We start from the raw sequence: 57,671 nt of genomic DNA, 5'->3' as shown, positions 1-57,671 counted from the left end.
CTAAATGGTCCGCTCCACTGCCTATAGTTCAAGTCAGAGCATCTTCTAGCTCAAGCACCAGCCACCTTAGGAGTAGTACTACCGCATGCGTTCGCTGCGTCGCACCTTATCTTTGTTCGCCCTCCTGTCCACCCTGGCTCTGAGCTCGTGCTCTTCATTGGAGACCATTGAGTTCCCGCCCCTTCCTGATGCCCAAGCCGCACCGACGCCAAGCACCGCAGAACAACGTGATATCTACGCAGAATCCCTTGAACTGCTCAATGAGGTTACGGTCAAAGGCCGCGCACCAAAAACCGGCTACGACAGAGCGGAATTCGGCAAGGGATGGAAAGATCCGGACCGCAATGGATGCGATGCGCGCAACGACATCCTCTCGCGCGATTTGGTGGACGTGACATATAAACCGGCCACGCGACCCTGCGTTGTATTGAGCGGAACGTTCGATGATCCCTACACGGGCAAGACCATCGAATTCAAGCGCGGCCAAGGCACCAGCACCTCCGTGCAAATCGACCATGTTGTCGCCCTGTCCGATTCCTGGCAAAAGGGCGCGCAGCGCTGGGATGCCGAGACCCGCTTGGAATTTGCCAATGACCCGCTGAACCTGCTGGCTTCCGATGGCCCCACTAATGCTTCCAAAGGCGACAAGGACGCGGCATCATGGTTGCCACCCAACAAGAGCTTCCGTTGCACTTACGTCTCGCGGCAGACCCAGGTAAAAGCCAAATACGACGTTTGGATGACCAAGGCAGAGCACACCGCGATCGGGAACATCCTCAAATCCTGCATCTAGCAGTCAGGCAGCTTCGCCGGGCCTCATAGCCGTACGCAGGACATCGCACGGAAACATCCACCTTAAGGCTTATCGTCAAATCGATGGACTTGTGGCAAAATGGATATTATTCAACACGTTAGCGATTATGTTCTGCGATGGCTTGGCCTGATCCTCTACTGCAAGGGCGCATGATGAAGACACGAATCCCCGGAGTCCTCCTACTGGTTTCCAGCGTGTGCATCTTCAGTTTTGCACTGACCACCACGCAGCGCGAGGCAGCCACTGCCTGCTGGGTCGTCTCCACCCTCATGTTCATTGGAGCAGCCATGCTGCTGCTGAGTGCGATCCTTGGAACTTCCACCGTCACCGCAGGTGACCCGCGGCATAAGCGTCAGCAATAACTGCATACTCCTCTAATCAGAAGCAACCTCTTGGCCTATGGCTGGGAGGTTGCTTCTGTTGAATAACCGACAGTACTTGTACTTCTGCACCTAAATTTAACGCCAAAGCATCGACAGGTTCATTCAGATGCGATAGACATATGTCTTGTCACACTCGTCACTTTTAGGAGTACCCATGCCTGCATTCAGGCAGATAAGAAAACTCGGTCTCGCTTCGCTGGCAACGATTTCGCTGGCCGCCACCGGTGCCGCAACAGCTCAGGCTACATCCACGCAGAGTGCTTCCCTGTCGCCAGCTGCGGGTACTGAAGCCGTCACCATTGATCTAGTTGGCATCAATGACTTCCATGGCCGCATTTCTGCTGACAGAAGCTCTGCCGGCGCTGCTGTGCTGTCCGGTGCTGTAGATGGAATGCGTGCAGAAAACGAAAACACCCTATTCGTCTCCGCCGGCGATAACATCGGCGCCTCAACCTTCGCTTCCGCCTCGCAGGATGACGAACCAACCATCGCTGCCCTGGGTGCTGGCGGCCTGGATGTCTCGGCAGTAGGCAACCACGAGTTCGACAAGGGATTCGCGGACCTGACCGGACGCGTCATCGACAGCTACGCCGATTCCAGCGGTGTCAACGGCGCAGACTTCGCACTGGGCGCCAATGTCTATGAAAAGGGCACCACGGCTCCTGCCCTCCAGGAATACGCGATCCGCGAGATTTCCGGTATTTCCGTGGGCTTCATTGGCACCGTTACCGAAGACATGCCTTCACTGGTTTCCCCAGCTGGCATCGCCGACCTGGATTTCGGCAGCGAACTGGAAGCAGCGAACCGTGTAGCTGAGCAGCTCTCCGATGGCGATGAAGCGAACGGCGAGGCAGATGTAGTGGTGCTGCTGACCCACAACGGTTCCGCTGGCGATCAGTGCGCAGATATTGCCGAAGAAGACAGCGCCTATGGCGAGCTCGTTCGCGAGGCCAGCAACGAGATCGACGCGATCTTCTCGGGCCACACCCACCAGTCCTACGACTGCGAAATCGCGGGCCGCCCGGTGATCCAGTCCCACCAGTACGGCACCACTTTGGGCAAGGTTTCCTTGCAGGTAGATCCTGAGACTGGCGAAGTCACCGAGGCCGCTACCGAGCGCATCGCCTTGGCAACCGAGGGCGCTGACGGCGAATGGGTGGGCAACTTTGATGCCAATGCCGAGGTCGCAGAAATCGTTAGCGCCGCTGAAGCGGAAGCTGAAGTGGTCGGCAGCGTGAAGATCGGCGCCATCTCTGAAGACATCCTTCGTGGTGGAGAAGAACCCGGCCAGGACCGAGGCGTTGAATCCACTCTGGGCAACACCGTAGCCGACATCCACCTATGGGCTACCTCTAATGAGGATTTCGCCAGCGAACCAGCCGAGATCGCATTCATGAACCCAGGCGGCCTGCGTGCCGACCTGCTCTACGGCCAAGATGGCACAGTGTCCTACAAGGCCGCAGCCGAGGTCCAGCCATTCGCCAACACCCTGATCACCTTCAACCTCACCGGGGCGCAGATCCGCGAGGCCTTGGAGCAGCAGTGGCAGCCTGCAGGATCGGAACGCAACAAGCTGCATCTGGGAATTTCCGAGGGTCTCGCCTACACCTACGTCGAGGACGCTGCCCAGGGCGAGCACATCAAGGACATCACCTTCAAGGGCGAGCCACTGGACGAGGAAGCAACCTTCCGTGTCGCAGCCAATGCATTCCTGGCTACCGGTGGCGATAACTTCGCCGCGTTTGCCGCCGGCACCGATCATGCTGACTCCGGCCAGATCGATTTGGACGCCACCGTGAACTACTTCAAGGCACATGACGTTGTTGAGCCGGCTCCGCTGGGCCGCGCGGTCCTGCAAGAGCCTGTTGCGCCAACGCAGTCGCCGGATCCTTCAGATGAGCCAACCGGGGATCCAACTGATTCGCCGGAACCATCTGAGGATGCAACCGACGACGCGACCGAAGAACCTACCAGTTCGCCAGAGCCAACTGGGGACGCGACCCGGTCCCCTGACTCGTCTGGCGAGCCTAAGGATGAGCAGAAGGATGATTCCCAGAACCGGGACTCCGAAGACCTAGCTGATACCGGATTCGGCACCAGCTGGATCGGCATCGTCGCCGGTGTCGTTGTCCTGGCAGGCATCGCCTTGGTACTGATACGCCGCTTCGGCAACAAGGCCGGACGCTAGAGCCCAAGGGCAAAGATAAAGGCAAAGGGAAGAACCAAGAGGTTCTTCCCTTTGCCTTTGTCCCAATAACTTAGTCGATGACCAGTTCGCCCATGGAATCCCAGCCTTCGCCGTCTACCTTGCGGGAAACGATCTTCGGGGTGGAGACCAGGTGTGGTCGCATGGACTCAAGACCGGCTGCGAAGTGGGCGGAGTTCACGTGGTTTGCCGCGGCTTCGTCATCGCGGAAGGCCTCAACCAGGACGAATTCGTTGGGGTCTTCGACGCTCACGGACCAATCGAAGAAGATGTTGCCCTCTTCGGCGCGGGTTGCCGCGGTGAATTCAGCGACATGGCCCATGAAGTTCGGGGTGGATTCTGGCTTTACTTGGTATTTAACAACGATGAAGTACATGTCTCTAGTCTAGGGTTCCCTTGTTAATTGCGCCTTGCAAACGAATGTATTCTTTATCCCTTTGGGGCATGCCGTCGACCACTAAATCGTATGAATCCTCGATGAGCTCGCCCATCAGTTGCGGGTCGAGTCCTGCACGAACCGAATTCCAGTGCTTCTTATTCATGTGATAGCCCGCGGTGATCTGCGGATGCTCGCTGCGCTGCTGGTCTGCCAGAGCCGGTTCGCATTTCAGGTTCAGCACTAATTCGCCTTGCAGGTGCATGAGCAGCCCAAATATTTTGCCTTTGCCCGGATCACTGCCCGCCACTTTGAATACGGTGCTGTCAGGGCCGAAGGGGTAATCGGCGTAAGCGCACGGCATGCGCAGGCACAGCTGCGCCCACGCATTTTCCAATTCTTCTTGCCCAGCTGTTGTTGCCATCAATGCCTCACTAGCGAAATGGGTACTCGATCTTGGGGCAGGTATCCATCACTACGTCCAGTCCCGCATCCTTGGCCCGTCGGGCGGCAGCTTCGTCAATGACGCCCAGCTGCAACCACACCGCCTTCGCTCCTACGGCAATGGCTTGGTCAACGATGTCTCCCACCTTGGAAGAGTTCACGAAGCAATCCACCACGTCAATGGGGCCTGGAATGTCAGCAAGCTTCGCGAAGCCCGGTTCGCCCATTACAGTTTCCGCGCCTAACGACACGGGAATAATCTGCATCGACAGTTCATCACGCAGGAAACGGGCGATGGACGGAGCTACGCGAGCTGGGTTGTTGGTCAGCCCGACAACCGCCCAGCGTCCAGGCGTGCTCAACAGCCTGCGGATTGTTGCCGAATTATTTACGTGCTGCGTGTCCATGCACGACACCATACCGCGTTGCTGGCACTTTTGGCGTCCAGGTACTGAAGTACGTCCAATTGGCAGGAACCGCTCACACCGCTGGCCTTCCAAGCGTTCGGAATTCACTGCTGCAGCTGAACCGCTTTCCCAGTGGCTGCCGCGCTGTTCTGCGAGAACGCCCCGCGGTGCTTAGCCGCCGGATGATGGGCGGGCAGGTAATCGCCACGGCCAAAGACCTTCTGGCGCAGGCTGCCCTCTGCATATCCACTTTGGGCCAGGCCACGGCGGCGCAGTTCGGGCAGCACTCCTTCAATGAAGTTGTCGTAGGAGCCGGGAAGAACATGATTCATCACGTTCAGGCCATCGATACCAGCATCCTGCCAGCGTTCGAGCTCATCGACAATTTGTTCCGGGGTCCCCGAAATCTGCTGTGCCTTGGCGCGGTAGTAGGCCAAGTCGCGCAGGGTCGGATTGCCGCCGGGTACCGAAGCCCGGGCTGCTTCAAGTACTCCCTGCGCACCCTCGGTCTGGATCTGGCCGATCGGGGTATCCAGATCCAGTCCGCCCAGATCCACTCCGATACCGCCGCCGATGTGCGCGATGATGGCGTCCAAGTCCAGGTACTCTTCGTATTCGGCTTCCAATGCCTTGGCTTCAGCTTCGGTGGAACCGATGAGGAAGGACAAGCCGGCAAAGACCTTGATGTCATCGCGGCCGCGTCCGGCAGCAGCCAGGTGCTCGATCAGCTGGGCATTTTTCTTCGCCACGTACTGTGCGTGCGGGGCAAAGAGGAAGGTCGCCTCGGCGTGAGTGGCCGCGAACTGCGAACCGCGTGCCGACGAACCAGCCTGGAACAGGAACGGGGTGCGCTGGGCACTTGGCAGTGCCAGGTGCGGACCGTCAATGGAGTAGTAGTCGCCGCGGTGGTTGATTTTGTTGACCTTGGCCGGATCTGCGTAGATTCCGGAAATCTTGTCGGCCAGCAAGGCATCCTCTTCCCAGGAGCCCTCCCACAGCTTGTAGGCGGCGTCCACGTATTCTTCGGCCCAACCGTAGCGGTCATCATGCCCGACCAGTTCTTTCCCGCCGAAATTGCGGTGCGCATTTTCCAGTACGCTGGTGACGATATTCCAGGCCACACGCCCCTGCGAGAGATGATCCAGGGTGGAGATCTGCCGGGCAAACTGGAATGGATGGGATTGGATGACCGAGCTGGTCATCGCCAGGCCGATGTCCTTGGTGTTGGCGGCCAATGCCGAAAGCAGGACCAGCGGATCATGGCTGGGGACCTGCAGTCCCTTTCGTACGTGCGATGCCCAACCACCCTCATGCTCGCCGTAAAGGCCAACCACGTCAGCGAAGAACAGCGAATCGAACTTTGCATCCTCCAGCTTCTTGGCCAGGTCAACCCATAGGCCCAGTTCATGGAACCGATGCTGCTGCGCTTCGGGGTGGCGCCACATTCCGCCAAGGATATGGCTGGAGGTGTTCATCAAGAAGGCCGAAAGCAGCAAGCGCGGGCGTTCGTTGAAAGTACCCATGATTATTTTCCTGCCTTTGCTTCGCCGATCGAGTTCAATCCAGTAGGAATGGTGCCGTTGATGAAGTAGTCCCCCACCGAGCGTGCCTTGAAGGCCACCGGATTGTGGGTGGCCACCGTGCGGGCATTGCGCCAGAAGCGGTCCAGCGACTTGGTGGTCGAAATCGCAGAGGCCCCGGTGACGTCGAAGAGCTCGCTGGTGGCGTCCAGGACCAGCTTCGGCGTGGCCACGTGAGCTTGCTGGACGGCAAGCTCTGCGCGCAGGTAGGCCGCTTGCGGGTCCAAGCCCAGATCCTCGTCGAGCGCCGAATCCAGTTCCCGGGCTGCGGTGACCACGATGCTCTCTGCAGCGAAGACATTGGCCGCCAAACGGCCGACAAGTTCCTGGATCTGCACGTCATCCTTGAACAGCGCGCCGGAGCCGGTGTTGAAGGTTCGCGTGCGGTTGGCAACGATGCCTGCTGCGGCATTGCGGGCCCCCTTGCCGATACCTGCCAGTACGGCGAGCAGGCACAGCTGGAAGAAGGCAGGTTCGAGGGTGGAAGCTATCTTGCGTTGAATGATATTGGCTTCTTCCACCGCAACGTCAGTGAATATCGCGGTGCCGGTACCGGTCAGCGGCTGGCCGAAGCCATCCCAGTCGTCAAGGATCTCCACGCCCTCGGCATGGCGATCGACGATGGCGTATTGGCGCCCCTCAATCCCGTCGGTGGTCGCCATGACCACTACCCAATCGGCGAAGATCGAGCCAGTGGTGTAGTACTTCTCGCCGCGCAGCACCCAGCCTTGCCCGGTCTGGACCAGCTTGGTATTGGTGGTGCCAAGGGCATTGCCGCCACGCTCGGTCGCAGCGTTGCCGAAGATTTCCCCGGCAAGCACCCGCGGGAACCAGCGGTCCTGGAACTCTGCCGGCTGCAGGGAGATGGTTTCTACGAAGGAGAAGTGGCTGCGCAGCAGGTGCGCCACATTCGAGTCCGCCGCGGCCAGCTCAATCAGCAAGCGGAACAGATGCTCGTGGTTGATAGGCGAACCGCCATGGCTTTCTGGCACACGCAGCGTGGTGAAACCGGCATCCTTGAGCCACTGCACCTGCTCGAAAGGCAGGATGCGCTGCTGCTCGCGTTCACAGCTTCCTTCAGCAATTCTGGCAAAGACCGCTTGGAATCGCTCCAGAAGTTCCTGGTAGCGGCTTTCGATTGCGGGCGCGGCGATCATCGTCATGAGTTCTCCCTGCAGAACGTCGATACTTTGAGTAAAGGAGTCGGAAAATGTGGTGCCCCACAACGCCGAAGTTCAGCGTCGTGGGGCCAAGGGCCTACTTATTCCAGGTGGCGAAGTCCGCTTCGAGATCGCGGTCCCAAGGAGTGCCCAATGCACCGTCGAGGTAGCTCGCGTACCATTCGCGCACCTCATCGGAGTGGTAGGCCTCTTCCAGCGCCTTGCCCTTTTCGGTGTCCGTAAACCCTGGCTTTGCGCCGATGATGTTGATGTACGGGAGCGCTTCTTCTTCCTCTTCGAAGAGCAGTGCGTCCTTCGGGTTCAGTCCGATCTCGGCGCCGAGCCGGGCGAAAAGGAACCCGGCATCCACGTCAGGCAGGGTCTTTGAGAGCGACTGCTGATCTACCTCAACGAACTTGAAGCCCTTGGGGTTCTCCAGGATGTCGTTCTGCGACAAGTGAATCACGCTCTTGCCCTCAGCTACCTTCAGGACACCGGCCTTATCCAACAGGGCCAGAGCGCGTCCGTTGTTGGCGGTATCCACAGGCAGTGCGATGGTCGCACCGTTGGGCAGGTCCTTGATGTCGTCGTATTTCTTCGAGTACACGCCGGCAGGCGAGCTGTACATGTAGAAGGCCGGCTCCACGTCGACGTTCTGATCCTTCTTGAACTGTTCCAGGTAAGCGCCGTGCTGGAAGAAGTTGGCATCGTATTCGCCATTGGACACCACGTGGTTCGGCTGCACGATGTCGGTGACGTAGGTAGCCTCCAGAGTCCAGCCCTTTTCGGCCAGCAGCTTCTGTGCGATTTTGGTTGGTTCCTGCGATGGGGCCGATTCGGTGACAATAACCTTGATGGTCTTGTCACCGGTGCCGGCGGCCTGTCCACCTGCCAGGCCGCAAGAAGCCAGCGCGAGGAGTGCGGCGGAGCCGGCGGTGAAAGTTAGGAAGGTGCGGCGAGAGAATGCCATGGTGTTGTCCTTTACTGAAATGCGAGTTGAGCGGGTTTTGTGTTTAGCGCTTGTCAGCGGCGCGCGATAGCCGAGTTCCGACGAACTGAACTGCATGCACCAGCAGGATCATCAACACGATGGCTAGCAGCATGACTCCGGTTTCATAGCGGTAGTAGCCGTAGCGGATTGCGAAGTCGCCGATACCGCCTCCGCCGACCAGTCCGGCCATGGCCGAATACGAGATGAAGCTGACGGTCATGATGGTGATGGAAGACAGCAGTGCAGGCTTGGCTTCAATCAGCAGCACTTCACGGATGATCTGTCCCCGGGTGGCGCCCATGGCCTGCGCTGCTTCGACAACGCCATTGCCAAGCTGGCTGATGTTCTGCTCCACGAACCGGGCGAAATAGGGGATCGCGTTGATGGTCAGCGGAACGATAACCGCCGCGGTGCCAATGGTAGTTCCCACAACGAATCGGGTGAACGGGATGATGGCGATCAGCAGGATGAGGAATGGGAAGGAACGGATTGTATTGACCAGCCCGTCAACGATTCGGTGCAGTCGCGGACGTGGGCGCAAACCGTTGGGAGACATCGAGTAAAGCCAAATGCCCAGCGGGGTTCCCAGGAGAATCGCGATCGGGATGGAAACCAGCAGCATCGCAAAGGTCTGCGCCATGGCGACCCAGATTTCCGGGGCAAGTTCGATGATGCGGTCAAAACTGAAAGCTGCTGCGTTGCCGTTGCTCGTGGCTAGCACTACTGACGTGAAATTCATTGGTAATCCAGGTTCTCTATACGCGGGCTACGGTGGCAGCGACGGCTTGGTCCTGCTTTGGCTGGCGGTTAAGCGTGAGTTCGTCACTGATCAGGTAGCGGCCGATTGGCGTCACTGGTTCAAAGCCTGGTTCTCGCAACGAACTCAGGGCGAACTCTTCAACTACCGCTCCGTCTTCCATGACCGAAACCTTGTCGGCAATGGCCTTAATAACGTTCATCTCGTGGGTGACGATGACTGTGGTGATGCCAAGGCTGGCGTTGATGTCACTGAGGTATTGCAGCACCGACGTTGTCGTTCTAGGATCCACGGCACTGGTTGGCTCATCGCACAGCAGTACCTTGGGCTCGGTGACCAGCGCGCGGGCAATGGCGATGCGCTGTTTCTGGCCGCCCGAAAGCTGTCCTGGATAGGCGGCAGCCTTGTCAGCGAGGTCCACTATGGACAGCGCTTCCAGCGCACGTTCACGGCGTTGCTTTTTCGGAACACCAGCGAACTTCAGATTCAGCTCGACGTTCTGTTGCGCGGTGCGATTGTTCAGCAGGTTGAAGTGTTGGAAGATCATCCCGATCTCATGACGCTGCTTTCGCAGGTCTCCTTCACTGAGCCCGGTCAGTTCGACGCCATCCACGATGACCTGGCCCGACGTGGGACGCTGCAGCAAATTGATATTGCGCAATAGCGTTGACTTTCCCGCACCGGAAAATCCGATAATTCCATGGATGGTTCCGGCCTGGATTTCCAGCGAGACATCCTTGACGGCCGTGAATTGATCTTGGCCCTTGCCGAAGGCGGTCGTTACGTTTTCAAGACGAATCATCATCGCTCCCTTGGTGCTTGGTTATGCGGAGCGCACTTCGCGAAAATCATCTGCGTTCCACAGATTTTCCGTCGCGAAGTGAAAGTACTCCATCGGTTCTGGCTGTAGCACCGCTCCCTCTCGGGTGGTTGCTGCGACGTCGTTGAGCCAGATCTCTCAGTCGCTCTGGATGGTGTGCGTTCGGTTGTACGAGCCGAACAATTCAAGTCTGGAGTCCACGCCCGCAGGCCGGCAAACGTTACTTCAATCGGCGTCATCAAGTCATAGTCCGGACGGATCCACGCTGAAATCACGCAATAATCCACGTAGCAATCTGACACATTTCGCTACTTCCCCTCTTTGTGACGAAAGCCTTGCAGTTTCTGCCCATCTCTCGCTGGCTTGTGCCAGCAATCTTGGGTGGGGAATTCAGCGATGCCTACGGTGGTTGTAGCAGATGCAGACCAACGAGAGGACCCCATGAAGATCGCAATTACCGGTGCCACCGGACAGCTTGGAAATCTAGTCATCGACGCGCTGCTGGCGCGCGGGGCGAATGCCGCTGATCTGGTCGCCATTGGCCGCTCCGAGCAGAAGCTGGAACCGCTGGCAGGCAAAGGCCTGGAAACCCGTGTTGCCGATTACAACGCCCAGCCAACTCTCGTGTCCGCACTCGAAGGCATAGACAAGCTGCTGCTGATTTCGGCCAGCGAGGTGGGCCAGCGCGTTGCCCAGCATGAGAACGTCATCAATGCCGCCAAGCACGTGGATGTCTCGCTGATCGCCTACACCTCCATTGCCAACGCCCTGTCCGGCGGCATGAAGCTCGCCGAGGAGCACATCGCCACCGAACGGCTGCTGGCCGGATCCGGCATCGACTACGTGCTGTTGCGCAATGGATGGTACATCGAGAACTACACCGACCAGTTGATGGGCTACCTCAACAGCGGCACGGTGCTCGGTGCCGCCGGCGACGGCAAGATCAGCGCTGCCGCCCGTGCAGACTATGCGGATGCCGCTGCGGCCGTGCTGCTTTCCGAGGAAGACCAGAACGGCAGGATCTACGAGCTGGGCAGCGACAAGCCATTCACCCTCGCCCAGCTTGCTGGCGCGGTTGGCGCTGCCGCCGGCCAGGACATCGCCTACCAGGAAATGGATCCCGGGCAACTGGAAAAGATCTACGCTGATGCCGGCGTCCCCGGACCGTTCGCGCACATCCTCGTCGATACCGACATGCGCATTCGAGAAGGAGCGCTGGAGGTGGACTCCGGGGAGCTGGCTCAGCTGATCGGCCGCGCCCCGGCTTCCTTGGGCAAAGTCATCAAGGACAATCTGGACAAGTAGCCCAGGTGTACTAGGGTTCCAGCGGGCAGGCACTGGCGGCGATCGAGGCCGCGGTGCCTGCCCGCCGCTTTAACGCGTCACAACCCGGAATATTCGCGCGGCAATGCCGAAATTGCCGCGCAAACCCATGGTGCTGCATGTCACAACCGCGTGGCGAGTTCCCGCTCCCGTAAATTTGCGCATACTTCATCCCCACCTGCAGAGGAGATCAAAGCATGCCACGAGTACGTTTAAGATCAGTTGCCTGCGCGGCAGCCATCGCCTTGGGCCTGGGAGCTTTCTCAGCGCTTCCGGCGAGCGCCGAACCACGGCACACCCAGAAGGACCCGACCGCCATCGGCACTGGAGGCGCAGTCTCGTCGGTTGATCCGGAAGCCACGGCTGCCGGCATCGAAATCCTGCGCAAGGGAGGCAACGCCGTCGATGCGGCTGTGGCAACCGCGGCGGCACTGGGCGTCACCGAACCCTATAGCGCAGGCATTGGCGGCGGCGGATACTTCATGCACTACGATGCGAAGTCGGGCAAGGTCAGCACCATCGACGGCCGCGAAACCGCCCCGGCAGGCATTGGGCATGATGCCTTCATCGATCCTGGAACCGGCGAGCCGTATAACTTCACCCCGGACCTGGTCACCAGTGGTGTGGCCGTAGGCGTGCCCGGGACAGTGGCCACCTGGCAGCGCGCACTGGATAATTGGGGTTCGCAGAACCTGAAACAGGTTCTGCGGCCGGCGACCCAGATCGCTTCACGCGGCTTTGTCATCGACGAGACGTTCCGCGAGCAGACCCTGGACAACAAGGAACGGTTCGCCGCGTTCACCTCCACGAGCGAATTGTTCCTGCCCGGCGGAGATGCTCCGGAAGTCGGGAGCATTTTCAAGAATCCGGATCTCGCACACACCTACCGGATGCTGGCCAAGCAAGGCATTGATGGATTCTATGAGGGCGAACTGGCTGCCGACATCGCCCAAACGGTACAGGCGCCGCCAAAGAGCGAAGACACCACCCTCCCGGTTCCCGCAGGGCAGCTGGGCACCGCCGACCTGGCCGGCTACGAAGTGGTGGAGCAGGCACCGACAAAGGTGAACTACCGGGGCTACGACGTCTTCGGCATGGCTCCTTCTTCCAGTGGCGGAACGACCATCGGCGAATCGCTGAACATTCTGGGCGAATTCGATTTGCCAGCCATGGAAGAACCCGATGCCTTGCATCATTATTTCGAGGCAACTGCGCTCGCCTACGCTGATCGCGGCAAGTACGTCGGCGACCCCGCGTTCACCAGCGTCCCGACCCGGACCTTGACGGACAAGTTATTCGGCGCGGATCGTGCCTGCGCCATTGATCCGGATCAGGCCGCAACGAAGCCGGTCGCTCCGGGCAACCTTGAAAACTATGATGGCCAATGCCCTGCGGCTACCAGCGAACCGGTAGTGGAGCAGGATACGGAGAACATCTCCACCACCCATCTGTCGGTCGTGGACCGTTGGGGCAATGCCGTTTCCTACACGTTGACCATCGAGCAGACCGGCGGCTCGGGTATGGTGGTCCCCGATCGCGGTTTCCTGCTGAACAACGAGCTGACCGATTTCTCCACGGTGTACGACCCGCAGGATCCGAACCGCATTGAACCTGGCAAGCGCCCGCGTTCCTCGATGGCTCCGACCATTGTCCTGCAGGACGGCGAGCCGGTGCTGGCCATCGGCTCCCCCGGTGGTTCAACCATCATCACCACGGTGCTGCAGACCCTGGTGAACCGCATTGATCTGGGCATGGATATCAGCGAAGCCATCGCCGCTCCACGTGCTTCCCAGCGCAATACGGCAGTGGTCACCGCGGAACCGGAGTTCATCCAAGCCCATGGTTCGGCGCTCGAAGCCTTCGGGCACAAGCTCGCGCCAGCTGGGGATTCCTTCACTCCGCAGGCGGAAATCGGGGCGGTTGAAGCGGTGGAAATCGCTGCCGACGGCACACTCACCGCCGCGGCCGAGCCCACGAGGCGCGGCGGCGGTTCAGCCATGGTGCTGCAGCCAACCGAATAGGCCCGCAGGCAGACGGCGGCCCCCGGCAACTTCATTCGAAGGTGCCGGGGGCCGCTGTCTGCTGCGCTAGCAGGCGATGCGCCTAGGCCTGCGCGGCCATCCGGTTGGAGATCTTGTACCGGGCTGCGCGGTGGGTGTCCTTCACGCGGTCGCCGGCGCCGAACATCTTGTGGCGCAGCGAGCCCTCGGTGTATTCGGTCTTGTAGACCCCGCGCGCCTGCAGCTCGGGAACCACGTACTCGACGATGTCCTCGAAGGTGCCCGGAGTGACAGCATAGGCGAGGTTGAAGCCGTCCACGTCAGTGTAGTCCACCCAGTCGATGAGCTTCTCGGCTACCTCGGCGCCGGAACCAACGGAGACCGGGCCGAATCCGCCCACGCCGATCCATTCGGCCAGCTGGCGGATGGTCCACGGCTTGCCGGTATCGCCGCTGGCCTTCTTGAAGGTTTCCACCGAGGACTGGATGGCGTTGGACTTCACGTCGTCGCCGATGACATCGTCGGGACCGTAGACGGACATGTCGATGCCGGTCCAGCCGGACAGCAGTGCCAGCGACCCCTCGATATCCACGTAGGAGCTGTAGTCCTGGAACTTCGCCTGGGCCAGTTCGGTGGTTTCGGCGGTAATGATGGTCTGCATGGCGAAGACCTTGATGTCGTAGCGGCCACGCCCGGCGGCCTCGGCAGCGTCACGGATCTTGCTGACCGCTTCCTTCAGCAGGTCGCGGGTGGGGCAATTGACGAAGATCGCTTCGGCGTTCGACGCGGCGAACTCGGTGCCGCGCTTGGAGGCGCCGGCCTGGTAGATCACCGGGGTGCGCTGGGTGGACGGCTCGGTGATGGCGATGCCCGGGACCTTGAAGTACTTGCCCTCGTGCTCGATCGGGTGCACCTTGGCCGGGTCGGTGTAGACGCCGGTGGCCTTGTTGTTCTGCACCGCGTCGTCTTCCCACGAGCCTTCGAGCAGCTTGTAGACCACCTCGAGGTACTCATCGGCGTGGTTGTAGCGCTCGTCGTGCTCCATCTGGTCTTCCTGGCCCATATTGCGGGCCGCCGATGGCAGGTAGCCGGTGACGACGTTCCAGCCCACGCGGCCGTTGGTCAGGTGGTCCAAGGTGGCCAAGCGGCGGGCGAAAGCGTACGGGTGCTCATAGGCGGTACCTGCGGTGACGCCGAAGCCGAGGTTCTGGGTCACAGCGGCCATGGCGGAAACCAGCATCATCGGGTCGTTGACCGGTGCCTGCGCGCCGGAGCCCAGCGGGGTCACGTTGGTGCCCTTGTACACGTCGTAGGTGCCCAGCACGTCAGCAAGGAACAGCCCGTCGAACTTCCCCTTTTCCAGCACCTTGGCCAGGTGGGTCCAGTAGCCCAGGGTGTTGTAGGTCGAGGCCTTGTCCTGCGGATGGCGCCACAGGCCCGGCGACTGGTGCACCACGCAGTTCATGTCGAATGCGTTGAATAAGATCTCGCGCTTGTTCTCGCTCATGGCTTTGCCCCCATAGGTCGGTAATCGTGGAAAGTTGCTGGTTTGCGTCGCAGGCCCTCAAGCCCGCTGGGTTGAATCTTCGCCGGTGACGGACAGCCGCTGCGGCTGGACACCGTTGATCTCGTAGTCCCCGACGATGCGCGCCTTGTAGATCGCCGGGTTATGCGTGGCGATGGTGCGCGCATTGCGCCAGTGCCGGTCCAGGTTGCAGCCGCTTCTGGTGGACGAGGCTCCCAGTCCGTCGAAGAGCTTGCTGGTCACGCCGATGGCCAGTGGCTGCACCACGGTTTGCGCGCGGTTGGCGGCCAGCTCGCATACTGCGTAGCGTTCTTCGTCGTTCAGTCCCGGGTCGCCCAAGGCGGCTTCAACTTCGAGTACCGCGCCGATCACCACGGAGTCGGCAGCGAAGGACTCCGCGGAAACTTCGCCCACCAGCTGGAGGACCTGGGGTTCCTGGTATACCGGCACCCCGGTTCCGGTGGTGAAGATGCGGGTGCGCGCCTGCACCGCGCTACGCAGGTCGTTCAGCGCGGCGCGGGCGATGCCGGCCTGCACGGCCATGAGCACCAGCTGGAAGATCGCCGCTTCGGAGTCATTGGTCTGCTGCGGCATGAAGCAATCCACCGGGACCTGGTGGAATTCGGTGGTGCCGGTTCCGGTGAGCCCCTGGCCGAATCCATCCCAGTCGTCGAGGATCTTGACGCCGCTGCGCTGGGTGGAGACCACGGCGATCTGGCGGCCGGCGAGCTCCGGGTGGGCCACGGCAACGGTGGTCCAGTCGGCAAAAATGGTGCCGGTGCAGTAGTACTTTTCACCGTCGATCACCCAGCGCCCGTCCACGGTGCTGGCCTTGGTGTTCAAGGTGCCCAGGGCGTTGCCACCGCGTTCGGTGTAGGCGTTGCCGATAATCTGCCCGGCAGCGATGCGAGCGACCCACTTCTTGCGCAGCTCTTCGTCCTCCAGCGCCAAGACGTTCTCGACGAATGCGACATGTGCACGCCACAGCTGGCCTACGTGGGAGTCCGCCTCGGACAGCTCGATGAGCAAGCGGAAGACATCCACCAGCCGTGCGCCGTAGCCCCCATCGGCAACGGAAAGGCGCAACGCACCGAACCGCTCGCGATTCAGCAGGCCTACCTGCTCGAAAGGAAGCACGCGGTTCAAGTCGCGGTCCTTGGCGGTTGCGGCGATCTGCGCAAAAACGGGACGGAAGATTTCGGCCAGCCGGTCGTATTGCTCATCCGCACTTGGTCCGGGGGTGATTTTCAGCAATTGCCTAGTCGGCAACTGTTCTTCAAACTTGTCCAGGCCCATTGCGGTGGCCTGCGAAGGGTCACTGAGCTGGTTGAAGTCCAGTCCGAGGGCATTGTGCGATTCACCAATAGGCATCAGGGTTCTCAATTCTTTCCATCGGTCCTGGCGGTAGCACCGTCCCGCTATTGGGGTGGTTGCTGCGGCGTCGTGGAGCCAGATCTCTCAGCCGCTCTGGATGGGTCGTAATTCATTTGTAACGGTAATAAACCGGTGATTCCAACCCGCGAAGTCACATTTCGTCCCAGTGCCGGCAGTGCCCATCTTCAAATTTCACAGCCTAATCCGTGTCCTGCCGAAGATGAGTTGCAAAGTTTTGCTTAATGTCGAGCAAACCGGCCTGCAATAAAATAAATAACGAAATTTCTGGGCAATGTGACGTAGTTGTCGAAGATTTTTTCATATTACGCGAGATTTGCGTTCAAATCGTTCGACTCGTTGTAATGGACACGTAACCATCCCGAGCGGCCGAGAGATCTGGCTCGTTGACGCCGCAGCAACCACCTTTGGAGTTTTGCTCTGCAGGCCGGTGCTACCGCCAGGACCGATGGAGATGAACATGACTCTTTCCTTTGCAGCGCCCGAGGCAGCTCCCGTTGTCTCAGCTTCAAGCGCCCTGGACGTGCAGTTCAGCAACGTGTCGCGGACCTTCACCACCAAGATGGAAAGCCGCACCGTCCTGGCCGATATCAACCTGCAAATTCCAGCAGGTCAAGTCGTGGCCATTCTTGGAGCCAGCGGTTGCGGAAAATCCACGCTGCTGCGTTCAGTATCGGGCTTGGACCACCCCACCACCGGCACCATCCGCACCGGCACCCGCGAGGTCACCGGCATCAACGAGTTATGCGCCGTTGCCTTCCAGGAGCCCCGGCTGCTGCCATGGCGCTCGGTTCGCCAGAACATTGCACTAGGCCTGGCACCGGAAACCGATAAGCGCGCCGGCAACTCGCTGATCGATGAGTTGATCGAGCTGACCGGTCTGAGCCATGCAGCCAGCTTGCGCCCACGAGAGATCTCCGGAGGCATGGCGCAGCGGGTTTCGCTGGCTCGCGCGCTGGCTCGGCGCCCGGGTGTATTGCTTCTTGATGAACCCTTCGGAGCCCTCGATGCGCTGACACGCTTGAAGATGCAGGATCTGCTGCTCTCGATTCACGCATCGTTCCCCACCACCGTTCTCATGGTGACCCATGATGTGGACGAGGCGTTGACTTTGGCTGACCGCGTGATTGTTCTGGGGCGAGGCGCTGGGCATAGTGCAGCGGGCGTCATCGAAGATCTGTCCATCTCAGCTGGGCATCCACGCCGGCATACCGATGAAAAGTTCGTTGCAGATCGTCTGCACCTATTGCGCCTGCTCGGCGTCGACCCAACCAACCATTAGTCCCGGGCACGCCGTGGGGCCCGAACCATTCGGCGGCCTCTCTGCCTTTCACCTACACCGCTTGCACGCACAATTCTAGGATTCTCCATGCTTTTGAACCGTCTCACCCGCCGCACTGCATTGTCCGCCGCCGCCTTGCTCGTTGGCGCAATTGCCCTGACCGGCTGTGCTGGCGAAAACGCTACAGCCTCCTCGGATGGTCAGACCCTGTCCATCGACTTTGCCACATACAACCCGCTGAGCCTGGTGCTCAAGGAAAAGGGATGGTTGGAAGCAGCCGCCAAGGAGCAGGGCGTAAATGTCGAATGGATCCAGTCCGCTGGTTCCAACAAGGCCAATGAAGCTCTTCGCGCCGACGCAATCGATGTTGGTTCCACAGCCGGTTCCGCTGCGCTCCTGAACCGTTCGAACGGTGCACCCATCAAGACCATCGCACTGTATTCGCAGCCGGAATGGGCGGCCCTGGTAGTGGATAGGGACTCAAAAATCGAGTCCGTTGAAGATCTCGCTGGCAAGACCGTGGCCGCTACAAAGGGCACCGACCCATACTTCTTCCTGCTGCAGGCGCTGGAATCCGCGGGCTTGAGTGAAGCTGACATCAAGCTGCAGAACCTCCAGCATGCCGATGGACGTACCGCCCTGGCCAACGGCTCGGTTGATGCCTGGAGCGGTTTGGATCCGATCATGGCCGCTGCCGAAAAAGACGGCGCGCAACTGGTTTACCGGAACTTGGATTTCAACACCTACGGTGCGCTGAACGCTCGCGAAGACTTCATTGAGCAGAGCCCCGAACTCGCCCAGCTCGTTGTCGATGCCTACGAAAAGGCTCGTGGCTGGGCAGCTGACAATCCCGAGGAAACCGCAGAAATCCTGGCCGACGTAGCAGGGCTCGAACCAGGAGTTGCTGCCACCGTCATTGAGGAACGCTCCAATCTGGACGTTCCGGCAGTTCCCGACGCCAAATTCACTGGAGTCCTGAGCAAGATTGCTCCCACGCTGGTCGCTAGCGGCGATGTCTCGGAGCAGGAATCCGTTGATGAAGCTCTGGAAACCCTCATCGATGACCAGTTTGCCGTCAAGGCAGACGCAACAAAGATCTCCGGAGAGTAACCAGCCATGAGTCCCACTAACGTGGCTGGAACCCGCGGAAGCCAAACACCTGCCAAGCAGAAGGCCAGCATGGCCGCAACGATCCTGCGTGCCCCGAAATGGCTGCTTGCGCTGGTCTTGCCGCTGACCACCCTGGCTGTGTGGCAATTTGTCACCGTTACCGGAATCGTTGCTCCGTGGACACTGCCAACTCCGGGTTCAGTGGTTTCTGCTGCCAGTGAGCTCTTCCAGGATGGCGAACTCGGAAAGCACATCGGCATCTCCACTCAGCGTGTTCTTCTCGGTTTCGCCTTCGGATCATTGCTGGGCTTGGCGCTGGGTGCGCTTGTCGGGCTGTCCAAACTGGCAGATGCATTTCTGGGACTGAGCATCAGCGCCCTGCGTGCAGTCCCTTCCTTGGCTTGGGTTCCGCTGCTGGTGCTCTGGATGAAAATGGGTGAAGATTCCAAGGTCACACTCGTGATCATTGGTGCCTTCTTCCCGGTCTTTACCACCGTCGCCTTGGCGTTGCGCCATGTCGATGCCCACCTGGTCGAAGCAGCCCGCGCCTTCGGGTTGAAGGGATTGAAGCTGCTGCGCACGGTCCAGCTGCCCGCAGTGGTCCCTTCGATCTTCTCCGGACTGCGTTTGGCACTAGCCCAAGCTTGGCTCTTCCTGGTCGCAGCCGAACTCCTCGGCGCGTCAATGGGCCTTGGCTTCTTGCTCACCGACTCGCAGAACAACGGCCGATTGGACCGCCTAATCATGACCATCGTGCTGCTGGCCGTCTTTGGAAAGATCACCGATGCCCTGCTGTCGATAGCAGAACGCTGGGCTATCAAGCGCTGGACCTGAAACCGGACCAGCTAGTACCCGCTGACAAAACTACCCCTCACCAAAGAAAGTTTGCGATGACCACCGAATTGGCAACAACCTCAACTCAAGTTTCAGAGGCAGCACGCCAGGAATTCTGGGACGAAGCGGCGAACCTCTTGGATTGGGACACCCCGTGGCACACCACCAGCCGCATCATTCCGGCCGATCCGGATGCCAAGCGCGGACCGGAAATTTCTTGGTACCTCGGCGGCAAGCTGAACGCCGCAGTGAACTGCGCCGACCGCCATGTAGCTGCGGGACGCGGCCAGAAGGTCGCACTGTATTTCGAAGGCGAGCCCGGTGACCGGGTAGCCGTCACCTACAAGAATTTGCAGGAGCGGGTCTCCCAGGCAGCCAACGCCTTGGAATCCCTGGGTGTGGTGAAGGGCGACCGCGTGGTCATTTACCTGCCGGTGCTCATTGAAACAATTGTCATCACCTTGGCTTGCGCCCGCATCGGCGCCATCCATTCGCTGGTCTTCGGCGGGTTCTCCGCCGAAGCGCTGAGGTTCCGCGTGGAGGACACCAAGGCAAAGGTCCTGGTCACCACCGACGGCCAGTTCCGCCGTGGCACTTCGGTTCCGGTCAAAGGCAACGCCGATGCGGCCGTTGCCGGCGAGAACGAAATCGAAAAGGTCCTGGTTATCCGCCGCACCGGCGACGAAATCCCGTGGACCGAAGGCCGCGACATCTGGTGGCATGAGGTGGTTGATACCCAATCCACCGAGCACCACGCGCAGGCATTCGATGCGGAGACGCCGCTGTTCATCATGTACACCTCGGGGACCACCGGCCAGCCGAAGGGCTTGGTTCACACCACCGGCGGGTACCTGACGCAGGCGGCCGCCAGCTACAACCTGCTGTTCGCCAACCCGGACGAGTCCCAGCGCGCCAAGGACGTGCACTGGTGCACCGCCGACCTCGCCTGGGTCACCGCGCATACCTACGAGATCTATGGCCCGTTGGCCAATGGCGTCACCCAGGTAATCTACGAGGGCGTCCCCAACGCCCCGCACCCGGGCCGCCACTTCGAGGTCATTGAACGCTACAAGGTCACCAGCTACTACACCGCTCCCACCTTGGTCCGCTCGTTGATGGGCTGGTTCCCGGACGGCATCCCCGCTCAATACGATCTCTCCTCGGTGAAGATCGGCGGCACTGTGGGTGAAGCCGTCAATCCCGAGGCATGGAAATGGTTCCGCCAGCAGATCGGCCGGGACAGCGAAGCAGGACTGCCGATGGTTGACACCTGGTGGCAGTCCGAATCCGGCGCGACCGTGCTTTCCCCCCTGCCGACCGATGGACATTTCAAGCCAGGCTGCGCCGCACGCGCGCTGCCGGGCATCTCGGTGGACATTGTCGACGATGGCGGCCTGAGCGTGCCGGCCAACCAGCAGGGCAATATTGTCATCACGCGCACTGGCCCGTCGATGGCCCGTACCGTATGGGGCAACCCGACGCGCTACTACACCAGCTACTGGGAACAATACGTAGAGCAGGGCTGGTTCTTGGCTGGCGACGGTGCCCGCTTCGATGAGGACGGCGATATCTACATCCTGGGCCGCACCGACGACGTGATCAATATTTCCGGCCATCGGCTTTCCACCATTGAAATCGAATCGGCATTGGTCACCCACCCCGGCGTGGTGGAAGCCGGCGTCTGCCCCACCCCGGATTCCAAGACCGGACACGCTGCAACCGCCTTCGTGGTACCGCTGGACAAGACCCTGGTTGCCGAGTCGCCTGACGAGCAGCTCGTTGCACGGCAGGCCGAGTTCATTGCTGAACTCCGTGATACCGTCGCGGTGCAGATCGGCCCGATTGCCAAGCCGCGGGAAATCGTCTTGGTTCCAGATGTGCCCAAGACCCGTTCGGGCAAGATCATGCGCCGCCTGCTCACCCAGCTGTTCGAGGGCACCACGCTCGGCGACACAACGAGCCTGCAGAATGAGCCGTGCATTCCGGAGATCAACGCGATCTGCCGCGCGCGCGGCTAATCGCTGCTCCCAAGCCCCTTGGGGACAAACAAATGAAGCTTCTTCCCCGGCTGGGGAAGAAGCTTCATTTGATTTGCCGGTTAGGAATCCCCGGCCGTTGGCTTCTGGCTCTGGCCATCGGCCGCGCTGCGCTTGCCGTCCTGCACCGGGTCAGCGGTGGCTTCGGTGGCGAAAAGCTTCACTTCGGAGGCCCTTCCCTCGGCCCTGACCAAAGGGATTTCGGTGGTCATCAAGCTGAACTGGCCACCCTCATGGCGGTCAACCGCCTGGCCCACGGACTGCTCCAGGACCTTTCGAGCCACCTTGCCGCGAAGCACCAGCGGATCCTTGCTCAGGTCCTTCCACAACGCCACGCAGAGCAGGAGCATCACAATCACGAATGGCAGCGCCGAAACAATAGTGATGTTCTTCAGCCCGGTCAATGCCTCCGCCGGATGATCGCCGCCAGCCAGCAGCATCACCGCGGCCACAGCGCCGGTGGCCACGCCCCAAAAGATCACGGCCTTCTTCGATGGCTCTTCAGCGCCGCGTTCGCTGAGCGCACCCATCACGATCGAGGCCGAGTCTGCGCCGGTCACGAAGAAGATCGCAATCAGCAGCACGGTGACGACCATCAGCACGGTAGCCATCCAGCCCGACAGCGGGAGGCTGCCAAGCATGTCGAAGAGGATCAAATCGAAGTTGATGTCTGGTGCGCCATCAACAATGCTGGCCAGCTTTTCCCCGGTTTCCCCGGCGCGTTCAGCGCGTTCCTGAATACCGATTGCGCCACCGCCGAAGATTGCAAACCAAATCAGGGTGACACTGGATGGAACGAGCAGCACGCCGGTGACGAACTGGCGAATAGTGCGGCCACGGGAAATGCGGGCGATGAACAAGCCTACGAATGGGCTCCAAGAGATCCACCATGCCCAGTAGAAGACAGTCCACGAGGACAGCCAATCAGACATTGCACCATCGCCGGCAGCCGTACGCGAAGCCATCTCCGGCAAGTCGCCGATGAAAGCGCCAATGGCATTGGGAATGACGTTCAGGATGAACAGAGTTGGGCCGCCAATGAAAACGATCAATGCGATGATCAATGCCAATACCATGTTGGTGTTGGACAACCACTGGATACCGCGCTCAATGCCGGAAACGGCAGAAGCGACAAACAATGCCGTCAGAATGCCAATGATGATAACCAGAACGCCGGAGCCGACCTTCTCCATCATCCCAGTGGCCTGGATGCCGCCGCCAATCTGCAATGCGCCCAGACCCAGCGAACAAGCCGAGCCGAAGAGGGTGGCGATGATGGCCAGGATATTGATGGTGCGCCCGCCCCAACCATGGATGGCGCGGTCGCCGAAGATCGAGCTGAACATGGCTGAGAACAGCTGGGGGCGTCCCAGCCGGAAGCTGCCGTAAGCCATGCCCAAGCCAACGATGGCGTACATGGCCCATGGGAATAAGGTCCAGTGGAAGAGCGTGGTGCCCATAGCGGTGCTCAATGCATCACTGGTGGAACCTTCCACCGTTCCCGGAGGAGGCGACATGTAGAAGTACAGCGGCTCGCCCACGCCGTAGAAGACCAAGCCGATGCCCATGCCGGTTGCGAACATCATCGAGATCCACGAGACCGTGGAGAACTTTGGCGTCTCGCCGTCCTTGCCCAGCGGGATGCGTCCAAAGTTCTTGGCCGCTACGACGATGGCGAAGACCGCGAAAACCGCGGCAGCAATGACAAAAAGCCAGCCAGTGTTGGTGATAACCCAGTCAAGGGCCGCGCTGGAGGCCTTGCCCAGCCCTTCGGGGCTAGCGAAACCCCAAATAATAAAGGCCAGCGCTAGAGCGCCGGCGATTCCGAATACCCAGTAATCCGTACCGGAAAGTGAGTACTTCTTAGGTCGTCTGTGACGAACTGAATGCAGTTCCTCAACGAGGTCGCCGATTGATTGATCCGTCTGCTTCATTGCGGTCTTCCTTCACTGGTGAGATCCCGCGGATAAGATCCGGGCGGAATCTGCCGAGCCATCGCCTCTCGAGTAAACGATCGCCATGCAGTGTGATTGATTGCGAATTGCTTTTCGGGTGTCGGTCCACTGTGTCTAAATCTCGCGTTGAAGCAGCCTGAAAGAAACAACTATTCTCCGCTAATATCCCGCGAATTATTCCTGCGAGTTGACTCGATTTAGCACGATTTTGACACGATGAATCCCAAAATGGGCCTTTTCCAGCATGGTCGACATCTCATCAAGGGTCAAATCAGATCCTTGATTTCTCGCCGTTTCCGGATCTTCAGCACCCCGGGATCACATTGTTTACGCTGGCAGTGCCATCCATGTGAGCTTCCTCGCCCCACAGGATTTTTCGCTCCCCGAACCCGTGGAATCATCAATTGGACCGCAATATTTCCCAAGATAAAACCACGCACTATTCGCTTTCTTATTTCGGGTGAAATGTCTGCGATTTCGTAATTTTCCTCCCCCAGAAGCACATCACGCTTGAACATGCACCATACGGAATACTTACTAATGAAGCATCGATTCAACCAGTCAGCTGGAGTCCACCCACTTTTAACGCGAAATACACTGGAACTTATCTTGACTGATTCAAAATAAGCAGGCATGCTGGGTACATGACATCACAGGCAGGGATCGAGCAGGTGCTGAAGGCGGCATCGATGCGGGTCACGCAACCGCGCGTTGCGGTACTTTCCGCCGTCGCGGCGCACCCGCACGCGGATACCGAAACCATCATTTCGGCTGTCCGTGAAGATCACCCCAATGTGTCGCACCAAGCTGTCTACGATTCACTCAGGCTATTCACGAAACTGGGTGTCATTCGGCAGATACAGCCACAGGGCCATACCGCCCGCTATGAAGCCCGCGTTGGCGACAATCACCACCATGTGGTGTGCCGCCAGTGCGGAACGCTGGCGGACGTCGACTGCGCTGTCGGCGGCGCCCCGTGCCTGCATGCTTCCAATGACCACGGGTTCAGCATTGATGAAGCCGAAGTGATCTATTGGGGCACCTGCCCGGATTGCCAGGCTGCGAACGCATAGTTGCTGTCTAAGTAAACCCCTAGATTTGCCATCGTCATCAGCGCAGCTGCTGTGCGATGGATAAAACCAGATAAACCCTAAACAATCCGGAAGGAAAGAGCACATGTCTGAGATGACTGCAGGTCAGTGCCCAGTAGTTGGCGGCGCGGGTCGAATTCACCCTACCCAGGGCAATGCCAACACCGAATGGTGGCCGAATAAGCTGAATCTGAGGATTCTGGCCAAGAACCAGCAGGTTTCCAACCCGCTGGACGAGAACTTCGACTACATTGAAGCCTTCAATGCCCTCGACTTGTCGGCAGTAAAAGCCGACCTGACCGAAATCATGACCCAGTCGCACGACTGGTGGCCAGCAGACTTCGGCCACTACGGCCCGTTCTTCATCCGCATGGCTTGGCACTCCGCAGGCACCTACCGCTCGCACGACGGCCGCGGCGGCGGCGGCGCAGGCCAGCAGCGCTTCGCTCCGCTGAACTCGTGGCCTGACAACGTTTCGCTGGACAAGGCTCGCCGCCTGCTGTGGCCAGTGAAGAAGAAGTACGGCCAGTCGATTTCCTGGGCCGACCTTATCCTGCTGGCTGGCAACGTGGCTCTGGAAGACATGGGCTTCGAGACCTTCGGTTTCGCCGGCGGCCGCAAGGACGTTTGGGAAGCAGATGACGATGTCTACTGGGGCCCGGAAAAGGTCTGGCTGGACAGCGAACGCTACACCGGCAAGCGAGACCTGGATGCTCCTCTGGCAGCAGTGCAGATGGGCCTGATCTACGTGAATCCTGAGGGTCCTGACGGAAATCCGGATCCGCTGGCCTCGGCCGTAGACATCCGCGAAACCTTCCGCCGCATGGGCATGAACGACGAGGAGACCGTCGCGCTGATCGCCGGTGGCCACACCTTCGGCAAGACCCACGGCGCGCATGCCGATGACAAGATCGGCCCGGATCCAGAAGCAGCTCCGCTTGAAATGCAGGGATTGGGCTGGAAGAACGGCCACGGCACCGGCAAGGGCGCGGACACCGTGTCCTCGGGTCTTGAAGTCACCTGGACCTACCACCCAACCCGCTGGGACAACGAGTTCTTCCACATCCTCTTCGCCTACGAATGGGAACTGTTCGAATCCCCAGCAGGCGCCAAGCAGTGGCGCCCGGTCAACAATGGCGGAGCCGGCTTGGTCCAGCCTGCATTCGAGACCTTGGAACACCGCGAGCCACGCATGCTTACCAGCGACCTGGCCCTGCGCTTCGACCCGGTCTACGGCCCGATCTCCAAGAACTTCAAGGAGAACCCAGACCAGTTCGCAGACGCCTTCGCCCGCGCATGGTTCAAGCTGACCCACCGCGACATGGGCCCGAAGTCCCGCTACTTCGGCCCAGAGGTTCCTGCTGAGGACCTGCTCTGGCAGGATCCACTGCCAGCAGCTCCGCAGACCACCTTGGGTGCAACTGAAGTTGCCGCACTTAAAGCCCTGATCAACGATTCGGGACTGACCGTCCAGCAGCTGGTATCCACGGCTTGGAAGGCCGCTTCGACCTTCCGCACCTCGGATAAGCGCGGCGGCGTTAACGGCGGCCGCATCCGCCTGGAACCACAGGTCTCCTGGAGCGTGAACCAGCCTGAGCAGCTCAAACCGGTAATTGCCAAGCTGGAAGAGATTGTTGACAACTTCAACGCCACTTCCGGGATCAAGGCTTCCTTCGCGGACGTCGTTGTCCTAGCCGGCAACGTCGGAGTCGAGCAGGCAGCCCTGGCAGCTGGCCAGCAGGTCGAGGTTCCATTCACCCCGGGCCGCGTAGACGCAACCCAGGAGCAAACCGACGTTGACCAGTTCGCATGGCTGGAACCAGTTTCCGACGGATTCCGCAACTACGACTCGGGCTTCGTCAAGCTGCCTAGCGAGTACTTGCTGATCGACCGCGCGAATCTGCTGGGCCTCTCGGCACCGGAAGCGACCGTACTGCTCGGTGGACTGCGCGTCATCGGCAATAACTGGGACGGCTCCAACTTGGGCGTCTTCACCGACACCCCAGGCGCGTTGACCAACGACTTCTTCGCGAACCTGCTGGAGCTGGGGTTGGAATGGACCCCATCCGCTGACGAGCAGACCTACACCACCACCGATGGCCGCTGGACCGGCAGCCGCGTGGATCTGGTGTTCGGTGCCAACTCCGAGCTGCGTGCACTGGCCGAGGTTTACGCTTCGGATGATGCCAAGGAGAAGTTCGTCAATGACTTCGCCTCCGCTTGGGCCAAGCTCATGGACGCAGATCGCTTCGAACTGCGCAGCAAGTAGCAGCTGCTGGGCCGCGAGCCCGTAGCAATTAGTGCTGGGCTGCTGCTTCCCGCAAGGGAGGCAGCAGCCCAGCACTTGTTTCATGCGGGAGCTGCCCGTCAGAACAGCGTCGCGGCGCCGCTGGCGAAGTCCGGGTTCTCCAGCTTCAGCAGCTCGGACTTGGCTTCCAAGCCTCCCAGGTAGCCGCCCAATGAACCATCGGTGCGCAGCACCCGATGGCAGGGCAGCACGATGGGAATCGGGTTGGTGGCGCAGGCTGAACCGACGGCCCGCACCGCCTTCGGCTTGCCGATCTGCTGCGCCAGCTGGGCGTAGCTCAGGGTATGCCCGTAATCGATATGACCCAGTTCCAGCTGCACCTGGCGGCGGAACTCGGTGGAGAGCTGCAAGTCCACCGGAAGATCGAAGCCATGCCGCTGGCCCGCGAAATACTCCTCCAGTTGCCGGGCGGCACCATCCAGGCTCGACTTGTCGCGCAGGATCCGCGGGCTGAGCCTTTCCGAGAGCACCTCCAGAATCCGGTCATGGCCTTCGGATTCAAAAGCGACCCGGACCAGCCCGGCATCGGTGCTGGCCAGCAGCAAGGCCCCCACGGGGCTATCGACCACGCGATAGGCAACATCAACAAGTTCCCGTGCACGGGCCCGCTCAACGAGCCGGCCCTGCAGCGAGTCGAGGATTTGCGCTTCAGCGGCCGTAGCCTGCTGCCGATAATTTATTCCGTTCATGGCTGCTCCCTCCATAGTTCTTGGTCATCCATCCGGGCCCGCAGATTCTTGATCCCATCGGCGCCCGAATGCCGGGCGGCAGCTTCGGTGCCGGAAAGGATTCCGGCAATTTGCGCGTAGCTCATTCCGCCCAGATAGCGGTAGGCCACCACCTGCCGCTGCTTGCCAGGAAGCTGGTTCACCTCATGCCACAGCTGCAGGTTCTCCAACTGCAGATCCGGCCGTTGGGCCGATGGGGCCAGGCTGTCCACGTCTTGGCCGATGAGGATTTCCGGCTTGTTCCTGCGCAACTCGTCAATGGCTTTGTTCCGGGCAATACGCACTAGCCATGCCAGGACATTGGCGTCTTCAGGCAATTGCGGGTACGCCTTGAGCGCGGCAAGGAACGTTTCGGACCAGGCGTCTTGCGCGCGATGCTCATCAAGCAGGGCACGGCAAACGCGCAGGACGTTCAGTCCATAGTCCTGGACTATCCGCTCGAACGGTGCTTGCATGGATCTCCTGGCATTTTGCGCCTTCATGGCTTCTCACCATGTAAACGTACGAGGAGACCATTTTGTGAGGCGTGAATGAAAAAAATTTCCTTCACGCAGAGACCCCATGGATTCCTAGAATGCCATCAGATCCAATTCGCTGGCGATCTGCTCAAGGCGGATCAAGTCCAAGTGGAGCATTTCGCCATTTTCCACGCCTTGGGGATCCGTGGTTCCGGCCAATGCGTCACGGATGGTGCGCATGGTGGCCCCATGGCTGACAATCATGACCTTGCGCCCGGCATGCCTGCTGGCCAAGTCCAGCAGCGCTGGCACCGCACGGCTCAAGATCTGGGCACGCGGCTCACGCAGGTCCTTGGCAGCAGCCGATTCCGCTTCGCTGACCTCGGCCATGATCCGGCCTTCCAGCGGGCCGAAGCCGCGTTCAATGAGTTCCGGAACAGCGTTCCCCGTCTCGGCCTCGATCTGCTGGGCAATCAGCGCGGCAGTTTCCCGGGCACGTTCCAAGGGCGAAGCAAGTACCAGCGACCAGTTCTGGCCGATGAGCTGGCGCCCGACCTCGCGAGCTTGTTCGCGCCCGGTATCGTTCAACGGGATATCGGTACGCCCCTGCAGGCGCCCTGCAAGGTTCCAATCGGTCTGCCCGTGTCGCACCAGTGCCAGCGAAGTATCCATGACTCCAGCCTAACCGGGGTAATAGGTATCGAAGAATCTCCGATAACAGCTCCAATACGCAACGTTACGACTCATAGTTGGGTCACGAACGGTCATGTTGCGAAGATTATTACACCATCCCGAGCGGCTGAGAGATCTGGTTCGATGACGCCGCAGCAACCTGCCACATCCGGTGGTTACGGTGCTACCGCCAGAAACGATGCAGCCGCCTACCCGTTGGACCACAGCAGGAAGCGACATTGATTCCGGGATTCCTGCCTCGATCGCGGCCCGCCCTGCGGTGCCCGCGAAACCCCAATCGACAAGGAGTCGTAAGCCACCATGGCAGATCACAAGTTTGGATTCCGCACCCGAGCATTGCATGCCGGAGGCACCCCCGATGCCGAGCATGGCTCACGCGCAGTGCCGATTTACCAGACCACTTCGTTCGTCTTCAAGGACGCTGACGATGCGGCCAACCTCTTTGCCCTGCAGAAGTACGGCAACATCTACTCGCGTATCGGCAACCCGACCGTAGCGGCTTTCGAAGAGCGCATGGCTTCGCTGGAAGGCGGCATCGGAGCGGTAGCCACCGGCTCGGGCATGGCCGCGGAATTCGTCACCTTCGCGGCCTTGGCCCAGGCAGGCGACCACATTGTGGCTTCCTCGAAGCTCTATGGCGGCACCATCACCCAGCTCGATGTCTCGCTGCGCCGCTTCGGCATCAACACCACTTTCATCGACTCCAATGATCCCGCCGACTTCGAAGCGGCGATCCAGGAAAACACCAAGGCCGTCTACACCGAGGTGGTGGCCAACCCGTCCGGCGACATCGCTGACCTGAAGGGCCTGGCCGAGGTGGCGCACCGCCACGATCTCCCGCTGGTAGTCGATTCGACGCTCACTCCCCCGTACATCCTGCGCCCTATCGAGCACGGCGCGGATATCGTGATCCACTCGGCCACCAAGTTCATCGGCGGGCACGGCACCACCCTGGGCGGCGTGGTCATCGAGTCGGGCAAGTTCAACTGGGGCAATGGCAAGTTCCCCACCATGACCGAACCGGTTGCCAGCTACGGCAACGTCTCCTGGTGGGACAACTTCGGCGAGTACGGCTTCCTGACCAAGCTGCGCAGCGAGCAGCTGCGCGACTTCGGACCGGCTCTGCCGGCCCAGTCCGCATTCCAGCTGCTGCAGGGCCTGGAGACCTTGCCGCAGCGCATGGACAACCACCTGTCCAACGCGAAGCAGGTCGCTGCCTGGTTGCAGGCCGATGAGCGCGTGACCTACGTGAACTATGCCGGCCTGGAATCCCACCCGCAGCACGCGCAGGCCAAGGAGCTGCTGCCCATGGGCGTCGGCTCGGTCTTCAGCTTCGGGGTGAAGGGCGGGCGCGAAGCCGGCTCGAAGTTCATCGAAGCCCTGCAGTTGGCCAGCCACCTGGCCAACATCGGCGATGCCCGCACCCTGGTGCTGCACCCGGCCTCCACCACCCACCAGCAACTGAGCGCCGAGCAGCTGGTCTCCGCTGGCGTGCCAGAAGATTTGATCCGCCTGTCGGTAGGACTGGAAGATGTCGAGGACATCCTCTGGGATCTGGACCAGGCGCTGGCCGCTTCGCAGGAAGCGATTGCCGGTTCCGCCGCAGGGTTCGAGGCACCGGCCTACGACGGTTCCGCCTGCGCATTGCCAACCGCTTCGAAGGGAGCAATCTAATGACTGCCGTTGATACCGCTTGGGAAGGCCCGGGAGCCGCACAGCGCCTGGAGATCCTGCGTGACACCAAGTCCATCGCCATTGTCGGCGCCTCGAACAAGCCATCGCGCGCCAGCTATTTTGTGGCTACCTACCTGCTCTCCTCCTCCAAGTACAAGGTGTATTTCATCAACCCGGTAATCGATGAGATCCTGGGCCAGCCGGTGTACAAGTCGCTGGCCGATCTGCCGGAGACCCCGGATCTGGTGGAGGTTTTCCGCAAGCACGATGACCTGCCTACCGTGTTGGACGAGGCCCTGGCCGTAGGCGCGAAGACCCTGTGGCTGCAGCTGGGATCCTGGCACGAGGAAGTGGCCCGGCGCGCCGAGGCCGCGGGCATGAATGTGGTCATGGACCGCTGCGTGAAGATCGAGCACGCCCGCTTCCACGGCGGCCTGCGCCTGGCTGGATTCAATACCGGCGTCATTTCCTCCAAGCGCCAGGTACTTGCCTAGGGAGTCCAAGATTCCAGGAAATGGGTGCATGCAACATTGCGTTGCATGCACCCATTTTTCTGCGGCAATTCCCCGGAAATGGCCGGTTTGGTCAACGACGCTGAACTTTTGCACGGAGCATTCCGAAGGAAGAACAAGACCTCTGCCGAACCATGGTCGACGCAATTGGCCCACGGCATGCCGTGGGTGTGGCCCCGAAGTGCCCGACGCGTTCAATCACAGATCGAAAAATCTGCAAACCACAGCACTGCAACGCAAGGCCAAACGACCCAAACCCTAAAACAGGCAGAGAGAATCGATTTTGATTCGCTACGAGCGCGAACGAAAGAAGAAAAATCCCGCCCGCACTGCTATATGAAAACTCAATTCCCCTGGCCCGAGAACATTCCAGCATCTCGCAATAGCATTGCGCCTGAGCTGGTCAAGTTTTTGGGACACGAACTTTGATCTTTTTGTACATTTCCTCAAGCCGTCAAAGCTAGAGGATCCCTTTCCTGATATGAGTCCAGAACCGCCTGGGGCTAACTCCGCCATTTGCCGTATACGGGCGCTTCCGGTTGTACCAAACCGCGATGCACTCCTTCACTGCGGCACACGCAGCCACCCTGCTGCTGAAGAACCTGTGGTGGAACATTTCCTTCTTGGTCGTCCAGAAGGCTGACTCGGCGACGGAATTATCCCAGGGACACCCCGGCGCGTCCCGTCGACTACCGCACCCTGTGCGCAGCACACCACCTCTGGAACGCGCCGAGGTACATTGGGGCCTCGGTCTGAATGGAACACACTACCAAACTGGATGAACGCCTGCGACGCAGCAAGCCCCCTCGAGTCAATGGCCAACTACGTTTACATGTTCTTACCCATTGACCAGCCCACGATCTGTCGCGAATTCAAATCGATCACCGTCGCCAAATACAACCAGCCTTCACCGGCGCGCAGGCAGGCAATATCGCCTAACAGTTTCGCCGCAAGCCGCGAGGAGCGGAAGTCAGGAATGCCGAGATTGTCGACCCTATGGTTTTCTATACGCACCGTCCGGGATTGGCGCTCACGCACGGTCGTGGTTTTGAAGGCGCTCATCCGCCTGGCCCGGATTCTCAGCTCTTTCATGAGCGACATCACCGTGGATGTCGAGATGTCTTCCTCATGGTTTTTGCGGATCAAATCCACTAATTGTCCGCCACCGGCGACCTGGTTGGACGCCTCACACTCGTCCTGGAGCAGTTTCGTGCGGTGTGCTCGCAGGACTTAGGCTTCGCTCAGCTCTTGGCAGGCGTTCAGACATCGGTAGTGACTGCCCCTGGAATTCTGGGTTTCCTGCCCATCCAGTTCACTGGATACTCGCCTATGTGGGCTTCGATGAAGTCTAAGACCGCGCTTACTCCTTACTGTTCGAGGCGCGATAGGCACCGACAACTTTTATGAAGCCGTTCTCCCGTTTCACCTTCAACAGTTCTTTGCGCAGGTTCTCGTTGTGGACCGTTTCACTGGGCCGTGTTCTTCGGTTTCCGCTATGGGACGCTCGGCGCGGTCGGCGCGGGATTCTGAGCGCTCATTGACCTCTATTTGAAATAAGAGCGCCATAGGTACGTCTAGTACTGTTTAATGCATTTAAGAGTTTTTTAAATTTACGACATCGAAAGGCTTTGGATGTCGCGCTCACAATCAATTACCCTGCGTCCATTTCGCAGCGCAGACACCGAATTCTTTGCCAGCATGGCCTCGGATGAACGTGTAGCTCGTTTTATTGGGTATGGGGAGCCATGGGACCGGCAAACCATCAACGCCTGCGTTAAGCAATCCCTCCAACATGAACCACTCGACACTGTGGGGGGCTCTCGATGGTTCCTAGCTACTGAAGCAAATGCAGCAGTGGGCCTCGTGTTTTGCACCCGGCAGGAAAGTTGCGTGGAGGTCGGTTACTGGGTATCTCCAGATCAATGGGGGCGAGGAGTTGGTGGAGCCGTGCTCGATAGCACCCTGATTTCAATTCCCAAGATATACGGAATTACGAAATTCAGTGCCCGCGTAGCTCCGGCTAACACTGCTTCAACCCGACTGCTCACCAGTCGAGGATTCAGACTGGAAAAACGTGATGACATGCTTGAGTACTACACACTGGAATAGCCTTCTGTGGGTAACCGAACGCAGCCTAGATTCCTGATTGAACCAGTTGGGGGTGAAATGTATTTGGTTTAGTAGCCGATCCGTAGAATTTTGGCACGCGATTATTGAACCGTTCTTCAAGGGGTTCGGTAGATCTAACATGAAACCTGCTATGTCATGCCGAATACTTTCTATACTGCAAATATGACTTCCCCTCCTACCTCGACCATCGGGCTTGGTACTTGGTCCCGTGAACCAGGTACTGCTCTAGTGCAAGCAACTGCCTTGCCTAGCGATGCGACCTCATCATTTGTGATTCTGAGCGAAACGCACACCATTGATGTCTCTACGGAGTGGGAGCCTCATTCGCACCTGGCCCATGAGCTCTTATGGACCCAAGATGGGACACTCACCGCTCGAATCGAAGGACAGATTTTTACGGTCTCCGAGGGTCATGGTCTGTGGATTCCGTCCGGAGCGCTGCACGGTGGACGCCTGACCGCAAATGTAGAACTTTTCAGCGCGTTCTTTTCCCCTGAACGAACCACCACCCCATTCAGTACCCCTACAGTGATCGACATGAAACCGTTGCTTAAGTCGTTGCTGGTCCATTTATCCAGTCGGGAACTGAGCCAAGAAGCCAGAGCGCGTGCGGAGGCTGTAGTTTTCGACGTACTCAAACCATCAGCTCATCAGCTAGCGCTGCGCTTGCCCGATGACCCTCGTATCCATGGCATTGCCAACCGTTTACTAGCCAACCCTGCGGATAACCGATCTCTCGAGCGATGGGCGGTAGATGCTGGAATCAGCTCACGAACCATCACGCGAGTCTTCCGCGAAGCAACCGGCTTATCCTTTGCCCAGTGGCGTCAAGCGGTGAAAATTCATCGCGCCCTGGAGCTGCTCACCAACGGTGAAGGCGTCCAAGACATCTCTGAAATGCTGGGCTACGCGCAGCCGAGTACTTTTATCGACGCTTTTCGACGCACCTTGGGCTCCACACCTGGCACATTCGCCTTAGCAAATGTGAATAGGTGACCGAAAAGCCGGATGCACTGTCAGAAATCATCGATTGCTGACATCGATTAGTTAACTTAGACTTACCTAAGTGAAAATACCTATTCAAATCGGACGTATTCAATCCGTTCCTTACGCATGCTAGACGTGGCGTCCGGAGCAGCATCCGCCGCAGCCGGAACGATGCTCGCCCACGAGGTAGTACTGCGCTACGGCAAAAGCACTGTAGTGGACGGTGCTTCCATCCGTTTATCCCCGGGTGAAGTCACCGCACTCATTGGACCCAATGGCAGCGGGAAATCCACACTTCTCCGTTCCATGGCAAGGTTGCATGAGCGCGCCGCGGGGGTGATCACGCTCTCCAATTCTCACGGGGAGGCCCGCGAAATTAGCACGCTGAATGGACGAACATTCGCCCACGAAGTTACGCTCTTCGCGCAGTCCCACGCCACCCCGGAAGGGTTAGCCGTGGCAGATATCGTCGCCTTCGGTCGCCATCCATATCGGCGCGGTTTCTCGGGGCTATCCGATGCGGATCATGCGGCGATTGCCTCGGCCATGGAACTGACTGGCACTACCTCGATGTCCCGGAAGGCAGCTGGGGAACTATCCGGTGGAGAACTTCAACGTGTCTGGTTGGCCGTGTGCTTGGCACAGCAAACCAATGTGGTGCTTCTCGACGAGCCGACCAATCACCTCGACTTGAGATATCAGGTCGAGACCCTAGATCTGGTCCATGATCTGGCCCGTCAAGATCGGCTAGCCATCGGCATCGTCCTGCATGACCTGAATCAAGCCGCCGCGTTGGCTGATCGGCTGGTGCTGATGAAACACGGCCGGGTATACGTCTCAGGAACCCCCGCTGAGGTCCTCACAGCAGATAACCTCTCGGAGGTCTATGAGATCCCTGTGCAGGTCCTCTCTGATAAGCAGAATGGATTGTTGCGCATCGAACCGGTTAGCCGCCACCGGATGAGCTGACCACTTTCTTTCTACCACCGAAACATATAATTACAAGGGAAAACCTATGCCTACACTCGCTCGAAATGCAGTCACTTCAGCGGCCGCTCTAGCACTGTTGTTCTCAGCCACCGCTTGCGGTACCACGGACATTAGCAGCGCTGGTGCCGAACGGAGCCCCGCTGCCGCATCCGCAAGTTGCGCGAATGACACCACCGCCACTAGCACAGATCCGGTATCTATGACCGATGATCTGGATCGCACACTTGAATTGGATAAACCAGCCGAGCGTGTGGTGGTGCTCGAATGGCAGGAAATTGAAGATGTACTGACCTTGTGCGTCACTCCGGTGGGCGTCGCTTCCCCAGATGGATATAGCACCTACGTCACTGCAGAGGAGCTGCCTGAGGGTGTCGCTTCGGTGGGTGAACGTGGCGAGCCAGATCTGGATTCGATCTACGCGCTGGACCCCGACTTAATCATCGTGGACGCTTTTAGTGAAGAAGACCCCGTGCTGTCGCAGCTTGATAAGGGCGACGTTCCCGTATTGGCGGTCAAGGGCAACGATTCTGCGGATCCCATCGGCAACATGAAAAATGTCTTCTCACAGGTCGCCGAAGCCACCGGCCGCACCGAGCGTGCTGCCTTAGTGCTCAACGAATTCGACGCCCACTTGGCGCAGAAAAAACAGGAAGTCTCCGAGGTGAAGTTGGAAACCACCGACTTCCTCTTCTTCGACGGTTGGGTTGACGGCTCCAACCTGACGATTCGCCCATACACTGATGGGGCTCTGTTCACAGAGCTTGGCAAGGAACTGGGCCTGAGCCCAGCTTGGAACGATGACATCAACAAGTCCTTCGGATCCGGCGGCGTGAACAAAGAATACGGGCTGGCCCAGACGGACATAGAAGGCCTAGCGGGCGTTGGCGACGTCAACCTGTTCTACTCCAACGACGCAGGCACCGGGTGGACCACCGAGCTGGAATCCAGCGAGATCTGGAACAACTTGACCGCAGTCAAGGAAGGCCGGACCTTCCAGTTCCCAAACATCTGGGGTGCCGGCGGGCCGAAATCCACCAGTCAAGCGGTAGATGCCTTCACCGATGCACTAACCTCCGCATCGGAAGCCAAGTAGCGTACAACTGAAATGAAAACCGCTGAAAAATCAGCAGAGCGACACATCGTGGACAGCGGGGTCGGCATCCAAATGACCGGCCTTGGTTATTCCCCCGCGCCGGTCACCGGTACCCGTCTCGCCACTGGCCTAGGTCTGCTAGCCGCCTTAGCGGCAGCGGTACTGCTGGTGGGTGCTTGGCACCTCACCCAGGGGACCTCCGGTATTGGTTTGGGTGAACTGCTACGCGCACTCACCGGAGATGACACCCGTATCGGAGGGGTGGGAGCCGCCGAGATCTTCACCGGCTCCCGGCTACCGCGCCTCTGTGCGGGTGCCGCCGTTGGTCTGGCTTTGGGGGTAGCAGGTTCACTGCTCCAATCCGTCACCCGCAACCCGCTGGCCTCGCCGGACACATTGGCTGTCACCTCAGGTGCATTCTTCGCGTTGAGCGTGGCTGCTGCCTTGGGAATAAGCATGTCCACGCTGGCTTCCAGCACTCTCGCATTCGCTGGCGGGCTGCTCGCCGCCGGGATCGTATTGGCTATCTCTGGGCGCAGCGCGGGAACCGCCACCACCCGGTTGATCCTCGCTGGCTCAGCCATCGCCATGGCGTTGGAAGCAGGCAGCGGAATCATCTTGCTGCTGTTCAAGGAAAATACGACTGGACTGTATGCCTGGGGTTCAGGGTCGCTGGCCCAACTAAATCTCGATGCATTCTTGCGCAGTCTGCCAGTGATCTTGGTGGTGCTGGCCATCTGCCTCTTGCTCTCTCGCCGACTGGATGTCCTGTCCTTGGGTGATGAAAACGCTGCGGTGCTCGGCATCCCGGTGCGCTCAACCCACACTCTGGCCGTCCTGTGTGCTGTGCTGCTCACCGGCGTTTCCGTTTCGCTGTCCGGCCCGATTGCTTTTGTAGGGCTTGGCGCCCCCGTGCTCGCCCGACTGCTGTCGCGCCGCCTGGTAGTGTTGCGCCGTCAACTGTTCTTGCTCCCCGCCACCGGCCTGATTGGTGCGCTACTGATCCTGCTGGCCGATGTTTCGCTTCGTGCCTCGCTCGGTGCGCAAGGTGCGGCTTCCATTCCTACTGGAGTTCCCACCGCGATCCTGGGCGGCGTGCTGATCATCATCTTGGCAATGCGACTGCCCGAAGCTTCCAGCTCCCGCAACCCGTTACAGGTAGCAAGCAAATTGCGTAGCAACCGCCGATTCATTCTCACCATGACGCTGGGATTCAGTTTGCTGTTGGGAGCGGTGATTCTAGGCCTTTTGGCCGGGAGCATGTTACTCAAGCTGGGAGATCTCGCCTTGTGGTTCCAGGATGATGCGCCCAAGCTCATTGCCCGCGCCTTCTCCGAACGTGCACCACGGACCAGCGCGGCGCTGGGTGCCGGAGCCGCCTTGGGACTGGCTGGTTGCTTGGTGCAGGGCGCCGTGCGCAACCCATTGGCCGAGCCCGGAATCCTGGGTATTACCGCGGGGGCAGGGCTGGGCGCGGCTGTAGTGGTCACCGCCTTTGGCGGTTCCCGCTCGCTACTGGTGATTTTTGCGGTGATTGCCGGGCTCGCGACCTTCGCTGCCATCACCGCCCTAGCCTGGCGTCGAGGATTCTCCCCTGAACGTTTTGTGCTAATCGGCATCGGTGCAGGCTACACGCTCTCTGCGGTCACCACCTACCTGCTGCTGAGCATTAATTCGTGGGAAACTCCGCGCATCTACACCTGGCTGTCTGGCTCAACTTATGGACGTCAGTTCGCAGACGTGTTACCTGTTCTGACGGTGTTGGCATTAGCTCTTCCGGTCGTACTGCTCATGGGACGCAAACTGGACCTGCTAGCCATCGACGAAGACCTGCCCCGGGTGCTGGGCGTCAAGACCATTCGCATCCGATTAGTCTCATTGTCCATTGCCGCGCTGCTTGCGGCACTCAGCGTCGTGGCCGTAGGTGTGGTTGGCTTTGTCGGACTCATCGCCCCGCATCTGGCGCGGTCGTTGGTGGGTTCCCGCCATCACCGGGCGATCCCGGTGTCCATGGTTTTCGGAGCCTTGCTAGTTTGCCTGGCCGATACCTTGGGCCGTACCGCAATCGCGCCGGCACAGATTCCCGCCGGTCTGATCGTGTCGTTGCTCGGCTCCCCGTACTTCATTTGGCTTTTGTACCGATCACGCGGCTAGGTGTTAAGCGAGGATCCTAACCGACTCCGCCTCCACCCCACCTAATAGTAAGGAATCATGGCGAAACGCTCTGCCCGGCAAACGAGAATCCAGGCCTTTGACCCCGAGCAGCACCCGGCGCAACTACGGCATCTGGGTTCCATATCAGGTCCGTGGGAAAGTCTCATGGCAACGGTCAACGCTCGGCTGCTCACGATACAGTCATCAGATGCCACCATACTCGGTGCCGCATTGCTTACCGCCCGTTCGGCGACTGCATACGTGAAGATCTCTGGGGTTCTTGCCCGCGACACAGCTGCATATGAAGAGCTCGTCCGTGCGGTGCTGGACTATGCCAGGGAAAAAGATCTGGCCTGCGTGAAATGGGAAAGCTGGTCGGGAGAACCGTGGCTAGCAGACCTGGCTGAACAAATGGGTTTCCAGTCGTTGCCTGCTCCACGCTTCACCACGGATGCTTCGGTATCGATTCCAAAATTCGGCTATGTGCACTGGTCACATCCAGCCCGATATCTGCGTACCTCGCACTACCAGCAAAGCGAGAACTTCACCTGCGCGGCGGTTTCCGCGCTGGCCGCGCACGGGGAAACGATGAGCATTGCAACGATGGATCGCCTACGTACCGCCGAGTTGTTACTGTGGCGTCAAGCGACTAATTTCATGGCTTGCGAACCCGTGGGGCTCGGGCTGGCCATCGCTGAGCGCTGGCCAGCAAGCTCAGTTCAGGTGTCTTTGGATACCGATAAGCCAGTAATCGTCGACTATTATCCCGAGGTTGAACGTGGTTGGCGGGGCATCTTGCAGGCTGACTCGCGCCGCCGTGCAGAAGCTACGGGGTTGCCGGTGACCTCTATGCGTATGGAAATCTCACAGATTCACAAAGTATTAAGTCAGGGTGCCCGCGTCTTGTTGCTGGTGTCATTGCAGCAGATGCTCGGCTACGATGTTCCGCACTGGCTACTCTGCCATGGAACGGCTGGTTCCACGGAACGTCCCGTCATTCTCATCGAGGACTCTTGGGTTGATGTTAGTAGCGGGGAGAGCTGGGTGGATGCTACCTGCCTACCGATAGCTTTCCAGCAACTAGAAGCAATGTCTTGTCTCGAGTCAGATGGCTATCGAGCTGCGCTAATTCTGACTGAGAGTGCTCAGTAATCACCAATCAAGTTCGTCAATGACAAAAGAATTCGACACCCATCCAGAGACATATTGCAACTCCATGGTTGCGAGAAGTCTCGCCGGGCACCGCTCCCCAGCCGAGAATCCTTGAGAACTCACTAGTCCTAGAATCTCCCAACTATGTGCCGCAACTAATATCGTTGGATCATGCGGGCCCTATTAGTCGCGAGAGGCTTTTCAAGGACTCCATAACCAGTCTCTTCGGATCCCCTCGCGGATCAATCAAGGCTAAGGCCGCCGATCGCCAAGTCCAGGGCTTCCTCGTCATTTGATTCCGCTGCGATGACCACTGGATTCATCACGAGCTATTCGGTGCTCTGGTAGGCCGGCCCGAATTCGATACAGCCCTCGACGCGATACTTCCCCGATGCTACTTCGGTGATCACGAACTTGGTTTGGGAGGAACGCTCGAACTAGATAACAATCGAACTCTCCGACGAAGTTCGCGAATACAACCTCGAGCTGCGGGCCTCTGGCTTCGACGGCAGTGACGCCGATCCGAGATTGCCGGTGGGCCCCATGGTTTTCACTGTCATGGTAAATTCGACCCCAATGCAACTAGGAAGCCTGCAAGAACGCACTAACGAATCCATCGCCAAATGCCAATCCAACGGAAAGACTTTAACAGACGCCCACTAGTGCAAATATCAGAGCTGACCTCAGATCGCCCCCATGCTGTTCCGGTCGAAGTTATACCTTGGCAGAGTAACATCCGAGGAGAAAAGGAATGCACAAAGGGCTGTTGCATTTCAGCCAACTCGACCGAACGCATTCAAGCGCGGAGAGTGGCATGGCTTGATCCAGGCACGTCGTCCTGACGCAACTCATTCGCCCAGCAACCTATGATTCCTGTCGAATTCATGAACTGCCCGCCCTGGTTCCTGGCCGTACAGACGTCTTGCTCATTAGCTGGGTTTCCAGTCAACTGAGGCCGCACAGATGGCGATTTCAGGAGGACAGAATCAAGTCGCACGCTGCTTGGGTTGCGCGTATCCCCCACCGTTGATTCTGCATAACCCCTAGCAAACCCACTCAAAACCAACTAAAGCCAAATATTCCCCGGATTTTCACTTGACGATGCCACACAATCGGGCATAAAGTCATGGAAACACAGATCAATGTGTTGCAGGTCATGAGGAATTGCGGAGGCAAGAATGTTCGCCGAAGAACGACACCGGCTGATCGTTGAGCAGCTGGAAGCTGACGGGAAAGTAACCGTCGCCCAGCTCGCGCAGCGCTTCGATATCACCCGGGAAACCGTGCGGCGGGATCTGGCCCAGCTGGAATCCGAGAACTACCTGCGCCGCGTCCACGGCGGAGCGGTCACCATCACCGAAGCCAGCACCCGCGAGGAAAGCTACGTGGTGCGCACCGCCATCCATTCCGAGTCCAAGGCCCGCATCGCCCAGCGCGCCCTGAGCCTGCTTCCAGTCTCCGATGCCTCGGTCATCATCGACGCGGGAACCACCACGGAAATCCTGGCCGAGCGCATGCTCAAGAGCACCGCGGGCACCGGACTGGTGGTCATCACCCACGCCCTGCCCATTGCCTCGGCCCTGGTCCACAGCCCGGATATCGCCTTGGAGCTGATCGGCGGGCGGGTCCGCGGCATCACCGGCGCCTCCAGCGGGGCCCGCACCGTGCAGGAGTATTCCCAGTACCGGGCCGACATCGCCTTCATCGGCACCAACGGGCTGCATGCAGGATTCGGCCTAAGCACCCCGGACCCGCTGGAAGCTGCCGTCAAGCGCGCCCTGGTCGCCAGTGCCCGCCGCGTGGTGCTGCTGGCCGACGGATCCAAATTCGACCAGGAAACCCTGGTCTGCTTCGCCCGGCTCGAAGACATCGACACCCTGGTCACCGACCAGCAACCCGGCACTGAACTTGCCGCTGCGCTGGAAGCGGCGGATGTCGAGGTGGTGATCGCATGATTATCACTCTGACCGTCAACCCGGCGCTGGACAAGACCATCGAGCTAGGCGCGCCACTGGCCCCCGGCGCCGTGCAGCGCGCGGCTTCCAGCCACGTCCAGGCGGCAGGCAAGGGAGTGAACGTCTCGCGCGCCATTGCCGCGGCCGGTGTTCCCACCCTGGCAGTGCTGCCCGGAGCCGGCACCGACCCGCTGATTACCGCGCTGTCCCGCGACCAGCTGGCGCACCGGAACCTGCCGATCACCGAAGCGCTGCGCACCAACACCACCCTGACCGATCCCGATGGCACCACCACCAAGATCAATGAGCCAGGCCCTACCCTGGACGCCCAGCAGCTGGCCGATCTCGGCGACCTGGTCGCCGAGGCCGCCGCCGGCGCCAGCTGGATGGTGATGGCCGGTTCGCTGCCGCCGGGAGTTCCTGCCAGCTTCTATGCGCAGCTGACCGCAAAGCTGAGGGCGGCCCTGGGCGGGAAGTGCCCGAAGATCGCCGTGGACACCTCCGGCGCACCGCTTCTGGAGCTCTTCGCCCACAGCCAGCAGCACATCCCGGATCTGATCAAGCCCAATGCCGAGGAGTTGGCGCAGCTGGCGGGCGGCTACGGCGAGGCGGCACTGGAAGGCTCCCGCGAGCTGGCCACCGGCTGCGCGCAGCAGCTGCTGGACCGAGGCGTCGGCGCGGTACTGGCCACCCTCGGGGCGCAGGGCGCACTGCTGGTCACCAAGGCCGGTGCCTGGCACGGATCGCACACCCCGATCACCCCGCGCAGCACCGTGGGGGCTGGCGATTCCTCGCTGGCCGGCTACCTGCTGGCCGATGCTGCAGGGGCCAGCGCCCCTGAACGGCTGCGCAATGCCGTCGCCTACGGGGCCGCCGCCACGCAGCTGCCCGGCTCCACCATCCCGACCCAATCCGATCTCACCGTTGGCGCCGTCACCGTCCACGAACTTACTTCAACGCAAGGAACCGAGTCATGAGTGAACTAATCACTGCAGAGCTCGTGCTGCTCGATGCCGACCTGGGCAACAGCACGAGCGAGGTCATCGAGAAGCTGGCCCTGCTGGTGGCCAACCAGGGGCGCGCCACCGACGCCGCCGCCCTGGCCGCCGATGCCAAGGCCCGCGAAGCCAAGACCGCTACCGGGGTGCCCGGAGGCATCGCCATCCCGCACTGCCGTTCGACTGCGGTGACCGAGCCGACCCTGGCCATGGCCCGCCTGGAACCGACGGTGGACTTCGGCGCCAAGGATGGCGAAGCCGACCTGGTGTTCTTCATTGCCGCCCCCGATGGCGCCGACCAGGCCCACCTCAAGCTGCTCTCCAAGCTCGCCCGCGCCCTGGTGAAGAAGTCCTTCACCGCCTCCCTGCGGGCAGCAGCCAGTGAAGCCGAGATCGTGGAACTGGTGCGCGCGGTGGTTTCCGATGCTCCGGCCGCGGCTCCTGCCTCCCTTGCTCCGGCCGCCCCCAAGAAGAAGTCGATCGTCGCGGTCACCGCCTGCCCCACCGGCATCGCCCACACCTACATGGCCGCCGATTCCCTGGCCCAGACCGCCGAGCAAATGGGTGTCGGCTTCGCGGTGGAAACCCAGGGTTCCTCGGGTTCCACCCCGCTGGACCCGGCGGTCATCGAAGCCGCCGACGCCGTGATTTTCGCGGTAGACGTCGATGTGCGCGACCGCGGCCGCTTCGCCGGCAAGCCGGTGATCCAGGTTCCGGTCAAGCGCGGCATCGACGAGCCGAAGAAGCTGATCAATGACGCCATCGCCGCCTCCGAAGATCCCAAGGCGCGCCGCGTTCCCGCCGGTGCCGCCGCATCCGGCGAGGAATCCGGCGGCAGCGAATCCTTCGGCGCAGGCCTGAAGCGCGCGCTGCTCACCGGCGTCTCCTACATGATCCCGTTCGTCGCCGGCGGCGGCTTGCTCATCGCGCTGGGCTTCCTGCTCGGCGGGTACTCGATCAGCAACGTGGCCGATGGCGTGCTGGGTTCCAGCACCCTGTTCAACTTGCCAGGTGCCGAGATCATGGCGAAGCTCGATACCCCGTTCGGTCCGCTGGGCGCCTATCTGGGCGCCGTCGCGTTCAAGATCGGTTCCCTGTCCATGTCCTTCCTGATTCCGGCGCTGGCAGGCTACATCGCCTATGCCTACGCCGACCGTCCGGGCATCGCCCCGGGCTTCACCGCGGGTGCCGTGGCAGGCTTCATGGGTGCCGGATTCATTGGCGGCATCATTGGCGGACTCATCGCTGGCCTGGCCTGCCGCTGGATCAATTCCTGGACCGTGCCACGCTGGCTGCGCGGGCTGATGCCAGTGGTCATCGTGCCGTTGCTCGGTTCCATCATCGCTTCGGGCCTGATGTTCCTGTTCCTTGGCGGGCCGATTGCCCAGCTCACCGAAGCCCTCAACGGCTGGCTGGCGGGCATGTCCGGCACCGCGGCGGCGATCCTCGGCCTGGTCCTGGGCCTGATGATGGCCATCGATTTGGGCGGGCCGATCAACAAGGTCGCTTATTCCTTCGCGGTAGCCGGCTTGGGCGCCGGTTCGGTGGCCGAGAACCCGGCCCCGCTGATGATCATGGCAGCCGTGATGGCTGCCGGCATGGTTCCGCCGCTGGCGATGGCCCTGGCCACCGCGGTGTCCCCGAAGCTGTTCACCGGGGCGGAACGCGAAAACGGCAAGGCGGCCTGGCTGCTGGGTGCCGCGTTCATCTCCGAAGGCGCCATCCCCTTCGCCGCGGCCGACCCGCTGCGCGTCATCCCGGCCTCCATGGTGGGTGCCGGGGTCACCGGCTCGCTAATCATGAGCTTCGATGTGCTCTCCCAGGCACCGCACGGCGGCATCTTCGTCTTCTTCGCGATGGACAGCACCTGGCCGATGTTCCTGGTGGCCACCTTGATCGGCACGCTGGTTTCCGCGGCGCTGGTGATCATCCTGAAGAAATATGTCCGCAAGGCCCCCGCACGGGCCGCTGAAGAGGCAAAGGCCGCAGCATGAGCCAGAAATTCACCGGAGTAGGCGTCAGCGCCGGACGGGTCATCGGATCCGTGCGCCGCATGCCCGACCCCATCTTCCCGCCCGCCGACGGCGCGCCCCTGCCAGCAGGTTCCAGCGCGGAAGCCGAATCCCTGCGCCTGGCCGAGGCCACGCAGGCGGTCGCCGCGCAGCTCAAGGAACGCGCGGCGCAGGCCACCGGCGATGCCCAAGCCGTGCTCAAGGCCACCGCGCTGATGGCCAGCGACCGCACGCTGCTCAAGTCGGCCACCAAGCTGGTGGCATCGGGCACCTGCGCCGAATCGGCCATCTGGGAGGCCGCCGACGCGGTCGCCACGCAGCTGTCGGCGCTCGGCGGCTACATGGCCGAACGCGCCGGGGATGTGCTCGATGTGCGCTCGCGCATCGTCGCCGAACTGCGCGGCGTGCCCGCCCCGGGCATCCCGGACTCGGACCAGCCCTTCATCCTCGCCGCGGTGGACCTGGCTCCGGCCGATACCGCGACGCTGGATCCGGCCAAGGTCCTGGCGCTGGTCACCTCCGATGGCGGGCCGCAATCGCATACCGCCATCATCGCGCGCTCGCTGGGCCTTCCGGCCATCGTGGCCGCTGCCGGCACCACGGCGCTGGCCGATGGGGACCATGTCTTCGTGGACGGCATCGACGGGCTGGTCATCACCGGTCCCGGCGAGGCCGAAGAGCACCTGGCCGCCACCTACGCCAACCGCGAGGCGCTGCCGGAGTTCTCCGGCACCGGGCAGCTGCGCGACGGGCACCGCGTGCCGCTATTGTCCAATGTCGGCAGCGGCGACGACGCGCAGCTGGCCGCCGCGGCGGGCGCCGAGGGCGTGGGCCTGCTGCGCACCGAGTTCTGCTTCCTGGGCAAGGACAAGGAGCCCTCCCATGACGAGCAGGTGGCAGCCTACGGTGCGGTCTTCGCCGCCTTCCCCGGCCGCAAGGTCGTGGTGCGCACCTTGGATGCGGGAGCGGACAAGCCGCTGCCCTTCCTGACCGATGCCAGCGAGCCGAATCCGGCCCTCGGCGTGCGCGGCTACCGCACCGACCTGTCCAGCCCGGGCGTGCTCGAACGCCAGCTGCAGGCCATCGCGCAAGCCGCCGGCGAGCACCAGGCCGAAATCTGGGTGATGGCGCCGATGATTTCCACTGCGTCCGAAGCGCAGGAATTCGCGCAGCTGGCCAAGGCCGCTGGCCTGGCCACCGCCGGGACCATGATCGAGGTCCCTTCGGCGGCGGTGCTGGCAGGCCAGATCCTGCAGCGCTGCGATTTCGTCTCCATCGGCACCAACGACTTGACCCAGTACACCATGGCCGCGGACCGCCAGCTCGGTGCCCTGGCCGAGCTCAACGACCCCTGGCAGCCGGCAGTGCTGCACCTGGTGGCCGCCACCGCCGCCGGTGCGCAGGCGGCCGGCGGCAAACCCGTCGGGGTGTGCGGCGAAGCGGCCGCCGACCCGGCGCTGGCCGTGGTGCTGGTGGGCCTGGGCGTGGACACCCTGTCCATGAACAAGCGGGCGTTGGCACCGGTTGCCGCGGTGCTGCGCACCGTGGACCTGCCCACTGCGCAGCGCCTGTCCCAGCTGGCCTTGGACGCCGAGTCAGCCGAGGCGGCACGCACTGCCGTGCGCGCGCAGTTGGGCGAGCTGGACCGATTTGGCCTCTAGGCCCCCCGAATTTACCGCAATCAACCGTTCAATAGATCCTGAAGGAGCCATCATGGCAGAACGTACAGCAATCATCGGCAGCCGCGTCGGCCTGCACGCCCGCCCGGCAGCCATCTTCGCCGAGGCCGCGGCCGAGGCGCCGGTCGAGGTCACCATCGCCCTTCAGGGCGAGCCCGTGGACGAGGCGCTGGATGCGTCCAGCATCCTCTCGCTGATGGGCCTGGGCGCGGAATACGGAACCACCGTAGTGCTGCGTGCCGAGGGCGAAGGAGCCGAAGCTGCCCTGGAGCAGTTGGCGGCCATCCTGGAAACCGACCACGACGCCGAGTAGCACGAAGCCGAGCTCCGGGGACCACGCGCCATCGCGTGGTCCCCGGAGTTATTTAATTACCATCCACTGATTGACAAAGCTCAATCAGTGGATGGATGATAGTTCCTACGCACTACCGCAGGAGCTTCCATGAGCGCGCTCAAAACCTCTGCACTGCGCCTCATCAAGCCGTTCGCCTACCGCGACTACGCCCTGCTGGCCAGCGCACTTGTCCTCTCCACCTTCGCCGCCGGCATGTGGGCCGTGGCAATGGTCTACCAGGTGCGCCAGCTGGGCGGCGGGCCCATCCAGCTTTCTGCCGTGGCCACCGCCAGTGCCGCCGGGCTGCTCTGCTTCGTGCTGTTCGGCGGGATCATGGCGGACCGCCATTCCTGCCGGCGCATCGTGATGCTGGTCGAGGCGCTGTCGCTGGCGGTCATGGGCATCACCGCGGTGCTGGCCATGGCCGGTGCCCTGGAGCTGTGGCACCTGATGCTCGCCGGCTTCTGCGGCGGGGCCGGGTCGGCCTTCTTCTACCCCGCCTACTCCGCACTGCTGCCCAAGATGCTGCCCGCCGAGCAGCTGCTGGCCGCCAACGGATTGGAAGGGACAGCCCGGCCGGTGGTGCACACCGCCCTGGGCCCGATGGCCGCCGGATTCGTGGTGGCGGGACTCTCGCCGGCGCACGCCATCGTCGGCATCTGCGTAATCCACCTCGCGGCGCTGCTGATGCTGCGCCGGATCCCCAACCGCCAGGCGTACAACGCGCCAGGCCCCGTTGACGGCCAGGGACAGCCGGGGATGTTCCGGCAGCTGCGCGAAGGCATCGGCTACACGGTGCGCACCCGCTGGCTGCTGTGGACGCTGCTGTTCTCGGTCATTTCGGTGTTCACCTTCATCGGGCCCTTCGAGGTGCTGCTGCCCTTCATCGTCAGCGGCAACCTGCACGGGGACGCGAAACTGTTCAGCTTCGCACTGGCCTTCTTCGGCCTCGGTTCGGCGATCGGCTCGCTGCTGGTCGCGTCCGCGAAATTCCCGCGGCGCTACTTGAGCTTGATGACCGCCTGCTGGTGCCTGGGCACCTTGCCCCTGGCCCTGGTGGGCTACGTCGATGCCGCGTGGATGCTCTTCGCGATCCTGCTGGCCTTCGGCATCACCGACGCCGTGGGCATGGTCATCTGGGGCACCTTGCTCCAGCGCCGGGTTCCCGGACACCTGCTCGGGCGGATCTCCAGCCTGGATTTCTTCGTTTCGCTGGCGCTGATGCCGCTGTCCATGGCGGCGGCGGGACCTTTGACCCAGGTGCTCAGCTTGCAGGCGATATTCGTCATTGCCGGCCTCGCCTCGCCGCTGTTCGGAATCATCGCATGGTGGGCCGGGAAATTTGCCCGCGACGAAATAGCGCATCCGCTCTCGGACCCCGTTCCGGCGGAGCTGGACGGCGAGCGCAGTTGACCGGTTGCGACCAGCTGGCGCTGGGCCGGCGCTGATCAAACTCCCAGCAGATTTTCGCGTGTAGTTCCCGGGCACGGACCGGGCATGACGGGAAGGTGGAAGGATGACTTCTCGATTGCCCGACATGGCGCGCCTGGCCCTGTTGGCGCTGGGCCCGGTATTCCTGGTTTCCTGTTCCCCTGCACCAGCGCCTGCTCCCGATGCGCAGCCCACGGGCTCCGCGGCAAGCGAGCAGGTGGATTGCGCCGTGGCTCGATGCGTGGCGCTGACCTTCGATGACGGACCTGGCCAGTACACCGGGCGGCTGCTCGACGAGCTGAACGCCGCGGATGCGCCAGCCACCTTCTTCATGGTCGGGAAGAACATTGCCAAATACCCCGACGCGGTCAAGCGCATGGCCGCCGAAGGCCACCAGCTGGGCAGCCATACCTGGGACCATGCGGATCTCACGACGCTGACCAGAGAACAGATCCAGCATGAGCTGGGATGGACCAGCGAAGCGGTAGAAAAGGCCTCCGGCCACGAGCCCACCGTCTTCCGCCCGCCCTATGGGAATCACGGTGCCGTCTATGACCGGCTGGTGCCCTACCCGTTGGTGCTGTGGGATGTTGACACCCTGGATTGGAAGCACCACGATCCGGAGAAAACGTTGCGCATCGCCATGGACGAAGTCCATCCGGGCTCCATCATCTTGATGCATGACATCCATGAGAGCTCGGTCAAGGCACTGCCGGATCTCGTGGAGAAGCTGAAGGCCGAGGGCTACACCCCGGTCACCGTGGACCAGCTATTCAATGGCCAGCTGGAGAATTCGACGGCCTATGCTTCGGCTCCTGCTCCCGGCGCGACGAAATAGTTTTGCGCCGCGCAGGGTGCTCAGGGGGCCTGCTCTGCGTACAGCCGCAGCTGGTCCAGCTTGTCCCCTTCGCTTTCGCGGATATTTGCCGCCAGCTCCTCGCACTGCTCCACCGTCAGATCCGGGTTGATGATTGCCACCTGCAGCACTACCTCGGTATGCCCCGCGTCGTCCTTCAGGTCGTAGCGGTAGGAGAGCCCATCGGGATTCTCCGAGGTGTGCAGGATCAGCAAGCGGTTCTCGATCAGGTCATGGACGCGATACACGCGTTCATGGCCGGCAACGCGGTATACCAGCTGGGTGCCGACCTTGAGCTGCGGGTCGTCCGAATGCATGGAGCCGATCCCATGGATCCACAAGGGTGTTGCTGCCCAATCGGTAAGCAGCTCCCAGACACGGTGCACCGGCAGGTGAATGACCACGGTGCTCTCGAAAACGCTGAACTGGCTCATATCCGCATAGTGCCACCCTGGGCGGCCAAATGGAATAGCTTCATGGCTGTTGGCATGCAATCCGGTTTCCGGCCGCCCGCAGCAAAGGCCGGCACCCAGCGCCCGTACGCTGCTGGGTGCCGGCCCCTGGGCGGCAGAAGGCTTACCAGTCTTCTTCGTCGTCGCCATCCGCCTCGGAGATACCGAGTTCCGGCTCATTCTCGAGGTCGAAGTTGTACCAGGCCTCGGTGAAGTCAACCATCGCATCCAACGCGTCCTGCGCGTCGGAATCCAGGGCTTCCAGCGCCTCTGGGCTGTTGAGCACTGCGGTCACCGCGAGGAATGGGTGATTATCGAAGTAATCGGTGGGGGTGGCCTCCCCATTGAACGTCAAGGTCTCGCTCTGCGCGAAGAGGTCGACGTACTGAGCCACTGCCTCGGGCAGACGGCTCAGATTAATGCCAGTCAGGGACTCATTGTAGATTTCAGCAGTTGCGTCAGCCCACTGCTCAATGAGCTCTTCGCTCATCTGTGCCATCAGATTATCCACCTCGTGGTTGGGGTTCTAGTGCTCACGGGAATCGGTAGCAATTCATCTTATTTCTTCAGCGGGCGCGTGCCAAGACAGAAAGGCCCACGGCGTTGTGATCTTTTCCGCGTAGGTTCCTGCTCACTGGTTCGGGACGCCGAGGGACGGAATATCGGGCATGTCCGGCAGCGAAGGGATCGAGTATTCACGGGGCTGGGAATCCGGAGTTTCCACATCCTTGAGCTGATTCAGCAAGTCTTCGTCGAGGACGCTATCCTGGCTTGGATGACGGGGCTCCGGGGGCGAATCCAGCGAACCCTCCACTCCCGATATGAGCAGCCCCAGCGAAGCAGCCGCGGCAAACAGCCCGGCGAACAGATGCACCCCGATGAAATACAGGCCGCCGATATTGCCGCGAAGCATGGCCAAGTTCCGGTTTTTGGCCGAGGAGCTGACAGCCAGCCCGTAGGCAAAGGCATTTTCCTTGAATCCAAGACGGACTTGGGCTGCCAGCAAGGAAATGCCAGGCACCAGCAGTCCGGCGGCCACCGATCCGGCTGGCACGGCAGCGATCCTGCTTTCATTGGCCAAGCAAATCCCTAAGAGCACTAGCTGGATGAGCGCCAGGCACGCCCGCTTCCAGAAGCCAGCCGCGTGCAAGCCGCTGCACCGGACCAGGTACCGGCGTTGCTCGTGGCGGTCGGAGCCCTTTCTTGGCGGGCCAGCATTTTCTTGCAGGATCCACAGTGCTCCTAGCTGGCTTGCCAGCACACCGAGCAGCATCACGATGATGCCAGCCACCGGCAGGAAACAGCCCAGGACCGCTCCGCTCGTGCTCAGGAGCCAACCAATCCGGTAGGAGCGAATGGCTCGGGGCAGTTTGGGGAAGCGCGCATCAATGTCCTTGGCGTAGCCGGCGGGCAACGACCTGGCCGCCTTGATGTACGCCTTCTTGTTCCACCATCCAAAGAGCCCGGCCACGATGGCAATGGCGGCAATCGCCAGCAGCGCCCCGGTTCCACCAGCCCGCTGCCCCAGGGCGGCGGCAACTGCCAGCACCGGAGTGAAAAGCCAGAACCGATTAGCGTAGGCAGTTTGCTTCGCAACGAAGGTTTCCGCGTAGTCCTGATGCAGGCCTTCGTTCATCGGATCCATGGATATCAATCCGCGCAGCACATCGCCTTGTTCCCCGACGATTTTTTCGCCATTGCCGATACTTCCGGCCGCCCGCAACAGCCCCTGGTGATTGGGGTCGATCTGCAGCCCGGATTGGAGGAATCCGAGTGCCGCCAGGTTGTCATCTTGGGCTTCGGCAGCAATTGCCGCGCCCTGGTAGTAATCGGGGTTCCCCGGCTCCAGCCGAATCGCGTGCTCGATGGCTTGGCGGGCCAGCACCCTGTCGTCGTTGCTCCGAATATCGCTGAGCGTGATCATGCTCAGCCAGTAGTGCCCGTTGCCGTATTCCGGTTCCGTTTCGATTACCTGCCGGATCGCCAGCAGCGCCTCCTCCCGTCGATGCTGGCGCATCAGGGCGACGGCCAGGCACTCCCCGGCCACCGGGTTGGCAGCATCCAGATTCAGCCCGGCTCTGGCAGCGGACTCCGCTTCGGCCCACTGCTTGAGGCTCAAATGGCATGACGAATAGAGAATCCAGAAGGCAGGGACCTGATGGTGCTCGTTGAGGTTATCCTTCAGCAAGGCAATCGCTTCGGTTTCCCGTCCGATCGCCAGGTGGTGGGTGATCCGGTGATGCAGTCGCTCGAATTCCATGCGGTGTACTCCCCCGGTGCTTTCTAGAGCATGTTCTGCGAAACCAGATACTCGGATAAATCATCGTAGCGGCCATGCTGGTTGCTGAAGCGCACCACATTTCGCGCGGATTCCAGCCACGGCAAAGTCGACGCCTTGATTTCCGCCAGGGCAGTTCTGATATGGCTCATGTCCAAGGGGAGAACCTCGTTGCGCTCGATGGATTGCATCATTGCCTTCTCGGCGGCAGTGGTGCATACGTGCTCCAGGTCCGCACCCGAGAACCCGTCGGTCTGTGCCGCAATCCATTCCAGGTCGATTCCGGCAATCGGGCGGTTCTTCAAGTGGTACCGCAAGATGGACTCACGTGCCGGCGCGTCCGGCGGAGTCACCAGCAGGGTCCGGTCCAACCGGCCTGGACGCAGCAGTGCTTCGTCCAGATCCCATGGGTGGTTGGTAGCCGACAGAACGTAAAGGCCATCGTTGTTTCCCGCAAGCGAATCCATTTCGATCAGCAGCTGATTGACCATCTGGCGCATCCACGCGCCCGATCCAGTCAGCGAACCGCGGCGGATGCCGATGGCATCAATCTCATCGATGAAGAGAACCGTTGGAGCATTCTTGCGGGCCCGGTCGAAAATCGCCTTGAGCCGCTTTTCCGTTTCACCGATGTAGGAGTCAACCACATCGGTAATGGTGACAGACATGAAATTGGCTTTCAGCTCACCGGCCACCGCGCGAGCCAGGAAAGTCTTGCCGCATCCCGGTGGCCCATACAGCAGCAGCCCGCCGCGCAATGATTTGCCAAAAGCCTTGGCAATTGTGGCGTTGCGCATCGGTGCCAGGAAGGATTCGTCCAGGCGGTCCTTGACCGCCTGCAATCCACCCACATCATCCAGGGTGACACCCGTTCCGGCCGGGTTCTCGATGGGAGCTTCCGGGGCATCGGACCCCGCATCTGAGCGCAGTGGGACCCGTCCTTCAATAAAGGGCGCCGGCAGCGAACTGCCGAGTTCCTTGGAACCCGCTTCCCAGTCGTAGCCTGGTGGCGTATCGTTCTGCTGGTTTCCAGCCGGCGCGGCATACGCTGCGGGTTCGACGGGCGCCTGCGGGGCCATCGCTGCGGCCATCGACGCGCTGATCGTTCCAAGCCTTCCCAGCGCGGACGCGTTCCCCGGATCCTGCTGCAGCACGATGCTGACATGGGACAGCGCTTCGGCGGATCGACCGGCACCATCGAGCTGTTCAGCCAAGTGCAATCGCAGGGCATGGTCGTCCGGCGCTGCTTCTACGGCCCGGAGAAGGCTAGCAATAAGGGCATCGTTCATTCTAGGGCCGCTCCACGGTTGAAGGTCTCGGTCTGTTGCCTCTGCTGGTTAAAGCATCCAGCGGGTATCGCTAGAAACGACACCCGCTGGAATTATACGTCGCAGACCCGACTGTTCGCTGAGCGCACCCAGTGCCTAGTAGGCCTTGACTCCCTGCTCTACCACCAAATGGATCAACGCGAATTTCTTGTTTTCGTCAATGGCCTTCAGCGCATTTTCCAGGGCAGCCGGGACATCTGAATCATTCTCGACGCGGACGCCGAACCCGCCGAAGGACTGCGCCATCAGCGCGAAGTCGGGATTGGCCAACTGGGTTCCGGAAACCCGTTCCGGGTACTGGCGTTCCTGGTGGGTGCGGATGGTGCCGTACTGCTGGTTGTCCATGACGATCACCAGCGGGGTGGCGCCGTACTGGGCAGCGGTAGCCAGCTCCTGGCCATTCATCAAGAACTCGCCGTCACCTGCGATGGTCACCACGCGGCGCCCCGGGTAGTTCAGCGAAGCGGCGACGGCGGAAGGAATCGAGTAGCCCATGGAACCGTTGCGTGCCGAGAGCATCGAAGCGTAGCCGTTGGTTGGGAAGTAGCGGTGGGCCCAGTTGGTGTGCTCGCCGGCGCCGAAGGTCACCAGGGCGTCTTCGGGCAGGGATCCAACCAGATTAGCCATCATGGTCGCCATCCTCGCCTGGCCCGCGGAAGGCTGCGCTGGTGGAAGTTCGGCGAACTTCTCCTGCTCGCCGCGCATCCGGGAAGTCCACTCCTTCCAGGATTCCTTGACCGGCAAATCCATCAGCAGCAGGTCGCGAACGAAGACATCGGGCTTGGCGACAATCTGGTGCGATACCGGGCCGGAACGTCCGCGCAGCGACGGGTCGATGGTGACCAGGAAGTTCTTCTTGTCCCAGTTCTGGCGGACATTGAAGCCGTCGGTGATGACGTCGCCTGGAACCGTGCCGACGAAGATCAGCAGATCAGTCTCTTCCAGCAGGTCATAGGTCGGCTTGGGGCGGCCGTAGCCGATCGGGCCAACATAGGATGGCGAGTTGAAAGGCACGGTACCCTCGCAACGCCATTCGGCAGCGGCTGGCAGGTCGTGTTCCTCGAGCCAACGGGTGAAGTCCGCTGCGCCTTCGTGGGACCAGTCGTTGCCGCCGAAAATGAACAGCGGCTTATCCGCTTCCTGCAAGGCAGTATTCAGCGCCTTCCAGTCGGTCACGGTCATGCCGCCGGTAGCCACCGGGATTTCCGGATGGACTTCGGCGGAAACTTCGTTGCGGATGATGTCTTCTGGCAGGCCGACGACCACCGGGCCCGGGCGTCCGGACATGGCAGCGAACATGGCCTCGGCGACGACTTCGCTGGCGCGATCGGCGTGGTCCAAGATCATCACGCGCTTGGCGCCGGTGCCGAACCATGCCTTGGGATCGAATTCCTGGAAGGCTTCCTTTTCACGGTGCTCGAACGGGATCAGGCCCACGAACAGCACCAGCGGGGTCGAATCCTGCCATGCGGTATGCAGGCCGACGTGGGCGTTGGCAGCCCCCGGGCCACGGGTCACCATGGCAATGCCGGGGCGCTGGTGCATCTTGCCTTCGGCTTCGGCCATGTAGGTGGCTCCGCCTTCGTGGCGGCAGACCACGGTTTCGATTGGCGAGTTGTGCAGCCCATCAAGGACATCCAGGTAGCTTTCACCCGGCACCACGTAGGCGCGTTCCACGCCGTGCGCGGCAAGCGTGTCGACAATGACGTGTCCGGCCGACTTCTTTGTCAGGCCCTGACCATTTTCACTCATCTTCTAGGCGTCTTTCTGGTTTCGAGAAATCGTCTGACGCAACGGCGGAGAAAACGGCCCTGCTGGCCAATGATGCAACGCTGCGTCAACGTGAAACAGTACTAAACAAGCTGCGATTGCACACATTGCCGATCGAATGCTACGCATATGTGACACGATGCCGTATGTGAATCATATTTGAGTGCAAAATGTCTAGAAAGTTTCACTGAATGGAACGGTTTGCTTCGTCACATTGCGGCTGGCCAGAGCAGTGCGGTGGGCAATGTTCGCGATTTCCATTGATCGGCAGCGCCAGCGCTAGTAGCCTGTGATGCAACAAAAGTTTACTTAAGGTAAGCGCTGCTTTTATCCGGACATCGAGGTTCTCCATGGAATTCATCAACGGCGCGATTGTCGCCGCCTACCTGGCCGCAATGCTGGCCTTTGGCTGGTGGGGCAAATCCCGCACCAAGAACAGCAGCGACTATCTGGTGGCCGGCCGGCGCCTGGGCCCCTTCCTCTACACCGGAACCATGGCGGCGGTGGTGCTCGGCGGAGCCTCGACCGTGGGCGGCGTTGGCCTGGGCTACAAGCACGGGATCTCCGGCATGTGGCTCGTGGTGGCTATTGGCGCAGGCGTGATCCTGCTGTCGCTGGCTTTCGCCCCGACGCTGCAGAAGCTCAAGGTCTTCACCGTTTCGCAGATGCTGACCCTGCGCTACGGCAGCGCGGCGGCAACCAATACCTCCGGCATCGTCATGCTGGCCTACACGCTGATGCTCTGCGCCACCTCAACCAGCGCCTACGCCACCATTTTCGTGGTGCTCTTCGGCTGGGAGAAATGGCTGGCCATCGCCATCGGCGGCGCCATCGTAGTCATCTACTCCACTATCGGCGGCATGTGGTCCATCACCCTGGCCGACCAGGTGCAGTTCATCATCAAGACCATCGGCATCTTCGCCCTGATGCTGCCCTTCTCCATGCATGCCGCCGGCGGCCTGGATGGCATCCGCGAGCGCATGGGCGCCGAATTCTTCAGCTTCACCGGCATGGGGCTGCAGTCGATCATCACCTACTTCGTGGTCTACACCCTGGGCCTGCTGATCGGCCAGGACATCTGGCAGCGCGTCTTCACCGCCAAAACCCCGAAGGTCGCCCGCTGGGGCGGGATGACCGCCGGCATCTACTGCATCTTCTACGGAGCTGCCGGCGCACTGATTGGCATGGCCGCAAAGGTGGCGCTGCCGAATATCGCGGGCGCGGCGGAGAACAAGGACGTGGTTTATGCCGAGGTCGCCACTCAGCTGCTGCCAGTTGCGGTGGGAGGTTTGGTCATGGCCGCAGCCGTGGCCGCGATGATGTCCACCGCCTCCGGGGCGCTGATCGCCGCCGCAACCGTGGCCCGCACCGATGTCACCCCATTTGCGGCCAGCTGGTTCGGCAAGCGCGTGGAAGTGAATACCGATGAGAACCCCGAGCATGATGTTCGCGCCAACCGCATCTGGGTGATGGCGCTGGGCGTCGTCACGGTCACCTTGGCAATCCTGGTGGACGACGTGGTCGCAGCACTGACCATTGCCTACGACATCCTGGTGGGCGGATTGCTGGTGGCAATCATCGGCGGCCTGCTGTGGAAGCGCGGCAACGGCACTGGTGCCACAGCCTCCATGGCGGCAGGATCAATAGCCACTTTGGGCACGATGATCATCTTGGAGATCCAGGCTGAGAACAAGTTCGATGGCGTCTACGCCAATGAGCCGATCTACTACGGCCTGATCGCTTCGGCAGTAGCGTTCATTGCTGTTTCGCTGTTGACCAAGCCCACTAACCGGCAGGTGATCGAGCACTGGAACCTGCGAGTTGCCGGCAAGACCCACGACACTCCGGCCAGCACTACTGCACAGGAGCCAACGTACTAGGCCAGTAAGCAACATCGAAGCGAACCCTTGTATTCGAGCCTCGGGCTCAGTGTTGCTCAGCCGTGATCACTACTGAGCACGGGGATCGTTTTGCTCCTCGATATTCGGCGCCGCAGAATTGACTGCGCAGGACTCCAAGTGGGCTATGAAATTATGAGGCCACATTTCAGTAGGGCCCTCTTTGCCGGACAGGAACTTGCAAACGCCAGTTTTGCAGCGTTGGAATCTGGGCATCTTTATCGTTCCCGCAAAGTTGAAACACTTCATTGCCGCTCTGTCGCTGATGCTCAAACTTTTCATCACCTGACGACGGGGTGCACACGGCCACCATCACCGACCACGGCTGCTCAAGTACCTGACCGTGAACCTGGCCTTGGGAAACTGCGACATGCACGCTGGGAACATCGGGCTGACCATCGACCGCGGAACCGCACGACTGGCTCCGGCCTACGATGTGGTCCCCACTGCCGTATGGGAGCACGCCGACCGAGAGCTGTCCCTGTACGTAGGCACCGGCGTGCACATCGACGAGGTCAACGGCAGGCACTTGATGGACGAAGCGGCCTCTTGGGGGTGTTCCTGCGAAAATTGCCGCCAGGCAAATACGCACTACCCTGAAGGCAATGCTGGATGCGCTCCGGGAGCTCATCGAAAATCACGCGCAGAAGGCTGGTTCACCCTCATGCTCCTCGACGTTGCCGCTGACACCAGAGAGCGCATCGACCGGCTCATCCCGCCAAGCACATAACCACTAGGGGGTTGCCACCTGGCTCATTCCTCACTGACTTCTCGCATGGTCGCATCGATAGCAGATTCGTCTGGCTCCGGCTTTCCATTAGGGAATACGAAAGATGCCGCACCTCGTTTGCCGACTGCCAGAACCTGTCCGCATCGTTTCTGATAATGACTGCGCTGAAAGTAGCCTCTTCTGGCATTCGGCTTCCGCCTTGATACGTTCAGGTGTTGGTTGCGCATGTCCGTCACTACGACCATGCGCTTTTCAATCCTAGGAATTCCGCTTGACGTGACAGAAGCTGGTCACCTGCTCGGCTCAGGGCCGTGCACACGAAAAAGGAGCTATCACAGTTCATTCATTGATGAACTGCGATAGCTCCTAAGTCCCGGGAACCTAGTCCTGGATCAGATCGTGGCGCACGATGGTCTGATCGCGGTCCGGTCCCACGCCGATGGCGGAGATCCGGGTGCCGGAGATCTTCTCCAGGGCCAGGATGTAGTTCCTTGCGTTCTCCGGAAGCTCTTCCATGCTCTGCGCACCCGAGATGTCCTCGGTCCAGCCCGGGAAGTACTCGAAGATCGGCTTCGCGTGGTGGAA

At 60.8% G+C, this 57,671-nt stretch carries 49 protein-coding genes, 2 pseudogenes and 4 riboswitches (1 of these 55 only partly in view); of the genes and pseudogenes, 29 read left to right on the top strand and 22 right to left on the bottom strand.

What is annotated here, in order from left to right:
* The first annotated feature begins 85 nt into the window (after positions 1-85).
* From ACWICV_RS15585 to ACWICV_RS15575, 3 genes are all read left to right on the top strand, one after another.
* On the top strand, positions 86-793 hold the full coding sequence (locus ACWICV_RS15585; protein WP_332488394.1) for an HNH endonuclease family protein: 708 nt from the start codon (positions 86-88) through the stop codon (positions 791-793).
* 170 nt (positions 794-963) lie between these two features.
* Positions 964-1,176, top strand: coding sequence for a hypothetical protein (locus tag ACWICV_RS15580; protein ID WP_105657967.1), 213 nt, complete (start codon positions 964-966; stop codon positions 1,174-1,176).
* A 175-nt stretch (positions 1,177-1,351) separates the two neighbouring features.
* On the top strand, positions 1,352-3,385 hold the full coding sequence (locus ACWICV_RS15575; RefSeq protein WP_105657966.1) for a bifunctional metallophosphatase/5'-nucleotidase: 2,034 nt from the start codon (positions 1,352-1,354) through the stop codon (positions 3,383-3,385).
* A 70-nt stretch (positions 3,386-3,455) separates the two neighbouring features.
* Here the strand turns inward: ACWICV_RS15575 and ACWICV_RS15570 are convergent, their stop codons facing one another.
* From ACWICV_RS15570 to ACWICV_RS15535, 8 genes are all read right to left on the bottom strand, one after another.
* The gene (locus ACWICV_RS15570; protein WP_105657965.1) at positions 3,456-3,779 is read right to left on the bottom strand and encodes a putative quinol monooxygenase; all 324 of its coding nucleotides are present in this window, start codon (positions 3,777-3,779) and stop codon (positions 3,456-3,458) included.
* Between the two features lie 4 nt (positions 3,780-3,783).
* Positions 3,784-4,203 (bottom strand): MmcQ/YjbR family DNA-binding protein, encoded by a 420-nt coding sequence (locus ACWICV_RS15565; RefSeq protein ID WP_105657964.1) that lies wholly within the window; start codon positions 4,201-4,203, stop codon positions 3,784-3,786.
* 10 nt (positions 4,204-4,213) lie between these two features.
* Positions 4,214-4,630, bottom strand: coding sequence for a CoA-binding protein (locus tag ACWICV_RS15560; RefSeq protein WP_332502855.1), 417 nt, complete (start codon positions 4,628-4,630; stop codon positions 4,214-4,216).
* 104 nt (positions 4,631-4,734) lie between these two features.
* Entirely contained in the window at positions 4,735-6,153 is a 1,419-nt protein-coding gene (locus ACWICV_RS15555; protein WP_400291123.1) for an NtaA/DmoA family FMN-dependent monooxygenase, read from the bottom strand.
* A gap of 2 nt (positions 6,154-6,155) precedes the next feature.
* Positions 6,156-7,373: an acyl-CoA dehydrogenase family protein gene (locus ACWICV_RS15550; RefSeq protein ID WP_402473708.1), complete on the bottom strand. Its 1,218-nt coding sequence runs from the start codon at positions 7,371-7,373 to the stop codon at positions 6,156-6,158.
* A 94-nt stretch (positions 7,374-7,467) separates the two neighbouring features.
* Complete coding sequence (locus tag ACWICV_RS15545; RefSeq protein ID WP_105657961.1) at positions 7,468-8,340, bottom strand: MetQ/NlpA family ABC transporter substrate-binding protein; 873 nt, start codon at positions 8,338-8,340, stop codon at positions 7,468-7,470.
* 43 nt (positions 8,341-8,383) lie between these two features.
* A complete protein-coding gene (locus tag ACWICV_RS15540; protein ID WP_105657960.1) occupies positions 8,384-9,100 on the bottom strand; it encodes a methionine ABC transporter permease in 717 nt (238 codons plus the stop codon).
* A 16-nt stretch (positions 9,101-9,116) separates the two neighbouring features.
* Positions 9,117-9,923, bottom strand: a complete 807-nt coding sequence (locus ACWICV_RS15535; RefSeq protein ID WP_286134248.1) for a methionine ABC transporter ATP-binding protein — start codon at positions 9,921-9,923, stop codon at positions 9,117-9,119.
* 83 nt (positions 9,924-10,006) lie between these two features.
* A riboswitch (SAM riboswitch) is annotated at positions 10,007-10,096 on the bottom strand.
* Positions 10,097-10,379: 283 nt separating this feature from the next.
* On the opposite strand from ACWICV_RS15535, the gene ACWICV_RS15530 reads away from it, so the two are divergent.
* Entirely contained in the window at positions 10,380-11,243 is an 864-nt protein-coding gene (locus ACWICV_RS15530) for an NAD(P)H-binding protein (RefSeq protein ID WP_332498689.1), read from the top strand.
* Between the two features lie 215 nt (positions 11,244-11,458).
* The gene (ggt, locus tag ACWICV_RS15525) at positions 11,459-13,282 is read left to right on the top strand and encodes a gamma-glutamyltransferase (protein WP_454091301.1); all 1,824 of its coding nucleotides are present in this window, start codon (positions 11,459-11,461) and stop codon (positions 13,280-13,282) included.
* An 82-nt stretch (positions 13,283-13,364) separates the two neighbouring features.
* Here ggt and ACWICV_RS15520 read toward each other — a convergent pair whose 3' ends face one another.
* On the bottom strand, positions 13,365-14,768 hold the full coding sequence (locus tag ACWICV_RS15520) for an LLM class flavin-dependent oxidoreductase (protein ID WP_400291118.1): 1,404 nt from the start codon (positions 14,766-14,768) through the stop codon (positions 13,365-13,367).
* 57 nt (positions 14,769-14,825) lie between these two features.
* Positions 14,826-16,157 carry an acyl-CoA dehydrogenase family protein gene (locus ACWICV_RS15515; protein WP_400291116.1) on the bottom strand — a complete coding sequence of 444 codons (1,332 nt, stop codon included), beginning with the start codon at positions 16,155-16,157 and terminating at the stop codon, positions 14,826-14,828.
* 15 nt (positions 16,158-16,172) lie between these two features.
* Positions 16,173-16,264, bottom strand: a riboswitch (SAM riboswitch).
* A 267-nt stretch (positions 16,265-16,531) separates the two neighbouring features.
* Positions 16,532-16,633: riboswitch (SAM riboswitch) on the top strand.
* Positions 16,634-16,638: 5 nt separating this feature from the next.
* On the opposite strand from ACWICV_RS15515, the gene ACWICV_RS15510 reads away from it, so the two are divergent.
* From ACWICV_RS15510 to acs, 4 genes are all read left to right on the top strand, one after another.
* Positions 16,639-17,460 (top strand): ABC transporter ATP-binding protein, encoded by an 822-nt coding sequence (locus ACWICV_RS15510; RefSeq protein WP_332595239.1) that lies wholly within the window; start codon positions 16,639-16,641, stop codon positions 17,458-17,460.
* Positions 17,461-17,547: 87 nt separating this feature from the next.
* Positions 17,548-18,570 carry an aliphatic sulfonate ABC transporter substrate-binding protein gene (locus tag ACWICV_RS15505; RefSeq protein WP_454091300.1) on the top strand — a complete coding sequence of 341 codons (1,023 nt, stop codon included), beginning with the start codon at positions 17,548-17,550 and terminating at the stop codon, positions 18,568-18,570.
* Between the two features lie 69 nt (positions 18,571-18,639).
* Positions 18,640-19,404, top strand: a complete 765-nt coding sequence (locus ACWICV_RS15500) for an ABC transporter permease (RefSeq protein WP_454091368.1) — start codon at positions 18,640-18,642, stop codon at positions 19,402-19,404.
* 56 nt (positions 19,405-19,460) lie between these two features.
* Positions 19,461-21,422: an acetate--CoA ligase gene (gene acs, locus ACWICV_RS15495; protein WP_388024593.1), complete on the top strand. Its 1,962-nt coding sequence runs from the start codon at positions 19,461-19,463 to the stop codon at positions 21,420-21,422.
* A gap of 80 nt (positions 21,423-21,502) precedes the next feature.
* Here acs and ACWICV_RS15490 read toward each other — a convergent pair whose 3' ends face one another.
* Positions 21,503-23,374 carry a BCCT family transporter gene (locus ACWICV_RS15490; RefSeq protein WP_402473711.1) on the bottom strand — a complete coding sequence of 624 codons (1,872 nt, stop codon included), beginning with the start codon at positions 23,372-23,374 and terminating at the stop codon, positions 21,503-21,505.
* Between the two features lie 665 nt (positions 23,375-24,039).
* Between ACWICV_RS15490 and ACWICV_RS15485 the strand changes: the two genes are divergently transcribed.
* Both ACWICV_RS15485 and katG read left to right on the top strand, forming a co-directional pair.
* Positions 24,040-24,468, top strand: coding sequence for a Fur family transcriptional regulator (locus ACWICV_RS15485; RefSeq protein WP_388024594.1), 429 nt, complete (start codon positions 24,040-24,042; stop codon positions 24,466-24,468).
* 103 nt (positions 24,469-24,571) lie between these two features.
* Entirely contained in the window at positions 24,572-26,755 is a 2,184-nt protein-coding gene (gene katG / locus ACWICV_RS15480; RefSeq protein ID WP_105657950.1) for a catalase/peroxidase HPI, read from the top strand.
* A gap of 98 nt (positions 26,756-26,853) precedes the next feature.
* Here the strand turns inward: katG and ACWICV_RS15475 are convergent, their stop codons facing one another.
* The 3 genes from ACWICV_RS15475 to ACWICV_RS15465 all read right to left on the bottom strand — a co-directional run bounded on the left by ACWICV_RS15475 (position 26,854) and on the right by ACWICV_RS15465 (position 28,652).
* Positions 26,854-27,483, bottom strand: a complete 630-nt coding sequence (locus tag ACWICV_RS15475) for a methylated-DNA--[protein]-cysteine S-methyltransferase (RefSeq protein ID WP_454091299.1) — start codon at positions 27,481-27,483, stop codon at positions 26,854-26,856.
* Positions 27,480-27,977 (bottom strand): RNA polymerase sigma factor, encoded by a 498-nt coding sequence (locus ACWICV_RS15470; protein ID WP_454091298.1) that lies wholly within the window; start codon positions 27,975-27,977, stop codon positions 27,480-27,482. The genes ACWICV_RS15475 and ACWICV_RS15470 overlap by 4 nt, the downstream gene beginning before the upstream one ends.
* 114 nt (positions 27,978-28,091) lie before the next feature.
* On the bottom strand, positions 28,092-28,652 hold the full coding sequence (locus tag ACWICV_RS15465) for a histidine phosphatase family protein (protein WP_454091297.1): 561 nt from the start codon (positions 28,650-28,652) through the stop codon (positions 28,092-28,094).
* 111 nt (positions 28,653-28,763) lie between these two features.
* Positions 28,764-28,858: riboswitch (SAM riboswitch) on the top strand.
* Between the two features lie 115 nt (positions 28,859-28,973).
* Between ACWICV_RS15465 and ACWICV_RS15460 the strand changes: the two genes are divergently transcribed.
* Genes ACWICV_RS15460 through ACWICV_RS15450 form a run of 3 tightly spaced genes read left to right on the top strand, consistent with a single transcriptional unit; the run spans position 28,974 to position 31,288 of the window.
* A complete protein-coding gene (locus tag ACWICV_RS15460; protein ID WP_400291103.1) occupies positions 28,974-30,347 on the top strand; it encodes an O-acetylhomoserine aminocarboxypropyltransferase/cysteine synthase family protein in 1,374 nt (457 codons plus the stop codon).
* Entirely contained in the window at positions 30,347-30,841 is a 495-nt protein-coding gene (locus ACWICV_RS15455) for a CoA-binding protein (protein ID WP_454091296.1), read from the top strand. The genes ACWICV_RS15460 and ACWICV_RS15455 overlap by 1 nt, the downstream gene beginning before the upstream one ends.
* Before the next feature lie 45 nt (positions 30,842-30,886).
* Entirely contained in the window at positions 30,887-31,288 is a 402-nt protein-coding gene (locus ACWICV_RS15450; RefSeq protein ID WP_454091295.1) for a hypothetical protein, read from the top strand.
* A gap of 17 nt (positions 31,289-31,305) precedes the next feature.
* Here ACWICV_RS15450 and ACWICV_RS15445 read toward each other — a convergent pair.
* A pseudogene (locus ACWICV_RS15445) lies at positions 31,306-32,380 on the bottom strand (IS3 family transposase); the annotation flags it as partial.
* 111 nt (positions 32,381-32,491) lie between these two features.
* Between ACWICV_RS15445 and ACWICV_RS15440 the strand changes: the two are divergent.
* From ACWICV_RS15440 to ACWICV_RS15380, 13 genes are all read left to right on the top strand, one after another.
* Entirely contained in the window at positions 32,492-32,968 is a 477-nt protein-coding gene (locus tag ACWICV_RS15440) for a GNAT family N-acetyltransferase (RefSeq protein ID WP_105657939.1), read from the top strand.
* A 183-nt stretch (positions 32,969-33,151) separates the two neighbouring features.
* Complete coding sequence (locus ACWICV_RS15435) at positions 33,152-33,985, top strand: helix-turn-helix transcriptional regulator (RefSeq protein ID WP_402697485.1); 834 nt, start codon at positions 33,152-33,154, stop codon at positions 33,983-33,985.
* A 117-nt stretch (positions 33,986-34,102) separates the two neighbouring features.
* Positions 34,103-34,945, top strand: a complete 843-nt coding sequence (locus ACWICV_RS15430) for an ABC transporter ATP-binding protein (protein WP_105657938.1) — start codon at positions 34,103-34,105, stop codon at positions 34,943-34,945.
* Between the two features lie 220 nt (positions 34,946-35,165).
* Positions 35,166-36,059 (top strand): ABC transporter substrate-binding protein, encoded by an 894-nt coding sequence (locus ACWICV_RS15425; protein ID WP_454091294.1) that lies wholly within the window; start codon positions 35,166-35,168, stop codon positions 36,057-36,059.
* A 12-nt stretch (positions 36,060-36,071) separates the two neighbouring features.
* Entirely contained in the window at positions 36,072-38,213 is a 2,142-nt protein-coding gene (locus ACWICV_RS15420; protein ID WP_454091293.1) for an iron ABC transporter permease, read from the top strand.
* Between the two features lie 165 nt (positions 38,214-38,378).
* Positions 38,379-39,365 (top strand): peptidase C39 family protein, encoded by a 987-nt coding sequence (locus tag ACWICV_RS15415; RefSeq protein WP_332595360.1) that lies wholly within the window; start codon positions 38,379-38,381, stop codon positions 39,363-39,365.
* Positions 39,366-40,543: 1,178 nt separating this feature from the next.
* The gene (locus tag ACWICV_RS15410) at positions 40,544-41,320 is read left to right on the top strand and encodes a DeoR/GlpR family DNA-binding transcription regulator (protein WP_454091292.1); all 777 of its coding nucleotides are present in this window, start codon (positions 40,544-40,546) and stop codon (positions 41,318-41,320) included.
* Positions 41,317-42,297 carry a 1-phosphofructokinase family hexose kinase gene (locus ACWICV_RS15405; protein ID WP_454091291.1) on the top strand — a complete coding sequence of 327 codons (981 nt, stop codon included), beginning with the start codon at positions 41,317-41,319 and terminating at the stop codon, positions 42,295-42,297. Before ACWICV_RS15410 ends, ACWICV_RS15405 begins: the two co-directional genes overlap by 4 nt.
* The gene (locus ACWICV_RS15400) at positions 42,294-44,312 is read left to right on the top strand and encodes a PTS fructose transporter subunit IIABC (RefSeq protein WP_454091290.1); all 2,019 of its coding nucleotides are present in this window, start codon (positions 42,294-42,296) and stop codon (positions 44,310-44,312) included. The genes ACWICV_RS15405 and ACWICV_RS15400 overlap by 4 nt, the downstream gene beginning before the upstream one ends.
* Positions 44,309-45,991, top strand: a complete 1,683-nt coding sequence (ptsP, locus tag ACWICV_RS15395) for a phosphoenolpyruvate--protein phosphotransferase (protein ID WP_454091289.1) — start codon at positions 44,309-44,311, stop codon at positions 45,989-45,991. The genes ACWICV_RS15400 and ptsP overlap by 4 nt, the downstream gene beginning before the upstream one ends.
* 52 nt (positions 45,992-46,043) lie before the next feature.
* Complete coding sequence (locus tag ACWICV_RS15390; protein ID WP_105657931.1) at positions 46,044-46,322, top strand: HPr family phosphocarrier protein; 279 nt, start codon at positions 46,044-46,046, stop codon at positions 46,320-46,322.
* 129 nt (positions 46,323-46,451) lie between these two features.
* Positions 46,452-47,756: an MFS transporter gene (locus ACWICV_RS15385; RefSeq protein WP_454091288.1), complete on the top strand. Its 1,305-nt coding sequence runs from the start codon at positions 46,452-46,454 to the stop codon at positions 47,754-47,756.
* A gap of 103 nt (positions 47,757-47,859) precedes the next feature.
* A complete protein-coding gene (locus tag ACWICV_RS15380; protein WP_454091287.1) occupies positions 47,860-48,612 on the top strand; it encodes a polysaccharide deacetylase family protein in 753 nt (250 codons plus the stop codon).
* Positions 48,613-48,632: 20 nt separating this feature from the next.
* Here ACWICV_RS15380 and ACWICV_RS15375 read toward each other — a convergent pair whose 3' ends face one another.
* The 5 genes from ACWICV_RS15375 to ACWICV_RS15355 all read right to left on the bottom strand — a co-directional run bounded on the left by ACWICV_RS15375 (position 48,633) and on the right by ACWICV_RS15355 (position 54,440).
* Positions 48,633-49,064, bottom strand: coding sequence for an SRPBCC family protein (locus tag ACWICV_RS15375; RefSeq protein ID WP_166650869.1), 432 nt, complete (start codon positions 49,062-49,064; stop codon positions 48,633-48,635).
* Positions 49,065-49,206: 142 nt separating this feature from the next.
* Entirely contained in the window at positions 49,207-49,581 is a 375-nt protein-coding gene (locus ACWICV_RS15370; protein WP_454091286.1) for a hypothetical protein, read from the bottom strand.
* 132 nt (positions 49,582-49,713) lie between these two features.
* Positions 49,714-51,342, bottom strand: coding sequence for a hypothetical protein (locus tag ACWICV_RS15365; protein WP_454091285.1), 1,629 nt, complete (start codon positions 51,340-51,342; stop codon positions 49,714-49,716).
* Between the two features lie 23 nt (positions 51,343-51,365).
* Positions 51,366-52,649, bottom strand: coding sequence for an AAA family ATPase (locus tag ACWICV_RS15360; protein ID WP_454091284.1), 1,284 nt, complete (start codon positions 52,647-52,649; stop codon positions 51,366-51,368).
* 135 nt (positions 52,650-52,784) lie between these two features.
* Positions 52,785-54,440 (bottom strand): thiamine pyrophosphate-dependent enzyme, encoded by a 1,656-nt coding sequence (locus tag ACWICV_RS15355; RefSeq protein WP_105657924.1) that lies wholly within the window; start codon positions 54,438-54,440, stop codon positions 52,785-52,787.
* 368 nt (positions 54,441-54,808) lie between these two features.
* Between ACWICV_RS15355 and ACWICV_RS15350 the strand changes: the two genes are divergently transcribed.
* Together ACWICV_RS15350 and ACWICV_RS15345 are read left to right on the top strand one after the other, a co-directional pair.
* A complete protein-coding gene (locus ACWICV_RS15350; RefSeq protein ID WP_402473725.1) occupies positions 54,809-56,338 on the top strand; it encodes a sodium:solute symporter in 1,530 nt (509 codons plus the stop codon).
* Between the two features lie 337 nt (positions 56,339-56,675).
* A pseudogene (locus ACWICV_RS15345) lies at positions 56,676-57,086 on the top strand (HipA domain-containing protein); the annotation flags it as partial.
* A 23-nt stretch (positions 57,087-57,109) separates the two neighbouring features.
* Here the strand turns inward: ACWICV_RS15345 and ACWICV_RS15340 are convergent.
* Together ACWICV_RS15340 and ACWICV_RS15335 are read right to left on the bottom strand one after the other, a co-directional pair.
* Positions 57,110-57,313 (bottom strand): NUDIX domain-containing protein, encoded by a 204-nt coding sequence (locus ACWICV_RS15340; RefSeq protein WP_454091367.1) that lies wholly within the window; start codon positions 57,311-57,313, stop codon positions 57,110-57,112.
* A gap of 154 nt (positions 57,314-57,467) precedes the next feature.
* Positions 57,468-57,671 carry the final stretch of an adenylosuccinate synthase gene (locus ACWICV_RS15335; protein WP_388024618.1) on the bottom strand. 1,086 nt of this gene lie beyond the right edge of the window, so the window shows 204 of its 1,290 coding nt (coding positions 1,087-1,290); its start codon lies off the right edge, out of view; its stop codon occupies positions 57,468-57,470.

Source organism: Glutamicibacter sp. NPDC055354, assembly GCF_053644955.1.
This window is presented reverse-complemented; position numbering and strand designations above follow the sequence as displayed.

Coding starts and splice junctions, on each gene's coding strand:
- ACWICV_RS15585 (WP_332488394.1), top strand. CDS start 86: ATGCGTTCGCTGCGTCGCACCTTATCTTTGTTCGCCCTCCTGTCCACC.
- ACWICV_RS15580 (WP_105657967.1), top strand. CDS start 964: ATGATGAAGACACGAATCCCCGGAGTCCTCCTACTGGTTTCCAGCGTG.
- ACWICV_RS15575 (WP_105657966.1), top strand. CDS start 1,352: ATGCCTGCATTCAGGCAGATAAGAAAACTCGGTCTCGCTTCGCTGGCA.
- ACWICV_RS15570 (WP_105657965.1), bottom strand. CDS start 3,779: ATGTACTTCATCGTTGTTAAATACCAAGTAAAGCCAGAATCCACCCCG.
- ACWICV_RS15565 (WP_105657964.1), bottom strand. CDS start 4,203: ATGGCAACAACAGCTGGGCAAGAAGAATTGGAAAATGCGTGGGCGCAG.
- ACWICV_RS15560 (WP_332502855.1), bottom strand. CDS start 4,630: ATGGACACGCAGCACGTAAATAATTCGGCAACAATCCGCAGGCTGTTG.
- ACWICV_RS15555 (WP_400291123.1), bottom strand. CDS start 6,153: ATGGGTACTTTCAACGAACGCCCGCGCTTGCTGCTTTCGGCCTTCTTG.
- ACWICV_RS15550 (WP_402473708.1), bottom strand. CDS start 7,373: ATGACGATGATCGCCGCGCCCGCAATCGAAAGCCGCTACCAGGAACTT.
- ACWICV_RS15545 (WP_105657961.1), bottom strand. CDS start 8,340: ATGGCATTCTCTCGCCGCACCTTCCTAACTTTCACCGCCGGCTCCGCC.
- ACWICV_RS15540 (WP_105657960.1), bottom strand. CDS start 9,100: ATGAATTTCACGTCAGTAGTGCTAGCCACGAGCAACGGCAACGCAGCA.
- ACWICV_RS15535 (WP_286134248.1), bottom strand. CDS start 9,923: ATGATGATTCGTCTTGAAAACGTAACGACCGCCTTCGGCAAGGGCCAA.
- ACWICV_RS15530 (WP_332498689.1), top strand. CDS start 10,380: ATGAAGATCGCAATTACCGGTGCCACCGGACAGCTTGGAAATCTAGTC.
- ggt (WP_454091301.1), top strand. CDS start 11,459: ATGCCACGAGTACGTTTAAGATCAGTTGCCTGCGCGGCAGCCATCGCC.
- ACWICV_RS15520 (WP_400291118.1), bottom strand. CDS start 14,768: ATGAGCGAGAACAAGCGCGAGATCTTATTCAACGCATTCGACATGAAC.
- ACWICV_RS15515 (WP_400291116.1), bottom strand. CDS start 16,157: ATGCCTATTGGTGAATCGCACAATGCCCTCGGACTGGACTTCAACCAG.
- ACWICV_RS15510 (WP_332595239.1), top strand. CDS start 16,639: ATGACTCTTTCCTTTGCAGCGCCCGAGGCAGCTCCCGTTGTCTCAGCT.
- ACWICV_RS15505 (WP_454091300.1), top strand. CDS start 17,548: ATGCTTTTGAACCGTCTCACCCGCCGCACTGCATTGTCCGCCGCCGCC.
- ACWICV_RS15500 (WP_454091368.1), top strand. CDS start 18,640: ATGGCCGCAACGATCCTGCGTGCCCCGAAATGGCTGCTTGCGCTGGTC.
- acs (WP_388024593.1), top strand. CDS start 19,461: ATGACCACCGAATTGGCAACAACCTCAACTCAAGTTTCAGAGGCAGCA.
- ACWICV_RS15490 (WP_402473711.1), bottom strand. CDS start 23,374: ATGAAGCAGACGGATCAATCAATCGGCGACCTCGTTGAGGAACTGCAT.
- ACWICV_RS15485 (WP_388024594.1), top strand. CDS start 24,040: ATGACATCACAGGCAGGGATCGAGCAGGTGCTGAAGGCGGCATCGATG.
- katG (WP_105657950.1), top strand. CDS start 24,572: ATGTCTGAGATGACTGCAGGTCAGTGCCCAGTAGTTGGCGGCGCGGGT.
- ACWICV_RS15475 (WP_454091299.1), bottom strand. CDS start 27,483: ATGAACGGAATAAATTATCGGCAGCAGGCTACGGCCGCTGAAGCGCAA.
- ACWICV_RS15470 (WP_454091298.1), bottom strand. CDS start 27,977: ATGCAAGCACCGTTCGAGCGGATAGTCCAGGACTATGGACTGAACGTC.
- ACWICV_RS15465 (WP_454091297.1), bottom strand. CDS start 28,652: ATGGATACTTCGCTGGCACTGGTGCGACACGGGCAGACCGATTGGAAC.
- ACWICV_RS15460 (WP_400291103.1), top strand. CDS start 28,974: ATGGCAGATCACAAGTTTGGATTCCGCACCCGAGCATTGCATGCCGGA.
- ACWICV_RS15455 (WP_454091296.1), top strand. CDS start 30,347: ATGACTGCCGTTGATACCGCTTGGGAAGGCCCGGGAGCCGCACAGCGC.
- ACWICV_RS15450 (WP_454091295.1), top strand. CDS start 30,887: ATGCACCCATTTTTCTGCGGCAATTCCCCGGAAATGGCCGGTTTGGTC.
- ACWICV_RS15440 (WP_105657939.1), top strand. CDS start 32,492: ATGTCGCGCTCACAATCAATTACCCTGCGTCCATTTCGCAGCGCAGAC.
- ACWICV_RS15435 (WP_402697485.1), top strand. CDS start 33,152: ATGACTTCCCCTCCTACCTCGACCATCGGGCTTGGTACTTGGTCCCGT.
- ACWICV_RS15430 (WP_105657938.1), top strand. CDS start 34,103: ATGCTAGACGTGGCGTCCGGAGCAGCATCCGCCGCAGCCGGAACGATG.
- ACWICV_RS15425 (WP_454091294.1), top strand. CDS start 35,166: ATGACCGATGATCTGGATCGCACACTTGAATTGGATAAACCAGCCGAG.
- ACWICV_RS15420 (WP_454091293.1), top strand. CDS start 36,072: ATGAAAACCGCTGAAAAATCAGCAGAGCGACACATCGTGGACAGCGGG.
- ACWICV_RS15415 (WP_332595360.1), top strand. CDS start 38,379: ATGGCAACGGTCAACGCTCGGCTGCTCACGATACAGTCATCAGATGCC.
- ACWICV_RS15410 (WP_454091292.1), top strand. CDS start 40,544: ATGTTCGCCGAAGAACGACACCGGCTGATCGTTGAGCAGCTGGAAGCT.
- ACWICV_RS15405 (WP_454091291.1), top strand. CDS start 41,317: ATGATTATCACTCTGACCGTCAACCCGGCGCTGGACAAGACCATCGAG.
- ACWICV_RS15400 (WP_454091290.1), top strand. CDS start 42,294: ATGAGTGAACTAATCACTGCAGAGCTCGTGCTGCTCGATGCCGACCTG.
- ptsP (WP_454091289.1), top strand. CDS start 44,309: ATGAGCCAGAAATTCACCGGAGTAGGCGTCAGCGCCGGACGGGTCATC.
- ACWICV_RS15390 (WP_105657931.1), top strand. CDS start 46,044: ATGGCAGAACGTACAGCAATCATCGGCAGCCGCGTCGGCCTGCACGCC.
- ACWICV_RS15385 (WP_454091288.1), top strand. CDS start 46,452: ATGAGCGCGCTCAAAACCTCTGCACTGCGCCTCATCAAGCCGTTCGCC.
- ACWICV_RS15380 (WP_454091287.1), top strand. CDS start 47,860: ATGACTTCTCGATTGCCCGACATGGCGCGCCTGGCCCTGTTGGCGCTG.
- ACWICV_RS15375 (WP_166650869.1), bottom strand. CDS start 49,064: ATGAGCCAGTTCAGCGTTTTCGAGAGCACCGTGGTCATTCACCTGCCG.
- ACWICV_RS15370 (WP_454091286.1), bottom strand. CDS start 49,581: ATGGCACAGATGAGCGAAGAGCTCATTGAGCAGTGGGCTGACGCAACT.
- ACWICV_RS15365 (WP_454091285.1), bottom strand. CDS start 51,342: ATGGAATTCGAGCGACTGCATCACCGGATCACCCACCACCTGGCGATC.
- ACWICV_RS15360 (WP_454091284.1), bottom strand. CDS start 52,649: ATGAACGATGCCCTTATTGCTAGCCTTCTCCGGGCCGTAGAAGCAGCG.
- ACWICV_RS15355 (WP_105657924.1), bottom strand. CDS start 54,440: ATGAGTGAAAATGGTCAGGGCCTGACAAAGAAGTCGGCCGGACACGTC.
- ACWICV_RS15350 (WP_402473725.1), top strand. CDS start 54,809: ATGGAATTCATCAACGGCGCGATTGTCGCCGCCTACCTGGCCGCAATG.
- ACWICV_RS15340 (WP_454091367.1), bottom strand. CDS start 57,313: ATGCGCAACCAACACCTGAACGTATCAAGGCGGAAGCCGAATGCCAGA.